Annotated in this window: 60 protein-coding genes and 1 pseudogene (1 of these 61 running past the window's edge); 21 read left to right on the top strand and 40 right to left on the bottom strand. The window is 63.5% G+C overall.

All coding sequences use genetic code 11. From position 1 onward, the window contains the following. The first annotated feature begins 349 nt into the window (after positions 1 to 349). The gene (locus tag IYW40_RS12590; RefSeq protein WP_246720782.1) at positions 350 to 586 is read left to right on the top strand and encodes a Kazal-type serine protease inhibitor family protein; all 237 of its coding nucleotides are present in this window, start codon (positions 350 to 352) and stop codon (positions 584 to 586) included. Positions 587 to 644: 58 nt separating this feature from the next. On the opposite strand, the gene IYW40_RS12595 is transcribed toward IYW40_RS12590, so the two are convergent. The 3 genes from IYW40_RS12595 to IYW40_RS12605 all read right to left on the bottom strand — a co-directional run bounded on the left by IYW40_RS12595 (position 645) and on the right by IYW40_RS12605 (position 3062). Beyond that, positions 645 to 1046 (bottom strand): hypothetical protein, encoded by a 402-nt coding sequence (locus tag IYW40_RS12595; protein ID WP_246720768.1) that lies wholly within the window; start codon positions 1044 to 1046, stop codon positions 645 to 647. A 105-nt stretch (positions 1047 to 1151) separates the two neighbouring features. Then, positions 1152 to 2459, bottom strand: a complete 1308-nt coding sequence (locus tag IYW40_RS12600) for a murein L,D-transpeptidase family protein (protein ID WP_196400726.1) — start codon at positions 2457 to 2459, stop codon at positions 1152 to 1154. A 75-nt stretch (positions 2460 to 2534) separates the two neighbouring features. Continuing rightward, positions 2535 to 3062 carry an adenine phosphoribosyltransferase gene (locus IYW40_RS12605; RefSeq protein WP_175093057.1) on the bottom strand — a complete coding sequence of 176 codons (528 nt, stop codon included), beginning with the start codon at positions 3060 to 3062 and terminating at the stop codon, positions 2535 to 2537. A gap of 333 nt (positions 3063 to 3395) precedes the next feature. Between IYW40_RS12605 and recA the strand changes: the two genes are divergently transcribed. Both recA and IYW40_RS12615 read left to right on the top strand, forming a co-directional pair. Beyond that, positions 3396 to 4460 carry a recombinase RecA gene (gene recA / locus IYW40_RS12610; protein ID WP_175093058.1) on the top strand — a complete coding sequence of 355 codons (1065 nt, stop codon included), beginning with the start codon at positions 3396 to 3398 and terminating at the stop codon, positions 4458 to 4460. A 78-nt stretch (positions 4461 to 4538) separates the two neighbouring features. After that, positions 4539 to 4678, top strand: a pseudogene (locus IYW40_RS12615) (transposase); the annotation flags it as partial. Positions 4679 to 4712: 34 nt separating this feature from the next. On the opposite strand, the gene IYW40_RS12620 reads toward IYW40_RS12615, so the two are convergent. Then, positions 4713 to 5000 (bottom strand): hypothetical protein, encoded by a 288-nt coding sequence (locus IYW40_RS12620; RefSeq protein ID WP_196400727.1) that lies wholly within the window; start codon positions 4998 to 5000, stop codon positions 4713 to 4715. A gap of 94 nt (positions 5001 to 5094) precedes the next feature. On the opposite strand from IYW40_RS12620, the gene IYW40_RS12625 reads away from it, so the two are divergent. Together IYW40_RS12625 and IYW40_RS12630 are read left to right on the top strand one after the other, a co-directional pair. Next, positions 5095 to 6387 carry an MFS transporter gene (locus tag IYW40_RS12625; RefSeq protein ID WP_196400728.1) on the top strand — a complete coding sequence of 431 codons (1293 nt, stop codon included), beginning with the start codon at positions 5095 to 5097 and terminating at the stop codon, positions 6385 to 6387. A gap of 52 nt (positions 6388 to 6439) precedes the next feature. Further along, positions 6440 to 6790 (top strand): hypothetical protein, encoded by a 351-nt coding sequence (locus tag IYW40_RS12630; protein ID WP_196400729.1) that lies wholly within the window; start codon positions 6440 to 6442, stop codon positions 6788 to 6790. 61 nt (positions 6791 to 6851) lie between these two features. Here the strand turns inward: IYW40_RS12630 and rpsI are convergent, their stop codons facing one another. The 4 genes from rpsI to IYW40_RS12650 form a co-directional block, all read right to left on the bottom strand. Continuing rightward, entirely contained in the window at positions 6852 to 7331 is a 480-nt protein-coding gene (rpsI, locus tag IYW40_RS12635; RefSeq protein ID WP_175093061.1) for a 30S ribosomal protein S9, read from the bottom strand. Between the two features lie 2 nt (positions 7332 to 7333). Beyond that, the gene (rplM, locus tag IYW40_RS12640) at positions 7334 to 7804 is read right to left on the bottom strand and encodes a 50S ribosomal protein L13 (protein WP_196400730.1); all 471 of its coding nucleotides are present in this window, start codon (positions 7802 to 7804) and stop codon (positions 7334 to 7336) included. Between the two features lie 237 nt (positions 7805 to 8041). Continuing rightward, entirely contained in the window at positions 8042 to 9520 is a 1479-nt protein-coding gene (locus IYW40_RS12645) for an ammonium transporter (protein WP_246720769.1), read from the bottom strand. Positions 9521 to 9551: 31 nt separating this feature from the next. Beyond that, entirely contained in the window at positions 9552 to 9902 is a 351-nt protein-coding gene (locus IYW40_RS12650) for a P-II family nitrogen regulator (RefSeq protein ID WP_281432879.1), read from the bottom strand. Between the two features lie 284 nt (positions 9903 to 10186). On the opposite strand from IYW40_RS12650, the gene IYW40_RS12655 reads away from it, so the two are divergent. Genes IYW40_RS12655 through IYW40_RS12665 form a run of 3 tightly spaced genes read left to right on the top strand, consistent with a single transcriptional unit; the run spans position 10187 to position 12941 of the window. Further along, positions 10187 to 11575, top strand: a complete 1389-nt coding sequence (locus IYW40_RS12655; protein WP_196400731.1) for a leucyl aminopeptidase family protein — start codon at positions 10187 to 10189, stop codon at positions 11573 to 11575. Beyond that, the gene (locus tag IYW40_RS12660; RefSeq protein WP_196400732.1) at positions 11572 to 12435 is read left to right on the top strand and encodes an NlpC/P60 family protein; all 864 of its coding nucleotides are present in this window, start codon (positions 11572 to 11574) and stop codon (positions 12433 to 12435) included. The genes IYW40_RS12655 and IYW40_RS12660 overlap by 4 nt, the downstream gene beginning before the upstream one ends. Next, on the top strand, positions 12432 to 12941 hold the full coding sequence (locus tag IYW40_RS12665; RefSeq protein WP_196400733.1) for a MaoC/PaaZ C-terminal domain-containing protein: 510 nt from the start codon (positions 12432 to 12434) through the stop codon (positions 12939 to 12941). The genes IYW40_RS12660 and IYW40_RS12665 overlap by 4 nt, the downstream gene beginning before the upstream one ends. On the opposite strand, the gene IYW40_RS12670 is transcribed toward IYW40_RS12665, so the two are convergent. From IYW40_RS12670 to IYW40_RS12695, 6 genes are all read right to left on the bottom strand, one after another. Continuing rightward, on the bottom strand, positions 12924 to 14558 hold the full coding sequence (locus IYW40_RS12670) for an ABC transporter ATP-binding protein (RefSeq protein ID WP_196400734.1): 1635 nt from the start codon (positions 14556 to 14558) through the stop codon (positions 12924 to 12926). The two genes, IYW40_RS12665 and IYW40_RS12670, sit on opposite strands and share 18 nt — an antisense overlap. Further along, positions 14555 to 15001 carry a type II toxin-antitoxin system VapC family toxin gene (locus IYW40_RS12675; protein WP_196400735.1) on the bottom strand — a complete coding sequence of 149 codons (447 nt, stop codon included), beginning with the start codon at positions 14999 to 15001 and terminating at the stop codon, positions 14555 to 14557. The genes IYW40_RS12670 and IYW40_RS12675 overlap by 4 nt, the downstream gene beginning before the upstream one ends. After that, on the bottom strand, positions 14998 to 15237 hold the full coding sequence (locus IYW40_RS12680) for a hypothetical protein (RefSeq protein WP_196400736.1): 240 nt from the start codon (positions 15235 to 15237) through the stop codon (positions 14998 to 15000). The genes IYW40_RS12675 and IYW40_RS12680 overlap by 4 nt, the downstream gene beginning before the upstream one ends. Positions 15238 to 15268: 31 nt before the next feature. Further along, complete coding sequence (locus IYW40_RS12685) at positions 15269 to 16441, bottom strand: ABC transporter permease (protein ID WP_196400737.1); 1173 nt, start codon at positions 16439 to 16441, stop codon at positions 15269 to 15271. After that, a complete protein-coding gene (locus IYW40_RS12690; RefSeq protein ID WP_123176602.1) occupies positions 16438 to 17550 on the bottom strand; it encodes a microcin C ABC transporter permease YejB in 1113 nt (370 codons plus the stop codon). The genes IYW40_RS12685 and IYW40_RS12690 overlap by 4 nt, the downstream gene beginning before the upstream one ends. Before the next feature lie 66 nt (positions 17551 to 17616). Beyond that, positions 17617 to 19530, bottom strand: coding sequence for an extracellular solute-binding protein (locus IYW40_RS12695; protein ID WP_196400738.1), 1914 nt, complete (start codon positions 19528 to 19530; stop codon positions 17617 to 17619). A 150-nt stretch (positions 19531 to 19680) separates the two neighbouring features. Here IYW40_RS12695 and IYW40_RS12700 point away from each other — a divergent pair, with 150 nt between their 5' ends. After that, the gene (locus IYW40_RS12700; protein ID WP_196400739.1) at positions 19681 to 21129 is read left to right on the top strand and encodes an NAD-dependent succinate-semialdehyde dehydrogenase; all 1449 of its coding nucleotides are present in this window, start codon (positions 19681 to 19683) and stop codon (positions 21127 to 21129) included. 171 nt (positions 21130 to 21300) lie between these two features. On the opposite strand, the gene IYW40_RS12705 is transcribed toward IYW40_RS12700, so the two are convergent. The 22 genes from IYW40_RS12705 to IYW40_RS12810 form a co-directional block, all read right to left on the bottom strand. Beyond that, positions 21301 to 22800, bottom strand: coding sequence for a bifunctional UDP-sugar hydrolase/5'-nucleotidase (locus tag IYW40_RS12705; RefSeq protein WP_196400740.1), 1500 nt, complete (start codon positions 22798 to 22800; stop codon positions 21301 to 21303). 181 nt (positions 22801 to 22981) lie between these two features. Beyond that, positions 22982 to 23296 carry an endonuclease domain-containing protein gene (locus IYW40_RS12710; protein WP_196400741.1) on the bottom strand — a complete coding sequence of 105 codons (315 nt, stop codon included), beginning with the start codon at positions 23294 to 23296 and terminating at the stop codon, positions 22982 to 22984. 160 nt (positions 23297 to 23456) lie between these two features. Next, entirely contained in the window at positions 23457 to 24932 is a 1476-nt protein-coding gene (locus IYW40_RS12715; RefSeq protein WP_196400742.1) for an ammonium transporter, read from the bottom strand. Positions 24933 to 24964: 32 nt separating this feature from the next. Continuing rightward, entirely contained in the window at positions 24965 to 25303 is a 339-nt protein-coding gene (locus IYW40_RS12720) for a P-II family nitrogen regulator (protein ID WP_014890399.1), read from the bottom strand. A 353-nt stretch (positions 25304 to 25656) separates the two neighbouring features. After that, positions 25657 to 26532 carry an acyl-CoA thioesterase II gene (locus IYW40_RS12725; protein ID WP_196400743.1) on the bottom strand — a complete coding sequence of 292 codons (876 nt, stop codon included), beginning with the start codon at positions 26530 to 26532 and terminating at the stop codon, positions 25657 to 25659. A 14-nt stretch (positions 26533 to 26546) separates the two neighbouring features. Further along, positions 26547 to 26771: a Trm112 family protein gene (locus IYW40_RS12730; RefSeq protein WP_014890397.1), complete on the bottom strand. Its 225-nt coding sequence runs from the start codon at positions 26769 to 26771 to the stop codon at positions 26547 to 26549. 15 nt (positions 26772 to 26786) lie between these two features. Further along, positions 26787 to 27455 (bottom strand): LON peptidase substrate-binding domain-containing protein, encoded by a 669-nt coding sequence (locus tag IYW40_RS12735; RefSeq protein WP_196400744.1) that lies wholly within the window; start codon positions 27453 to 27455, stop codon positions 26787 to 26789. Positions 27456 to 27471: 16 nt separating this feature from the next. Beyond that, positions 27472 to 28365, bottom strand: coding sequence for a co-chaperone YbbN (locus IYW40_RS12740; RefSeq protein WP_246720770.1), 894 nt, complete (start codon positions 28363 to 28365; stop codon positions 27472 to 27474). Positions 28366 to 28431: 66 nt separating this feature from the next. Then, a complete protein-coding gene (trmB, locus tag IYW40_RS12745; protein WP_175093076.1) occupies positions 28432 to 29115 on the bottom strand; it encodes a tRNA (guanosine(46)-N7)-methyltransferase TrmB in 684 nt (227 codons plus the stop codon). A 151-nt stretch (positions 29116 to 29266) separates the two neighbouring features. After that, positions 29267 to 30457 (bottom strand): methionine adenosyltransferase, encoded by a 1191-nt coding sequence (gene metK / locus IYW40_RS12750; RefSeq protein WP_196400745.1) that lies wholly within the window; start codon positions 30455 to 30457, stop codon positions 29267 to 29269. 127 nt (positions 30458 to 30584) lie between these two features. Next, positions 30585 to 31004, bottom strand: coding sequence for a helix-turn-helix transcriptional regulator (locus IYW40_RS12755; protein WP_196400746.1), 420 nt, complete (start codon positions 31002 to 31004; stop codon positions 30585 to 30587). A 280-nt stretch (positions 31005 to 31284) separates the two neighbouring features. Further along, positions 31285 to 32928, bottom strand: coding sequence for an apolipoprotein N-acyltransferase (gene lnt, locus IYW40_RS12760; RefSeq protein ID WP_196400747.1), 1644 nt, complete (start codon positions 32926 to 32928; stop codon positions 31285 to 31287). A gap of 81 nt (positions 32929 to 33009) precedes the next feature. After that, positions 33010 to 33957 (bottom strand): hemolysin family protein, encoded by a 948-nt coding sequence (locus IYW40_RS12765; RefSeq protein WP_196400748.1) that lies wholly within the window; start codon positions 33955 to 33957, stop codon positions 33010 to 33012. A 9-nt stretch (positions 33958 to 33966) separates the two neighbouring features. Then, positions 33967 to 34458, bottom strand: a complete 492-nt coding sequence (ybeY, locus tag IYW40_RS12770; protein WP_196400749.1) for an rRNA maturation RNase YbeY — start codon at positions 34456 to 34458, stop codon at positions 33967 to 33969. A gap of 2 nt (positions 34459 to 34460) precedes the next feature. Next, on the bottom strand, positions 34461 to 35504 hold the full coding sequence (locus IYW40_RS12775; protein WP_175093082.1) for a PhoH family protein: 1044 nt from the start codon (positions 35502 to 35504) through the stop codon (positions 34461 to 34463). Next, positions 35501 to 36844, bottom strand: coding sequence for a tRNA (N6-isopentenyl adenosine(37)-C2)-methylthiotransferase MiaB (miaB, locus tag IYW40_RS12780; protein WP_348644274.1), 1344 nt, complete (start codon positions 36842 to 36844; stop codon positions 35501 to 35503). Before miaB ends, IYW40_RS12775 begins: the two co-directional genes overlap by 4 nt. Before the next feature lie 179 nt (positions 36845 to 37023). Beyond that, positions 37024 to 37410 carry a type II toxin-antitoxin system VapC family toxin gene (locus IYW40_RS12785; RefSeq protein ID WP_196400750.1) on the bottom strand — a complete coding sequence of 129 codons (387 nt, stop codon included), beginning with the start codon at positions 37408 to 37410 and terminating at the stop codon, positions 37024 to 37026. Continuing rightward, positions 37407 to 37652, bottom strand: coding sequence for a type II toxin-antitoxin system prevent-host-death family antitoxin (locus IYW40_RS12790; RefSeq protein WP_196400751.1), 246 nt, complete (start codon positions 37650 to 37652; stop codon positions 37407 to 37409). The genes IYW40_RS12785 and IYW40_RS12790 overlap by 4 nt, the downstream gene beginning before the upstream one ends. Before the next feature lie 67 nt (positions 37653 to 37719). Then, positions 37720 to 38208 carry a GNAT family N-acetyltransferase gene (locus tag IYW40_RS12795; protein ID WP_196400752.1) on the bottom strand — a complete coding sequence of 163 codons (489 nt, stop codon included), beginning with the start codon at positions 38206 to 38208 and terminating at the stop codon, positions 37720 to 37722. Positions 38209 to 38217: 9 nt separating this feature from the next. Next, positions 38218 to 38961, bottom strand: a complete 744-nt coding sequence (tsaB, locus tag IYW40_RS12800) for a tRNA (adenosine(37)-N6)-threonylcarbamoyltransferase complex dimerization subunit type 1 TsaB (protein WP_196400753.1) — start codon at positions 38959 to 38961, stop codon at positions 38218 to 38220. 60 nt (positions 38962 to 39021) lie between these two features. Beyond that, positions 39022 to 39579, bottom strand: a complete 558-nt coding sequence (locus tag IYW40_RS12805) for a NifU family protein (RefSeq protein ID WP_196400754.1) — start codon at positions 39577 to 39579, stop codon at positions 39022 to 39024. Between the two features lie 82 nt (positions 39580 to 39661). Continuing rightward, on the bottom strand, positions 39662 to 39907 hold the full coding sequence (locus IYW40_RS12810) for a hypothetical protein (protein WP_196400755.1): 246 nt from the start codon (positions 39905 to 39907) through the stop codon (positions 39662 to 39664). A 65-nt stretch (positions 39908 to 39972) separates the two neighbouring features. Between IYW40_RS12810 and IYW40_RS12815 the strand changes: the two genes are divergently transcribed. Next, complete coding sequence (locus IYW40_RS12815; protein ID WP_196400807.1) at positions 39973 to 40365, top strand: nuclear transport factor 2 family protein; 393 nt, start codon at positions 39973 to 39975, stop codon at positions 40363 to 40365. Between the two features lie 24 nt (positions 40366 to 40389). Here IYW40_RS12815 and IYW40_RS12820 read toward each other — a convergent pair whose 3' ends face one another. After that, on the bottom strand, positions 40390 to 41220 hold the full coding sequence (locus IYW40_RS12820; RefSeq protein ID WP_196400756.1) for an RNA methyltransferase: 831 nt from the start codon (positions 41218 to 41220) through the stop codon (positions 40390 to 40392). 147 nt (positions 41221 to 41367) lie between these two features. Between IYW40_RS12820 and IYW40_RS12825 the strand changes: the two genes are divergently transcribed. The 5 genes from IYW40_RS12825 to IYW40_RS12845 all read left to right on the top strand — a co-directional run bounded on the left by IYW40_RS12825 (position 41368) and on the right by IYW40_RS12845 (position 46785). Next, a complete protein-coding gene (locus tag IYW40_RS12825) occupies positions 41368 to 42579 on the top strand; it encodes an NADP-dependent isocitrate dehydrogenase (protein ID WP_196400757.1) in 1212 nt (403 codons plus the stop codon). Between the two features lie 81 nt (positions 42580 to 42660). Beyond that, positions 42661 to 43077 carry an RNA polymerase-binding protein DksA gene (gene dksA / locus IYW40_RS12830; protein WP_196400758.1) on the top strand — a complete coding sequence of 139 codons (417 nt, stop codon included), beginning with the start codon at positions 42661 to 42663 and terminating at the stop codon, positions 43075 to 43077. Between the two features lie 11 nt (positions 43078 to 43088). Further along, complete coding sequence (locus IYW40_RS12835; protein WP_196400759.1) at positions 43089 to 43595, top strand: hypothetical protein; 507 nt, start codon at positions 43089 to 43091, stop codon at positions 43593 to 43595. A gap of 190 nt (positions 43596 to 43785) precedes the next feature. Next, on the top strand, positions 43786 to 44106 hold the full coding sequence (locus IYW40_RS12840; RefSeq protein WP_196400760.1) for a hypothetical protein: 321 nt from the start codon (positions 43786 to 43788) through the stop codon (positions 44104 to 44106). A 150-nt stretch (positions 44107 to 44256) separates the two neighbouring features. Next, on the top strand, positions 44257 to 46785 hold the full coding sequence (locus IYW40_RS12845) for an ATP-binding protein (RefSeq protein WP_196400761.1): 2529 nt from the start codon (positions 44257 to 44259) through the stop codon (positions 46783 to 46785). An 18-nt stretch (positions 46786 to 46803) separates the two neighbouring features. Here IYW40_RS12845 and IYW40_RS12850 read toward each other — a convergent pair whose 3' ends face one another. Further along, complete coding sequence (locus IYW40_RS12850) at positions 46804 to 47967, bottom strand: DUF2865 domain-containing protein (protein WP_196400762.1); 1164 nt, start codon at positions 47965 to 47967, stop codon at positions 46804 to 46806. A 391-nt stretch (positions 47968 to 48358) separates the two neighbouring features. Here IYW40_RS12850 and IYW40_RS12855 point away from each other — a divergent pair, with 391 nt between their 5' ends. Beyond that, positions 48359 to 48877, top strand: coding sequence for a CreA family protein (locus IYW40_RS12855; RefSeq protein ID WP_196400763.1), 519 nt, complete (start codon positions 48359 to 48361; stop codon positions 48875 to 48877). A gap of 2 nt (positions 48878 to 48879) precedes the next feature. Here IYW40_RS12855 and IYW40_RS12860 read toward each other — a convergent pair whose 3' ends face one another. Beyond that, positions 48880 to 49212: a hypothetical protein gene (locus IYW40_RS12860; protein WP_196400764.1), complete on the bottom strand. Its 333-nt coding sequence runs from the start codon at positions 49210 to 49212 to the stop codon at positions 48880 to 48882. Positions 49213 to 49472: 260 nt separating this feature from the next. On the opposite strand from IYW40_RS12860, the gene cysS reads away from it, so the two are divergent. The 4 genes from cysS to cimA all read left to right on the top strand — a co-directional run bounded on the left by cysS (position 49473) and on the right by cimA (position 53491). Next, a complete protein-coding gene (cysS, locus tag IYW40_RS12865; RefSeq protein ID WP_196400765.1) occupies positions 49473 to 51038 on the top strand; it encodes a cysteine--tRNA ligase in 1566 nt (521 codons plus the stop codon). 184 nt (positions 51039 to 51222) lie between these two features. Next, the gene (locus IYW40_RS22135; protein WP_269750296.1) at positions 51223 to 51357 is read left to right on the top strand and encodes a hypothetical protein; all 135 of its coding nucleotides are present in this window, start codon (positions 51223 to 51225) and stop codon (positions 51355 to 51357) included. Further along, complete coding sequence (locus IYW40_RS12870; protein WP_196400766.1) at positions 51357 to 51866, top strand: GNAT family N-acetyltransferase; 510 nt, start codon at positions 51357 to 51359, stop codon at positions 51864 to 51866. Before IYW40_RS22135 ends, IYW40_RS12870 begins: the two co-directional genes overlap by 1 nt. Next, entirely contained in the window at positions 51866 to 53491 is a 1626-nt protein-coding gene (gene cimA / locus IYW40_RS12875; RefSeq protein WP_196400767.1) for a citramalate synthase, read from the top strand. The genes IYW40_RS12870 and cimA overlap by 1 nt, the downstream gene beginning before the upstream one ends. Here cimA and IYW40_RS12880 read toward each other — a convergent pair. Next, a complete protein-coding gene (locus IYW40_RS12880; protein ID WP_196400768.1) occupies positions 53475 to 54071 on the bottom strand; it encodes a TIGR00730 family Rossman fold protein in 597 nt (198 codons plus the stop codon). The genes cimA and IYW40_RS12880 overlap by 17 nt on opposite strands. A gap of 126 nt (positions 54072 to 54197) precedes the next feature. Here IYW40_RS12880 and IYW40_RS12885 point away from each other — a divergent pair, with 126 nt between their 5' ends. Further along, positions 54198 to 55265, top strand: the 5' portion of a protein-coding gene (locus IYW40_RS12885; protein WP_196400769.1) for an ABC transporter ATP-binding protein/permease. Its footprint extends 852 nt past the window's final position; 1068 of the gene's 1920 nt are visible here — the first part of the coding sequence; its start codon is at positions 54198 to 54200; its stop codon lies off the right edge, out of view.

Raw genomic sequence — 55265 nt, forward strand, 5'->3', positions numbered from 1 at the left:
ACCGGCCTTGTGCCGGGCATCCACGCCGGTCAGCCGCGAAACGCTTCGCGCGGAGACGGCAGGTTCGGCTCATATCCTCACATTTGCCTCGCGTCATCGCGTGGATGGCCGCGACAAGCGCGGCCATGACGCGGTGAGATGACCCCTCCCTGGATTCGGAGCGCCCTGCAGCCGCCGTCGCCGTCGCGGGAACGCTCGCCGGTCCGAGGCGTTATCCCTCCGTTACGAAAGCATTTTTTGGAGAATTGCTATGTATTTACGCCTTGGCTTGCGCCTCTGCGCGCTCCTCGCTTCGACGCTCTTCGTATTCTTTGCTCCCGCGCCCGCCTCGGCCGCCAAGGTCGGTGAGATGTGCGCAGGCATCGCCGGCATTCAATGCGACACAGGCTTGTGGTGCGACCCCGAGCCGGGCCAATGCCGCGGAGCCGACATCGCGGGCAAGTGTGTGGAGGTTCCAAAGATATGCACCAAGGACTATCGCCCGGTGTGCGGCTGTGACGATAAAACCTATGGTAACGACTGCACGCGTCGCGCCGCCAAGGTCGCGAAAAAGTCCGACGGCGAGTGCCCGAAACCTTACAGGTGAGACTGGTGGCTGAGATCTGGCGCCGGCGCGGCGCAATCGTGCCGCGCCATTGCTTCGGCTAGTTGAGGCAGCCGCTGGCCTGCATCTGAGCGATCCAGATCGCGCAGGCCGCCTGAGAGCGCTCGTGACGGTGGTGACGGCGGGAGCCGCCGCCATAGCCGTCGTCGCCGCCAAATCCGCCGTAGCCGCCATCGCCATCATAGTCGCCGGGATCGCCGCCGAAATCTGCGCCGGGATAGCCACGGCGATAGGCTTGGCCGTAACCTTGGCCGTATCCTTGCCCGTAACCCGGACCATAACCGCCATGCCCGCCGCGCCCGTACTGATGCTGGCGCATGCATTTGTTGTAGTTTTCGGCGATCGCGAAGCACAGCGGCGCATTGGCCGCCTGGGCGATCGGCGCGAAGAGGATGCCGAGCGCGCAAGCCGCGCCGACGATAGGATAGGTCACGAGCCGCATGCGGGCGTTTTCCTTGTTTGCGCCCCCCAGCGCTTTTGCCGAAGTATCCTCACGCGCGCCGGCTGAAACCAAGCTGAACAGTCTTGTCTCAGCGTTGCGCCCCGATCACCAGCCGGCGATGCGTCGGCAGGACGAATCGCCCGCGCCAAAGGCGTAATGATCGCCGCAGGCGAAGGCCACCGGCGGTTCGCCGGTCTGCTCGAAGATGTCGTAGCCCTGCTTCAGATTGTGCCAGAACTCGGTCCAGTGCTGATAATTGCCGCCCGCGCCGACGAAGGCGAGCCAGCTGCCGCCGGTTTCCCGAGCGATCGCATGCTCCGTTAAGCGGAAGGGAAAAATGTGCACCTGCACTTCGCGCTGGCCGGCGCGCATCGCCGCTTCGACGAAGGCGTAGATTTCCTCGATGCCGCGGTCGGTCATGGCGAAGCAGCCGACCGACTTGCACGCGCCATGCACCATGACGAGACCGCCGGTCCGCCCGTTCTGGCGATCGAAGGCGTTCGGATAGCCGACGTTGAACGCGCGGTGATAATTCGAATGCGGATGCAGCTGCTTCGCCGAGACGCTGTAGAAGCCTTCCGGCGACTGGTAGTCGGCTTCCTTGAGCTTGGGTCCGAGCTTGCCGGACCATTTGCAGATTGGATAGGTCCTGTAGAGCGAGAAGCGGCTGTTGCTCTTTCGAAGCCAGAGCTCGAGCTGCCCTTCCTGCTTGAAGATGCGCACGAAGACCTGGTCCCCCATGCCGTAGCGGATCGGGGCCTCCTGCTGAAAGGCGTCCTCGGGCGCAGCCCGCAAGGTCGGCTCGACGGCGCGCGCCACCTGGGTCGGCGGCGCCGACGCCGGGGCCGATTCTTGCGCCGTCGGCGTCGCCTCAACCGCGGCTCTCGCCGACGGCTCCTGCGGCCGGGCCGGCGGCAGCGGCGCATTGGCGGGCGCCGGCGCCATTGCCGGCTCGGCGGGCGGGGTCGCTCCGGCGGTTTGCGGCTGCTCGGCAGGGGCTGACACCGTCTCGGTGAATTTGTCCGCAAGCTCGGCGAGATTGGCCGGTCGCGACGGGGGCAGCGGCGTGGGCTTTTCCACAATCTCCGGCCGCGCGGGCGGCGGCGCGGGCGGGAACGACACCGACCCTTCGACGTCGTCTTGCGGGAGAGTCGCCACCTCGACGCTCGGCTCTTGCGGCGTCGCTATTGTGGGCTCGGGCGGCGGAGCAGGGGGGAACGCGCCGGGCTTCACCCGCAGGGCCATGCTGCGCAGGCCGGTCGGCAGCGCGCCGCTCCAGGCGCTGCGCGCGGCCTCGCTCCGGACGGGAGACGCGCTCTCGCCCCAGGGCAGATAGCGGAGGGCCGCGACTCCGCCGACGAGCGCGGCGAGGGCGAGCGCCGCCAGCGCCAAATGGGTCTGTCGCGGCGTCATGCGCCTATGCAAGCCTCTCCTGGAAGATTCTGAAACTCGAGCCTGGGCTGAGCAAGACCATTCGAAAAAGGCGGTTTAGTGGCCTTGGAAGGCGACCAGCGTGCGCACCGGGACGCCGAGCGCCTGGAGCCTTTTCACGCCGGCGAGGTCGGGCAGGTCGATGACGAAACAGGCGGCGACGACGTCGGCGCCGGCCTGGCGCAGGAGTTTCACCGCGCCCTCGGCGGTGCCGCCGGTGGCGATCAGATCGTCGACGAGAATCACCCGCTCGCCGGGGAGGACCGCGTCCTCATGCATCTCCATTTCGTCGACGCCATATTCGAGCTCATAGGCGATCGAGACGACGCGATGCGGCAGCTTGCCCTTCTTGCGAATCGGGATGAAGCCGGCGGAAAGCTGATGCGCCACCGCGCCTCCCAGGATGAAGCCGCGCGCCTCCATCCCAGCGACCTTGTCGATCTTGCCGCCGCACCAGGGCTGCACGAGTTCGTCGACCGCCTTGCGGAACGCCTTGGCGTCGCCGAGCAGGGTGGTGATGTCGCGAAAGAGGATTCCCTTCTTGGGATAATCGGGAATGGTGCGAATGGCGGCGGCAAGCGGCATGAAACGGCCTTGCGATCAGCGGCGAAGGTGGCCGCGTGGATGGAATGGCGAAACCGCCACGCTCAAAGAGATACACGGATGGCGGGGGAGGGCGCAAATGAGGGGGCGTGGCTGGGGACGGCCTTCGCGCACGGGTGCGCCCGATCACTCCTTGTTGTCGCCCCTGAATTTCCGGCCAAGATCTCCAAAAAGAACTTGGCAAAAAAGAACAAATCGTGCACACTGCAGTTCAGGGTCGAGCGCGCTCTTTCGCCCAGCGCCCCTTGCCTCGCGAACGCCCTCGCAGCCGCATTGCCTGCGCCTAGCTAACCGTGTCAGAAGGAATTTTCAGCCGTGAGCCAAGCCAATCTCCGCCTCGTGGAAGGGACTTCCGTGGACAAGACCAAGGCGCTCGACGCCGCTCTGTCGCAGATCGAGCGCGCATTCGGCAAAGGTTCGATCATGCGGCTGGGCAAGAACCAGAAGGCCGTCGAGATCGAGACGATCTCGACGGGCTCGCTGGGGCTCGACATCGCGCTGGGCGTCGGCGGCCTGCCGCGCGGCCGCGTCGTTGAAATTTACGGGCCGGAATCCTCGGGCAAGACCACCCTCACCCTGCATGTCATCGCCGAGGCGCAGAAATTGGGCGGCGTCTGCGCCTTCGTCGACGCGGAACATGCGCTGGATCCGATCTACGCCCGCAAGCTCGGCGTCAATCTCGAAGATCTCTTGATTTCGCAGCCCGACACCGGCGAGCAAGCGCTCGAAATCACCGACACGCTGGTGCGCTCTGGCGCCGTCGACGTGCTCGTCGTCGATTCGGTGGCGGCGCTGACGCCCCGCGCCGAAATCGAGGGCGAGATGGGCGACGTGCAGCCGGGCCTGCAGGCGCGGCTGATGAGCCAGGCGTTGCGCAAGCTTACCGCCTCGATCGCCCGCTCCAACACGCTCGTCATCTTCATCAATCAGATCCGCATGAAGATCGGCGTGATGTACGGTTCGCCGGAGACGACGACCGGCGGCAATGCGCTGAAATTCTACGCCTCGGTGCGGCTCGACATCCGCCGCATCGGCGCGATCAAGGACCGCGACGAGACGACCGGCAACCAGACCCGCGTCAAAGTGGTCAAGAACAAGGTGGCGCCGCCGTTTAAACAGGTCGAATTCGACATCATGTATGGCGAGGGCGTCTCCAAATTCGGCGAATTGATCGATCTTGGCGTCAAGGCCGGCGTCGTCGAGAAGTCGGGCGCCTGGTTCTCCTACGACAGCCAGAGACTCGGCCAGGGCCGCGAGAACGCCAAGAGCTTTTTGAAGCAAAACCCCGAGGCCGCGCAGCGCATCGAACAGGCGATCCGCGAGAACGCCGGGCTGATCGCCGAGCGTATTCTTGACGCGCCGGATGAAAACGAGGCCTAGGCCGTGTGGACTCTAAGGATTCCATTTTAGGCGCAAATCAAATTCAAGGCGGCCTTTGGGGAGGCGGCCTTGGGTGTGATGGACCGACTGGTTTTACCGACGTGGCTTGGGAGCGGATGGCGCCGTGGATCGTGCGCACGGGCTCTCCCTGGCGTGATCTTCCGGAAGCGTTTGGGGGTTGGAACAGCGTGTTCCGGCGTTTCAGTCGAGCCTCAAGGGGGCTCAGGGCTCCGAATCCAGGTTAACGAGGGGTCATCTCACCTCGTCATGGCCGCGCTTGTCGCGGCCATCCACGCGATGACGCGAGGCAAATGTGAGGATATGAGCCGAACCTACCGTCTCCGCGCGATGCGCTTCGCGATTGACCGGCGTGGATGCCCGGCACAAGGCCGGGCATGACGGCTGAGAGTGAGCTGAAATTAACCAGAGTTCGAAGCCCTGCAAGGGGGCTGGCGGCGAGTTTTTTTCGAGCGGATGTCTGATGATCCGGACTTCGAATATCTGATCGTCGACTCCACCTTCGCCGATCACTTGCGTCACGCCATCGCCGCCAAGGGCGCGCTCGCCGTCATCCCCAACACCTCTGCGACTGCGAAGGCGAAGACGCCACGCGCGCGGACGATCGAGAATTTGCATGAATATGCGTCAAAATATGCGCCAGGTGAGAGCGCCAGCGCCCAAACAGATCGCGGCCGCCGTGATTGGGAATGCGCTCGAATGGTACGATTTCGTCGTCTACGGCTTTTTTGCTTCCGTTCTGGCGCAGGCGTTTTTTCCAAGCCGAGATGAGACGGCCTCTCTCTTGCTGGCGCTCGCGACCTTTGGCGCGGGCTTCTGCACGCGCCCGCTCGGCGGCCTCTTCTTCGGATTTTACGCGGATCGCAAAGGGCGAAAGGCGGCGCTGCAACTCATCATGTTCGTTATGACCGTCGCGATCGCCGTCATCGCCTTCGCCCCGACCTATGCGACGATCGGCCTCTTCGCGCCCATGCTCGTCGTGATCGGCCGACTGTTGCAAGGTTTTGCGACCGGCGGAGAATTCGCCAGTTCGACCGCGTTTCTGATCGAAGTCGCGCCCCTTGATCGGCGCGGAGTCTATGGCTCTCTGCAGATGGTCGGGCAGGGCCTGTCGATCCTGCTCGGGACGCTTGCCGGCATGGTCGTCGCAGGCGTCTTTTCGGTTGAAGCGCTGCACGACTGGGCCTGGCGACTGCCCTTTTTCGCTGGCCTGCTGATCGGCCCGGTAGGGCTCTATGTCAGACGTCATCTCGACGAAACGCCAGCCTTCAAGGCGTCGCCGCAGGAAGAAGGCGTCGCGCGCGCGTTTCTCGACCTCGTTCGGCGGCGGGGTGATCGACTTCTCGCCTGTTTCGCCGCCACGATCGGCGCGACGATTTCCTTTTACGTGATCCTCATCTACATGCCGACCTATGGAAAGACGGAGATGGGACTGAGCCTCGCTCAGTCCTTCGTCGCCCAGGCGCCCGGTCTTCTGTTGCTGATCGTGCTGACGCCGTTGATCGGCGCTCTCTCCGACGCGATCGGCAGGCGTCCCTTGCTCCTCGCGTCTTATGGGATGCTTCTCCTTTGCGTCTATCCGCTGTTCGTCTGGCTGCAGGCCGAGCGCACTCTGTTGGCGCTTACAGCGGCGCAGACGGCCTTCTGCGTCATTCTCTCGGGCCTCTTTGGCGCGCTCTCGACGGCGCTCGCGGAGCAGTTTCCCACGCATGTCCGCACCGTGGGACTCGCGATCGCCTATAATGTCGCGGTGATGATCTTCGGCGGCTTCGCGCCCTTCATCGTCGCCTGGCTGATCGACTACCTCGCCACGCCGATCGCGCCGGCCTTCTATCTGATGTTCGGGGCGGTCGTCGGATTGATGGGCGTCGCGGGTCTACGCGAGCGGCGCGATGAATGGCTCGAATGAAAGCGCTTGGCCGCGATGATTGTTGACTGAGTTGGAGCGATGGGAGGTTTTCATGAAGAGAATTGCTGCTTTGATTGCCTTGATCGTCATGGCGCAGCCGATCCTGCTCCAGGAGGCAGCCGCTAGACCCGCGAAATGCGTCGTGCTGGGCAACGGCATGACGCCCTATAGGGGAACGTGCAACTTCATGCCAGACGATGGCGGCAGCTTCGCGGTCGAGCCGATCGGAAAATCTGGATTTGACAGCGTGACGATGGTCAGCGTCACGATTATGTCGCCGGGCGTCGCCCAAGTCAGGGGACTCACTCGCGACGGCATCAGCTCTCTCTGGGGAGAGGCGAAGCGCTCCAAGACCGATCCCGCCTGCTGGCTCGGAAGCGACTTCAAGATCTGCGTCTACTGACCAAAACAAAAGCGGCGCCGAAGCGCCGCTTTGCAAATGCTTGCCTTGAAGATCGCGAAGCTTAGCGCTTCGAGAACTGGAAGCTGCGGCGGGCTTTCCGCTTGCCGTATTTCTTGCGCTCGACGACGCGGGAGTCGCGCGTCAGGAAGCCTTCCTTCTTGAGCGCGGGACGCAGGTCCGGCTCGTAAGCGGTCAGCGCCTTGGCGAGGCCATGGCGCACCGCGCCGGCCTGACCCGAAAGTCCGCCGCCGGCGACCGTAACGACGATGTCATATTGACCCGCGCGCTTGGTGACGCCGAAGGGCTGGGCCAGAATCATGCGCAGCACCGGGCGGGCGAAATAGACTTCGACGTCGCGGCCGTTGACGGTGATCTTGCCGGGGCCCGGCTTGATCCAAACGCGCGCGACGGCGTTTTTGCGCTTGCCGGTCGCATAGGCGCGGCCCTGCTTGTCGAGCTTTTGCACATAGCGCGGCGACTCGGGCGCCGTGGCGACGCTTCCCTGAAGGTCGGAAAGCGAGGAAAGAGTGGTCTCGGCCATGATCAGGCGCTCCGGCTATTCTTGACGTTCAGGGCGGCGACGTCGAGCGTCTGTGGGCTCTGCGCCTCATGCGGATGTTCCGCGCCCTTATAGACGCGCAGATTGCCGAACTGCTTGCGGCCCAGGGGGCCTCGCGGCAGCATGCGCTGCACGGCCTTCTCCAGGACGCGCTCCGGGAAGCGCCCGTCGAGAAGGAACTTCGCCGAGCGTTCCTTGATGCCGCCGGGAAAGCCCGTGTGGTGGTGATAGACCTTCTGGTCGCGCTTGCGGCCGGTCAGCACCACCTTTTCGGCGTTGATGACGATGATGTTGTCGCCGTCGTCCATATGCGGCGTGAACGTCGCCTTGTGCTTGCCGCGCAGACGCAGCGCGATGATGGAGGCGAGGCGGCCGACGATGAGCCCGGAGGCGTCGATCAGCACCCACTTCTTTTCGATGTCGGCGGGTTTCGCCGAATAGGTGTTGCCAAACATGGGATGAGAATTCCGTGTGAACGGTGTGTTCGGATGGGCGTGGATAGGCGATGCGGCAGGAGGGGTCAAGTAATTTTTGCGCGGCAAAGTCTCTACAACGCCAAGAAAACTGGGCGCTGGGGTTTGTTGGTATTATGATACCTTACACTCCGCCCCGATCTGGAGTGAGATTGCGACGCGATTTGGCCGGGACAAGCCCGGCCATGACGCCATAGGAGACCTGCGTCCGGGCGCTCGCTACTGATGCAGCGCTTCGCCATGCAGCGCGATGTCGAGGCCCTCGCGTTCATCGTCGTAAGTCACGCGAAGCGGCGTGATCATCGAGACAATTTTGAGCGTCACGAAAGTGCCGATCACGCACCAGACGATCGTGACGAGGACGCCGATCGCCTGCACGTAAAGCTGATGCGGATCGCCTTCCAACAGACCCGCGACGCCCGGATCGCCTTCCGAAGCCGTGATCGCGCGGGTGGCGAAGACTCCGGCGAGCAGCGTGCCCATGATGCCGCCGACGCCATGCACGCCGAAAACGTCGAGCGTGTCGTCGTAGCGGAATTTGTATTTGGCCACGGTGCAGAACCAATAGCAGACGCCGCCGGCGATCATCCCGATGACGACGCCGTGCCAAGGCAGGACATAGCCCGAGGCCGGCGTGATTGTGCCCAGACCGGCGACGGCGCCCGAGATGACGCCGAGCACCGACGGCTTGCCGCGCTGGAGCCACTCCAGCCCGCTCCACACCAGCGCGCCGGCGCAGGCGGCGAGATGCGTCGCCACAATGGCGAAGACCGCGCGGGAATTGGCGGCGAGCGCCGAGCCGCCATTGAAGCCGAACCAGCCGACCCAGAGCAATCCGGTTCCGACGACGGCGAGCGAGAGATCGAAGGGCGAAAGGTTTTCGCGCCCGAACCCGACGCGATTGCCGAGAACGAGCGCGCAGACGAGGCCGGCGATTCCGGCGTTGATGTGCACGACCGTCCCGCCGGCGAAATCGAGGAGGCCCAGCTTCTGCAGAAATCCGCCGCCCCAGACCCAATGCGCGGAAGGCACATAGACGATGAACAGCCACAGCGCGCAAAACAGCATGAAGGCCGAGAACTTCATGCGTTCGGCGACGGAGCCGGCGACCAGCGCGCAGGTGATCACCGCGAAGGTCATCTGATAGAGCATGAACAGGATTTCGGGGATCGTCTTGGCGAATGGGCTCACCGTGTCGAGGCCGATCCCTGCAAGCAGCGCCCGCGACGCGTCGCCGATATAGGCGCCCTCGCCGCTGAAGGCGAGACTGTAGGCGACTCCGATCCACAGTAGCGAGACGAGCGCGGTGGCGATGAGGCTCTGCGCCATGCTGGCGAGCACATTCTTCTTGCGCACCATGCCGCTGTAAAAGAGCGCGAGCCCCGGCAGCGTCATCATCAGCACCAGCGCGGTGGCGGCGATCATGAAGGCGGTGTCGGCGGCGTCGATCTTGCCCCCGCCGTCCTGCGCGAGAGCGGGTTGCGAGACCAGGAAAGCCGCCAGCGCGGCCGCCGCTGCTGAAATCGAGCGGCGCAATGTGTCGCCCTCATGCTGAGGAGCGCCTGAAAGGCGCGTCTCGACGCGCGAGGGCGAGAGATGCTGCAGGAGCGGATTTCCCCGTCCTTCGAGACGCCCGCGTTGCGGGCTCCTCAGGATGAGGAAATCCTTACTCAAGCTGCGCGCAAACGAGCTCTGCATCGTGAATCCTGATTGATGATTGGGAAGGCGCTTAGAGCGCGTCGGTGTCGGTTTCGCCGGTGCGGATGCGCATGGCGCGCTCCAGCGGCGAGACGAAAATTTTGCCGTCGCCGATATGGCCGGTGTAGGCGGCGAGCCTGATCGCCTCGATGGCGCGATCGACGAGCGCTTCAGGAAGCGCGATGTCGATCTTAACCTTGGGCAGGAACGCGACGATATATTCGGCGCCGCGATAGATTTCGGCATGGCCCTTCTGTCGGCCATAGCCTTTCACTTCGGTCGCGGTCATTCCGTGCACGCCGATTTCCGTCAGCGCCTCGCGCACCTCGTCGAGCTTGAAGGGTTTAATAATCGCCGTGATGATCTTCATTTGCGCAGACATGCCCTCATGGTTGGCGAATTGAACATTGTCTCAGCAATTGGCATGCCATTATGCGCAGAAAATAATCGTTTTCCATCTTGGCGTCGAGTTTGAGTCTGGCCAGTCGTGAGGCGCCTAGCGGCTAAGTTTTGTACACTTTGCGTACACTGGCGGCTGGTGTGGACGCAGCTCGCCGCCTGCGCCGCTACGCCGCTTGAGATGAGCGATCTTTCCCTTTTGTGTGATGCGGGCGCCCGCTAGAGGTAGAAGCCGATCGTCGGGAGAGCAGAAAGCGGCGGAAGCGGATGAAGCTTGAAGACTGGTCGCCCGAGGCGACCCCCATCGATTTCGTTAATAAGGAAGACTGGCCCGAACGCCGCGCGAAGCTTCCCGAGCCTACAGCGCGTCTCGCGGAGCTTGCGGGATTTGAGGCGAAGCCCGGCTCGCTTCTGATCGCGCCGGACGCCGACGGCGCGCCGCGGGTCTTTTTCGGCGCGGAGGGCAGGGCGCCAAAGGCGCGCGATCCGTTCTTTGCCGGAAAGCTCGCGACTGCGCTGCCCAAGGGGCTCTACCGGTTTGGCGATGGCGTCGACACGCCGGCGCAGGCGGCGCTGGCGTTCCTTCTGTCGACCTATTCCTTCTCGCGCTACAAGGCGCCAAAGAAGGAGGTCCCGCGTCTGTGCGCGCCGCAGAGTATTGACCGCGCGCGCATCGAGCGCATCGCCGGAGCCGTCGCCCTCGGGCGCGATCTCGTGAATACGCCGACCAACGACATGGGGCCGGAGGCGCTCGCCGAAGCGGCGCTCGCTCTCGGCGCGAAACATGGCGCCAAGACTCGCGTCATTGTCGGCGACGCTTTGCTCGCGGAAAACTTCCCCTTGATTCACGCCGTCGGGCGCGCGGCTGCGGAGGCGCCGAGGCTCGTCGAATTTGAGCATGGCCCGGAGGACGGTCTGCGCGTCACGCTCGTCGGCAAGGGGGTCTGCTTCGATACGGGCGGGCTCGACATCAAGCCTTCGAGCGCGATGGCGCTGATGAAGAAGGACATGGGCGGCGCCGCGACGACCCTGTCGCTTGCGGCGATGCTGCTTGACGGCAATGCGCCGGTCCGTTTGCGCGTGCTGCTTCCGATCGTCGAGAATTCGATTTCGGCGTCGGCGTTTCGAACCAGCGACATTTACCGCAGCCGCAAAGGGCTGAGCGTCGAAGTCGGCAACACCGACGCCGAGGGCAGGCTCATCCTTGCCGATGCGCTCGCCTATGCGAGCGAAACGCCCTCCGATCTGCTGTTCGATTTCGCGACGCTGACGGGCGCCGCGCGCGTCGCGCTCGGTCCTGAAATTCCGCCGTTCTATACCGGCGATGACGCGCTTGCCCAAGAGATCGCCGGGCAGGCTGGCGCCGTGAACGATCCCGTGTGGCGGATGCCTCTATGGGACAATTACGACAGCGGTCTCGACGGCAAGATCTCCGATCTGGTCAATGTCACGAGCGGCTCCTTCGCCGGATCGATCACCGCCGCGCTATTCCTGAGGCGCTTCGTGGCGGATCCGAAGCGCTGGGCGCATTTCGACGTATACTGCTGGAATCCGTCGACGAAGCCCGGCCGCCCGGAAGGCGGCGAGGTGCAGGCGGCGCGCCTGCTTTATGAATTGATCGAGGCGCGCGCCGAGCAGAGGAACGCGAAGCCGTGAGCGAAGATTTCGATCGGCGGCTGACGCCCGCGCGCCCAGAAGTCGCCGCCGCCTATCTGAAGGGACGCGTGACCGCCAACCGCTATGTGGAAGGCGTCGCGATGGAGGTCAGAGACTGCGTCGTCGATCTTCGGCGTGAACCACGTCCCGACGCCGCCGTCGACACTCAGGCGATCTACGGCGAGCGCGTCACAGTTTACGATGAGGAGGAAGGCTGGGCCTGGGCGCAACTTGCGCGCGACAATTATGTCGGCTGGATCGCAGCGAATACGCTATGGCGCGAATTGAGCGCGCCGACGCATCGAATCTGTGTTCCACGGACCTTCATTTATCCGGGTCCGAACATCAAATTGCCGCCGCTCAACGCGCTGCCGCTCGGCGCCGAAGTCGCGATCACGGAAGAGCGGGGCGGCTTTGGCGTGACGCCGGAGCTCGGATTCATCTATCGCAAACATCTCGCGCCGCGCGAGGCGAAGGCGCCCGACTTTGTCGCCGTGGCCGAGACGCTTCTAGGCGCGCCCTATCTCTGGGGCGGCAAGTCTTGGATGGGCGTTGATTGCTCCGGACTGTTGCAGGTTTCCTTGCTGATGGCGGGGATGAAAGCGCCGCGCGACACCGATATGCAGGAAGCGGCGCTCGGCGCTCGGCTCGATCCCGGCGCGCCGTTGATGCGCGGCGACATCGTCTTTTGGAAAGGCCATGTCGGCGTCATGCGCGACCCCGTGACGCTGCTTCATGCAAACGCCACGCATATGCAAGTCGCCAGCGAGCCGCTCGACGTCGTGCGCGCGCGTAACGAGGCGGCGGGGGCTGGACCGGTCACCAGCGTGAAGCGCTTGGCGAAAGACCTTTCGGCATGACGAAAAGGCTTTATCTGGAAGATCTTCGCGTTGGGCAGCGGTTGCGCTCAGCGAGCGTCACGATCACCGCGCAGGACATCATCCGCTTCGCGCGCGACAGCGATCCGCAGTATTTTCATCTCGACGAAGAGGCGGCCAAACACAGCATGTTCGGCGGGCTCGTCGCCAGCGGTTGGCAAACCGGCGCGCTGAGCGTGAAGCTCCTCATCGACTCAGCCGACCCGCCTTTCGCAGGCGGCCTCGTCGGCGTTGAGGCGCATATCGCCTGGAAACTCCCGGTGCGGCCGGGCGATTCCTTAAGGGTAGAAGCCGAAGTCACGCGGATTGTTCATCCGCGCCGCTATGCCGATCGCGGCTTTGTCTCAATGGATATGGCGACCTACAACCAGCGCGGTGAAGTCGTGCTGACGCAGAGCGTCACGGTCGTCGCCTTCCGCGACCCTGCGCGGGCAGGCGAAAGTTCAAACGACGCTACGGCGATTCCGGGATCATTTTCCGGCGACTGAGTTGCCCGGAATGGGCTCCGCCTCGTTGCGAAAGGCCGCTGCGAAGAGCGCGCGCGTATACTCGCTCTTGGGCTGGGAAAACACCTGGCTCGCCGGCCCTTCCTCGACCACCTTGCCATAGCGCATGACGATGAGATGGGCGGCGAGCGCCTTCACGACGCGCAGATCGTGACTGATGAAGAGATAGGCGAGCGCGCGGCGACGCTGCAGGTCGCGCAAGAGATCGATGATCTGCGCCTGCACGGACATGTCGAGCGCCGAGGTCGGCTCGTCGAGCACGACGAATTTCGGTTCGAGCACAATGGCGCGGGCGATGGCGATCCGCTGCCGCTGGCCGCCGGAAAATTCGTGCGGGTAGCGGTCCATCGTCGATGGATCGAGCCCGGTTTCCTGCAGCGCGCGCGCAACGATTTCGCGGCGCTGATTGAGCGTAAGTTCGGGCCGCTGAACGGTCAGTCCTTCGGCGACGATTTCCGCGACCGACATGCGCGGCGAGAGAGAGCCGTAAGGGTCTTGGAAGACGATTTGCATGTCGCGGCGAAGCGGACGCATGGCGTCGACGCTTTTGCCGTCGATGCGCTCTCCGAGAAAGACGATCGGACCTTCCGAGCGGATGAGCCGCAGCATCGCCAGCGCCAGCGTCGTCTTGCCGGAGCCCGACTCGCCGACGACGCCGACGGTCGCGCCCTCGCGCACTGAAAGAGTGACGCCGTCCACCGCCTTCACATGGCCGACGATCCGACGCATGAAGCCGCGTCGGATCGGAAACCAGACGCGCAGTTGCTCGGCCGATGCGACGACGGGCGCTTGCGTGTTTTCGATAATCGGCGCGCCCTTGGGCTCCGCCGTGAGCAGCGCCTTGGTGTAGGGATGCTGCGGCGATGTGAAGACCTCTCCCACCTCGCCCTGCTCGACGATGCGGCCCTGCTGCATCACGCAGACCGTATCGGCGAAACGGCGCACGAGCCTAAGGTCGTGGGTGATGAACAGCATCGCCATGCCGTAGGTTTTTTGTAGCCGCTCGAGCAGCGCGAGAATCTGCGCCTGAACCGTGACGTCGAGCGCAGTGGTCGGCTCGTCGGCGATCAGCAGATCTGGCTTGTTGGCGAGCGCCATGGCGATCATGACACGCTGACGCTGGCCGCCCGAGAGCTGATGCGGATAGGCGCTCAGCCGCGCCTGAGGATCAGGGATACCGACTTCGCCCAGAAGCTCAATGACTCGGTTCCGAACCGCGTCTTCGCCGCGCATGCCATGCAGTTCGAGAATCTCCGCAATCTGCCGCTCGATCATGTGCAGCGGATTGAGCGACGTCATCGGCTCCTGAAACACCATTGTGATGCCCGCGCCACGAATGGCGCGCAGACGATTGTCGTCGACCGTGAGCATATTATCGCCGTCGAACAGCGCCTCTCCGGACGCGATCGCGCCAGGGGGGAGCAGGCGTACGATCGACAGAGCGCTGATCGACTTGCCGGAACCGGATTCGCCGACGAGCGCCAGCGTCTTGCCCCGCTCAAGAGAAAAGGAGATCCGGTCGACGGCCTTGGTCTCGTGCCCGCCTTGCCGAAAGGTGACCGAGAGATCGCGAATGTTGAGGAGGGGGCCAATGGTCATGCGAGCGCACGTAGTTCGTCGATGGTCGACGCGTCGAGATTGATCGCTCGAATTCCCTCGGGGACGGCAAGTCGCCGATCGGCCGTAACAAAGGCTGCGCAATTATGAAGTTTTGCCGTCGCGACATGAATTGCGTCCGGCATTCTCAAGGATTTCACAGTGGCTCTCAGCATTGCCGCCTGCATCAGCACATGCCGATCAATCGGGAAAGTTTCTATAGTCGAAGAACAATCGAACAACGCTTCATATGCATCGCACAATTCTCTGTCTCCGGTCTCGAAGGGTTTCGTCAGCAGTTCTGCAACGACGAGTTCGCTGATCACGCCGACGGCTCCGCCTCCTCTGATATGATCGAGCACCATTCTTCCTCGCGTGATCGGAACATCGTCATTTTCAAATGCATCGATGAAAACATTCGCGTCGAGGTAAATTCTCACGCTCATCGCTCACGATGATCCCATTCATCGCGAAGCGAGCGAACATGAGCATTCACCTCCTCAAGTGAATGAAATGTATTGCGACGTAGATGCTCATATTTCGAGAACCAGTCGTGGCGCGAACCCGACTCTACGCTCTCCACCTCAATTGTGATCGTCACCCGCTTTTCGGCGCCGATTTCATCTCGTAAGTCGTCGGGAAGCTTCGCCGCAGGGTAGTGTTGACGCACAATTCTGTTCATCGTGATGCTCCGCCTGCAATCTACCACGCCGTCACCGGAAATTCTTCCTCGGGTCAAAGGCGTCGCGGACCGCCTCGCCGACAAAGACCAGAAGCGACAGCATCAGCGCGATGATCGCGAAGCCGGTCAGTCCCAGCCATGGGGCCTGGAGATTGGATTTTGCCTGCAGCAGCAGTTCGCCGAGCGAGGGCGAGCCCGGCGGCAGGCCAAACCCCAGAAAGTCCAGCGCCGTGAGCGTGGTGATCGACGAGTTGAGAATGAAGGGCAGGAAGGTCAGCGTCGCCACGGTGGCGTTCGGCAGCAGGTGCTTGACGATAATCTTGAAATTGCTCAGCCCAAGCGCGCGCGCCGCGTTGACATATTCGAAGTTGCGCGCGCGCAGGAACTCGGCGCGAACGACATGCACCAGCGACACCCAGGAGAAGAGCAACAGGATGCCGAGCAGCACGAAAAAGCCGGGCGTCAGGAAGGAGGAAATGATGATGAGCAGATAGAGCTGCGGCAGCGACGACCAGACCTCGATGAAGCGTTGGAACACAAGATCGACGCGCCCGCCGAAGTAGCCCTGAATCGCCCCCGCGGCGACGCCGACGATCGAGGAGATCGTCGCCAGGATCAGTCCGAACAGCACCGAGATGCGAAATCCATAAAGCAGGCGCGCGACGACGTCGCGGCCCTGATCGTCGGTGCCGAGCCAATTATATTCGAGCGCGGCGCAGCCGCGATTGGGCTGGCCAGGCCGCAGACCTTTCGCCGCGGCGACCTCGCATTGCTGCTGCGTCAGCATCCAGGTCGGCGGCGAGGGCGCGGGCGTCGGCAGCTCGAGATTATGCGTGTCATAGGAAAAGCGAATCGGCGGCCAAAGCATCCAGCCATGCGCTTTGATTTCGTCGGCGATGACAGGATCGCGATAATCGGTGCGGGCCAGGAAGCCGCCGAATTTTTCTTCCGGATAGGACACGAAGGCGGGGAACAGCAATTGGCCCTTGTACCAGGCCAGAATCGGCCGGTCGTTCGCCAGGAAGTTCGAGCCGAGCGCCATGATGAACAGCGTCATGAAGACCCAGAACGACCAATAGCCGCGCTTGTTCGCCTTGAAACTGTCGAGGCGTCGCCGGTCGAGCGGCGTGAGCCGCAGCCAGCCTTCGCGATGAAGGGGCGGGGCGAGGTGAGTTTCGGCGTCGGCTGCTGCGCTCACCGTCACACCTCGCGCGTTTCGAAATCGATGCGCGGATCGATCCAGGTATAGGTGAGATCGGACAGGAGATTCACCACAAGTCCGAGCAGCGCAAAGATATAGAGGTTGGCGAAGACGACCGGATAGTCGCGATTGACGATGCTCTCGAAGGAAAGATAGCCCAGTCCATCAAGCGAAAAGATCGTTTCGATCAGCACCGAGCCGGTGAGAAAGGCGTGTACGAAGGCGCCGGGAAAGCCGGCGATGACGATCAGCATGGCGTTGCGAAACACATGTCCATAGAGCACGCGCCGCTCGGTCAGGCCCTTCATGCGCGCCGTCTGCACATATTGCTTGCGGATCTCGTCGAGGAAAGAGTTCTTTGTCAGAAACGTCTGCGTGGCGAAGGCCCCCAGCGTCATCGCGGAGACGGGCAGAATGATGTGCCACAGATAGTCCTTGACCTTGTCGAACAGCGACAGCTGCCAGAAATCGTCCGAGGTCAGGCCGCGCAGCGGAAAAATCTGCCAGAAGGAGCCGCCGGCGAAGAGCACGATTAGCAGCATCGCAAAAAGAAAACTCGGAATGGCGTAGCCGACGATGATGGCGTTGGACGTCCACATGTCGAATTTCGTTCCATCGCGCACCGCTTTGGCGATGCCGAGCGGAATTGAAATGGAATAAGAGAGAAGCGTCATCCAGAGGCCGAGCGAAATCGAGACGGGAAGCTTTTCTCCGATCAGCTTGAGGACGCTCTCGTCGCGAAAATAGCTGCGCCCGAAATCGAACATCGCATAATTCTTCACCATCAGCAGGAATCGCTCCCACGCCGGCTTGTCGAAGCCGAACTGCTTTTCGAGTTCCGCGATGAATTTCGGGTCGAGTCCCTGCGCTCCGCGATATTTGGAGGCGGTTTCGGCAGCCATCGTTCCGGTCTGGCTCGCGCCGCCCTGTCCGACGTCGCCGCCCCCGCCGGAAAAGCGTCCGGTCGCGCCGACGTCGAAGCCTTGCAGTTGCGCGATGATGCGCTCCACAGGACCGCCCGGCGCGAACTGCACGATGACGAAGGAGATGAGCATGATGCCGAGGATCGTCGGGATCATCAGCAGCACGCGGCGGGCGATATAGGCTCCCATTAACGTCTCGCGTTCTTTTGCATCGGCCGCATTTCGGCTCCCGACGGACTGCGCCGGGAAATCCTCTTAGCGTCCCGTGAAGTTGATTTTTTTCGCCTTATCTTCGTCCCACCACCAGGTCCACAGCACGCCGGTGTCGAACTTCGGCGGGCGCTCGGGCTGGCCGAAGAGATCCCAATAGGCGAAGCGATGCACCGGATTATACCAGTGCGGGACCCAATAGCGCTGCGCGCGCAAAGCGCGGTCGAGCGCGCGGCTGCAGGTGACGAGCTCTTCGCGCGTTTGCGCCTGGAGCGCCTTTTCGACGAGCGAGTCGATCGCCGGATTGGAGACCCCCGGCAGGTTGCGCGAGCCGGGCACATTGGCGGTCTTCGAGCTGAAATAAGCGCGAAGCTCCTCTCCGGGGTTCCAGCTCATCATCAGCACGTCATGAACGACGTCGAAGTCAAAGTTTTCAAGTCGCTGCTTGTACTGCGCGGCGTCGACGACGCGGATGTGGGCGTTGACTCCGAGAAGCTTCAAATTCTTGATGTAGGGCTGGGTGTGCCGCTCGAAGACGTTGGAATTGTCGAGAAACTCGAATTCCAGCGGCGTTCCGTCGGGCAAGCATAGAACGCCATCCTTGCGCGTGCAGCCGGCCGCGACGAACAGATCATTCGCCTTTTTGAGCAGGACGCGATCCTGACCCGTGCCGTCGGAAATCGGCGCGACGAAGGGCTCGCCAAAAACTTCCGCGGGCAGATCAGCGCGATAGGGCTCCAGCAGCGCCTTTTCCTGTTCGCTCGGCAAGCCTTTCGCTTCAAGCTCGGAGTTCTCGAAATAGGAGGAGATGCGCTTATAGGCGTCATACATCAGGTTGCGGCTTGTCCATTCGTAATCGAAGGCGTAGCCGATCGCTTCGCGCACCCGCGGATCTTTAAAAATCTTGCGGCGCGTGTTGAAGAACCATCCCTGGATCTGCGGAATATTGTTGTTGGGCGTCGTCGTTCGCTTGACGCGCCCGTCCTTGAACGCCGGAAAATCATAGCCCGTGGCCCAAACGCGCGCGATGTTTTCCTCTCGCTCAGTGAATGCGCCGGCCTTGAAGGCTTCGAAGGCGACCTGGCTGTCGCCGAAATATTCGAAGCGCACGACGTCGAAATTTGCCTGGCCTGTCGTGATCGGCAAGCCCTTCGCCCAATAGTCGGGATTGCGATGATAGGCGATGTAGCGGCCCTGCTCGAAGGCGCCGACCTTGTAGGGCCCGGAGCCGAGCGGCGGCTCCAATGTCGTCGCTGCGAAGTCGCGGTCCTTGTAATAGGCGCGCGAAAAGATCGGCTGACCCACGACGCTGAGCGGCAGATCGCGCGTGCGGTCTGGCGCGAAGCGCAGCACGAGAACGTCGTCCGCCTCCGCTTCGGCGCTTTCGAGGTCACGCAGCATCTGGCTGATGACAGGATGGCCTTTGCTCTTGAGGATGTTGAGGGAAAAGGCCGCGTCATGCGCCGTGAGCGGCGAGCCGTCGTGAAACCGCGCCTCTTTACGCAACAGAAAAGCGTAAGTGAGCTTGTCAGGCGAGATGCGTACTTTCTTGGCGACGAGGCCGTAGTAGGCGTCGCGCTCGTCGAGGCTCTGATTCATCAGACTGTCGAAGACGAGCGTCATGCCCGTCGCAGGATTGCCCCGCAGCACATAGGCGTTGAAACTGTCGTAGGTCGAGCTTGCCGGCGACAGCGCCAAAGTCCCTCCCTTGGGGGCTTTTGGATTCACGTACCCGAAATATTTGAAGTCGGCCGGTTCGCCAAGGTCGCCGAAGGTCGAAAGGCCGTGGCTCTCGACTTCGCCCTGGGCGAGAGGACCGAAGCGGTTGGGCGCGCCGGTCGGCGGCGTTTCGGGCTTGGCCAGAACGCGCGGCGCGACCAATGCGGCGGCGCCGGCGCCGATAACAGAGCGACGGGACAGGCGAATGCGCGTCAGATCGACGATTGTGGAACGAGCCAAATGTGACCTCAGGCGGAGGAAGGGCGCTTGCCCATGAGCCGCAATTATGCCGGTTTTTTTGCGGGTTCGCGAGCGGCCCGTTAAGGACCGTCACGCCGCTTTGGCCCTTTGTAGCAAAAATGCGCGACGCGCGCCCAGGGGGAAGTCGAAATGAACTCTGTCAGCCTAGGCCTTCGCGAGCAAGCATTCGTCGGCGGGCTTTGGGTCGGCGCCGACAGCGGCGCAACCTTCGCCGTCAACAACCCGGCGACAGGCGCGGTCCTCGGCCAAGTTCCCGACATGGGCGCAGCCGAGACGCGCCGGGCGATCGAGTCTTGCGCGCGGGCGCTGCCGGGCTGGCGCGATCGCGCCGCCAAGGAGCGCGCGCATATCATGCGCCGCTGGTTCGAGCTGATCATGGCCGATGAGGAGCGGCTGGCGCGCATCATTACCGCGGAAATGGGCAAGCCACTCGCCGAGGCCCGCGGAGAAATCGCTTACGCCGCCAGCTTCATCGAGTGGTTCGCGGAGGAGGGCCGGCGCATCTATGGCGACGTCATACCCGGCCCGACCGATCGTCGGCTGCTCGTCTTCAAACAGGCGATTGGCGTCACAGCGGCGATTACGCCGTGGAATTTCCCGTCCGCCATGTTTGCGCGCAAGGTCGGCGCGGCGCTGGGCGCCGGCTGCACGATGGTGGTGAAGCCTGCCGAGCTGACGCCCTTCTCCGCGCTGGCGCTGGCGGAGCTTGCCGAACGCGCCGGCGTGCCTTCCGGCGTGATCAATGTGGTCACGGCGAAAGACCCGGCGCCGGTCGGGTTGGAGTTCACGCAAAATCCCCTCGTGCGCAAACTGACCTTCACCGGCTCGACCGAGGTCGGCAGGATTTTGCTGCGGCAAGCGGCCGAGAATATTCAGAAATGCTCGATGGAGCTTGGCGGCAACGCGCCGCTGATCATCTTTGAAGACGCCGATCTCGAGCGCGCCGTCGAGGGCGCGATCGCCACCAAATACCGCAACAGCGGTCAGACCTGCGTGTCGGCGAACCGCATCCTCGTGCATGCGTCGATCGTCGACGCCTTCGCCGAAAAACTCGCGGCGGCGGCTGGCGCGTTAAAGGTCGGCGAAGGGACGGAGGAGGGCGTCGCCATCGGTCCGCTGATTGAAGAAGCGGCGGTCGAAAAGGTCGAGCGTCACGTCGCCGACGCCGTCGCCCGCGGCGCAAAGATTCTCACCGGGGGCGCCCGCCACGCGCTCGGCGGTTCTTTCTTTCAACCCACGGTGCTCGCCAATGTGCCGGCCGACGCGCTCATCTTCAACGAGGAGACCTTCGGTCCCATCGCGCCGCTCATTTCCTTTAAAAGCGAGGCGGAAGCGGTGCGTCTCGCCAACGCCACGCCTTACGGTCTCGCCGCTTACTTCTACAGTCGCGACGTCGCCCGCGTCATCCGCGTCGCCGAGCAGTTGGAATTCGGCATGGTGGGCGTCAACGAGACGCTGATCTCGACCGAAGCGGCGCCCTTCGGCGGCGTCAAACACTCCGGTCTCGGCCGCGAAGGATCGCGCTACGGCGTCGATGATTACATCGAGATCAAATATGTCTGCCTTGGCGGGCTGTGATACGAAATCCGTTTGAACGGCTCGGCTGTCATTCCCGACGCGCGCAACGCGCGTGATCGGGAATCCAGAGCAAAACCAGCGTTCTTGGATTGGCCCTGGATTCCCGGTCAGGCCTTCGGCCTGCCGGGAATGACGCGGCCCAAGCGAACCGATCAGCCGGAATTTGTATGATCATTCGATCCTGATGCGGCCGTCGACGACGGGCGCGATCGCGCCGGCCTTTTCGATGGCGTCGATGATAACGTTCGTCAGCAGCGGACCCTCGAGGTCGCTGACCAGCGGTCTTCCGCGCGCAAGCGCGACATAGCCGTCCTTGCCACGCGCCAGGAAGTCGATCGTCGCAACCTTGTAGAGCTTCGTGTCGTCGAGCGGCTTGCCGCCGACCTCGATTGAAACAAGCCGCGCGCCAGGAACCGCGTCGCGCCGCACGACAATGCGGGCGCCGGAAATCTGGGCGAAGCGGCCGGCGTCCTTGCCGATCAGCCAGACGGCGTTTTCCAGGGCGGCGCGCAGATCGGCGCCTGAAAGCTCCAGAGTCACAAGCTGATTGTTGAACGGCAGCTCCTTGGCGATGTCCTTGCGCGTCAGCGTTGTCCCGGGAGCGTAGCTGCGGTTGCCGCGAATGCCGCCGCCGTTGATGATCGCAACGTCGGCGCCGGCGGCGGCGCGCATCGCGTCGGCGAAAAAGTCGCCGATCGCGGTCTCTTCACCGCGCACGCTCGCCTTTCGGCTGTCGAGCGGCGTCTTTGTGCGCCCGATGTCGACGTCGAGCGCCTTGTCGACCTCGGCTTCATATTGCGCGACGCGTTCTGCAATCGCGGCGTCCGGCGTCACGTCGGCCGTGTCGATGATGCGGAACCTGGGCGTCCAGCGCTTTACGCCGTCGTCGGCGATCCGCATCTCGACATCGATCGCAACGAGATTGACGCCGTCGGCCTGTGTCTCGCCGACCGCGGCGCGCCCGTCATAGGCGACCAGAAGATTATGGTCATGCCCGGACAAAACGATGTCGATCGATCCAAGCTTCGCCAGACGCAGATCGTCCTGCCATTCGGAATGCGTGACGACGACGACCAGATCGGCGCCGGCGTCGCGCAGCGCCTTGGCTTGGAGTTTTGCGGTCTCGATCGCGGGCAGAAGTTTCAGGCTACCGGGACTGGACCGTCTCGCGGACTCGTCGTCGGTCAGGCCGAAAATTCCGACCTTCACCCCATCGACGTCGACGATCTTGCTGTCGGCGAAGCCCGGCGCGGAGCGGCCGGAGGCGTCGCGCAGATTCGCGGCGAGCAGAGGGAACTTCGCTTCGCCCATGCGTTGGCGAAAAACCGCTTCGCCGAAATCGAACTCGTGATTGCCGGGCGTGAAGACGTCAAGGCCGATGCGGTTGAGAAGGTCCATGATATGCGCGCCCTTGTCGACGCTCGAAGTAAGCGAAGGCGACAGCGTGTCGCCGGCGTGCGCGACGATGACGTTCTTCCTTTTCGCGCGCTCGGCTTTCAGCCCGCCGGCGATCCGGGCGAACCCGCCGCGTCCGTCTCTCTCAGCCATTTCGTAGATGTCGCTGAAGACGACGAAGGTGAGATTGACGACGCGCTCGGCTGCGCGCGCGGGGAGGGCGAAAGCCGCGAGGAGAGAGAGAATTACGCCGGAGCGCTGAAGCTTTCGAAACATTTTGCTCACTTCGAATGACACATGTGATCACGGTTTTGGTAAGCGGCGATGTTCGCTCATTGAGCGAGGCGCCTGCCGCTTCCTCTCCCCGCTTGCGGGGAGAGGTGAGGTGAGGGGCGTGGTGAGTGCCGGAAATCTATCCGCTTCCATGGAGGTCCGCCAAGATGACCTCCATGACAGCCTAGATATTTTCATAGAGCTGCGCATTTTCGAAACGGATGACGCGGTAGCCGCAGGATTCAAGAAATGTCGTCCGCATAGCGTCGTGCGCGATCTCAGTGGCGCTCGAATGGGTTTCGCCATCGATTTCCACGATCAGGCTGCGCTGACGACATAGGAAATCTGCAATGTAGGGACCGACCGGCGCCTGTCTTACGAATTTGAATCCGCCGAGCGCCCTGTTCTGCAGGCGCTTCCATAGGAGGCGCTCAGCGCTTGTGGCGTCGCGCCGAAGGGCGCGCGCGCGGCGCGTTTCCAGTATGCGGAGGCCTCTCATCCGTCATTCGCTTCGCTAAATCACCTGGCCCCTCACCTTACCTCTCCCCGCTCTCCGCGGGGAGAGGGGCGGCAAGCGTTGCGCCCTAACAATTTGCGTCCGCAATAAAAAAGAAACGGCGCCCGTGGGCGCCGCTTCGCATCGTGTCAGGAGACTAAACTTAGTAGTTGTAAGCGCGCTCGCCGTGATCGGTGATGTCGAGGCCTTCGCGCTCTTGATCGGGCGTCGGCCGCAGACCGACGATCACATCGACGAGCTTATAGAGGATCGCCGACCCGATGCCGGACCACAGAAGAGTCGCGATGACGGCGATTCCCTGCGCCTTCATCTGCGCGACCATGTCGTAGGTGCCGGCGAAGGTTTCCAGATTGGTGTAGTCGGTGATGCCGACGCCGCCGAGGTCGGGACTGACCAGAATTCCGGTCGCCAAGGCGCCGGTGATGCCGCCGATGCAGTGCACGCCGAAGACGTCGAGCGCGTCGTCGTAGCCCGCCATCTTCTTCACAAAGTCGACGAAGAAGAGGCAGATCGGCGAAACGGCGAGACCAAGGACGATGGCGCCGACCGGACCTGCATAACCCGACGCCGGCGTCACCGCGACGAGGCCGGCGACGGCCCCGGTGATGAGGCCGAGCATCGACGGTTTGCCCTTCACCAACCACTCGACGATCATCCAGGAGAGCGCAGCAGCCGCCGTCGCCACCATGGTGTTGACGAATGCGAGCGCAGTCGTGCCGTTCGCCTCGAGATTCGAGCCGGCGTTGAACCCGAACCACCCGACCCACAGTAATGAGGCGCCGACCATCGACAGGGTGAGCGAATGCGGCGGCAAGGCTTCTTTGCCGTAGCCGATGCGCTTGCCGACGATGATTGCGCCCACGAGGCCCGCAATGCCGGCGTTGATGTGCACCACCGTGCCGCCCGCGAAGTCCAGCGCGCCCTTGCCGGCGAGCCAGCCAACGGCGGCGTTGATCTCGTCGATCTTCGCCTGCGCGGCCGCTTTCGCCGCCTCGTCGCCGGCCGCGGCGAGTTGGGTCGCAGCATCAACGAGCGCGTTCGGATCGGCGACGCCCCACACCCAATGCGCGATGGGGAAGTAGATGACCGTCACCCAGAAGGCGACGAACAGCAGAACGGCCGAAAATTTCATGCGCTCGGCGAAGGCGCCGATGATCAGCGCCGGGGTGATCATCGCGAAGGTCATCTGGAAGACGAAATAGGCATATTCCGGAATGACGTGGCCGGGGGTGAAGGTCGCCGCATTGGAAGCGGCCGTCACGCCCTTGAGAAACAGCTTATTGAAGCCGCCGATATAGTTGCTGAGCGATCCGCCGTCGCCGAAGGCGAGCGAATAGCCGTAGACCGTCCAGATCACGCCGACGAGCGCGACGATCGCGAATGTTTGCGACAGGATCGACAGCATGTTCTTGGCGCGCACCAGGCCGCCGTAAAACAGTGCGAGGCCCGGGATCGACATCATCAGCACCAACAGCGAAGACGTCAGCAACCAGGCGGTGTCGCCGGGGTTGGGGGTCGGGTCGTTCGCGGCGAAGGCCGGAAACGCCAACGATGCCGAAATCGCCGCTCCCGCGATGACCGAAGCGACAGAAGCGCTTCGAGGCGAAGGAAGTTTCATGTGTGAGAGCTCCTGATGTTGCGGGGAGGCGATCAAAGCGCGTCGGCGTCGGTTTCGCCGGTGCGGATGCGGATGGCGCGCTCGAGCGGCGTGACGAAAATCTTTCCGTCGCCGATCTGTCCGGTGCGCGCGGTGTTGGAGATTGCCTGGATCACCTGTTCGACGAGGGCGGCGTCGACAGCGACTTCGATTTTTAGCTTTGGCAAGAAACTGATCGCATACTCGGCGCCGCGATAAATTTCCGTATGTCCCTTCTGACGTCCGTAGCCCTTGACTTCAGTCACGGTAAGGCCGTGCACGCCGATGTTGGTCAGCGCGTCGCGGACCTCATCGAGCTTGAACGGCTTGATGATCGCTGTGACGATTTTCATCTGCCAATCCTGTTGGTTATCGACCTCGTTGGCGAGCGTCGCTCGCGTGACGGCGGCGTCTCTTGATTGCAATTCGCGGGGAGGACGCCGCCGCGTCGGCGACTTACCGCTTTCAAATGCCGTGCCAGCCGCGCGAACGACTGAAATCTACCGACCGGAAGCGTATCTGCTGTGACACAGGCTGTGCCGCAGCTTGCAGCGGGTTGGCTATCGCCTTTGCAGGCCAGGGCTATGCGCTCAAGTCTGGGGCGGCCCTGCTTCGCCCGCGCGCTTTCGCTTAGGGCGCCGCCGCCCGGCTCTGTGCCTAGATATTACGCAGACTTTCTTCTGATGCCTACAGTGCAGGCAGCTGCTCAGGATCGCGTCGAGTCGCGCTGGCGCACCAGGCCTTCCTGGCTCACCGAGGCGACGAGGCGTCCCTCGCGGGTGAAGATCTGGCCGCGCGTCAAGGCGCGCGCGCCGCCGGCCCACGGGCTTTGCTGCGCATAGAGCAGCCATTCGTCGACTCGCATCGGCCCGTGTATCCACAAGGCATGATCGAGGCTCGCCACCTGGATCTTCGGATCGAAGATCGTAAGGCCGTGAACGAGCAGCGCCGTATTGAGCAGCGTCATATCGGAAAGGTAGGCGAGCAGCGCCGTGTGAACGGCGGGGTCGTCTGGCGCCGCGCCGCGCACGCGAAACCAGATCATCTGGCCGGCCGCCCGGCGTTCGGGAAAAAACACGTCGTCGGGCGCGACGACGCGCATGTCGAGCGCGCTTCGTCGCTGCAGCCAGCTCTCGGCCTGTTCGGGAAGGAAGGCGCGAAAGCGCTCGACGAGCGCATGCACGTCGTCGAGACTCTCCGGGTCCGGGGCGTCCGGCATGTGGGCGGCGTGCGTAAGACCTTCTTCGCGCCGCTGGAACGACGCCTCCATTGAAAAGATCGTGTGTCCGCGCTGAGTGGCGTTGCAGCGCCGCGTCGTGAAGCTCTTGCCGTCGCGCACGCGTTCGACGGCGAAGTCGATTGGGATCGCCGGATCGCCGGCGAGGACGAAATAGCCGTGCAGGGAATGAACCGGACGGTCTTCGGGCGCCGTCCGCGTCGCGGCGACGAGCGCCTGAGCCACGGCTTGACCGCCATAGACCTGACGGCCGGAAGAGGCCGGGCTATGGCCGCGGAAGAGGTCTGGTCCGACCTCCTCGAGATCGAGAAGCGCCAGAAGCTTGGATGGCGCGGTTTCGTCCATAGCGGACGAGCCGGTCAGTCGATCTGGCGCGCCTCTTCGGGCAGCATGATCGGAATGCCGTCCCGGATCGGATAGGCAAGCCGCGCCGAGCGCGAAATGAGCTCCTGGCGCGCGCTGTCATATTCGAGCGTCGTCTTCGTCAGCGGGCAGACCAGGATTTCGAGCAGGCGCGGATCAATCCGCGTCGGCTCCGCAGGGGAATCAAATCTTTCGGCGCCGGAATCGCGTTCGTCAGTCATGGTCGTCAATTTCCCTTAATGCCACTGCGGCCGGTCGCCGGCGCGTTGCGCGAGATCGAGCTTCGCGAGCGCGATAAGCGTTTCCGCGCGGGTTTTCAGATCGATGGCTTCGATCAGCGCCTGCTTGTCGTTGGCGCCGAACGGACACATCATCGCGAGCGCGTTGACGAGCGTCTCCGTCGGCGCCGCGTCTATGCTCGCCCAGTCGACTTCAAGTTTCGAACATTCGGCGAAGTTGCGCAACATTGACACCATGCTTTCGCGGTCGACCGCGTCGGCGCCGGCGCCCGTCGTCAAATCCTCCAAGAATTCGTCATATCCGACCTGACACTGCCGATACTGCGTCCGAACCCTAAGCTCATCGAGAACGCGAAACCGCACCACGCCGGTGAGGGTGATGAGATAGCGGCCGTCTCCGGTCTCGGCGAGGCGCGTGATCCGTCCGGCGCAGCCGACATTATAGAGCTGCGTCGCGTCGGCGACCGTCTCGTCGCCCGGCAGCGGCTGGATCATGCCGATCAGCCGCGCGCCGGCGATCGCGTCGTCGACCATTGCGAGATAGCGCGGCTCAAAAACATTGAGCGGCAGTTCGCCGCGCGGAAGCAATATGGCGCCCGAAAGCGGGAAAAGCGGCAGAACCTTCGGCAATTCGTCGATGTCGGCATAGGGATGGTTCAGGCTCATATCGGCGAACGCCTCCCTAGGAGTAGAGCAGCGTGGACAGTCGTCGCCGTGCGTTCACGGCCGCCTTGTCCATCGGTCCCCACGCCTCAAAAAACTGAATGAGCTGCCTTCTTGCGCCATCGTCATTCCAACTACGGTCGCGGCGGATGATTTCAAGCAGCGCATCCGTCGCTTCCTCGCGCAGTCCTTTGGCGTTGAGCGCGAGCGCGAGATCGAAATAGGCCTGCAGGTCGTTGGGATCGAAATTGACGCGATTTCTCAGCTCGTCGATCTCGCCGAGATCCTGGGCCTGCTGGGCGTTCTGAAGCGCCGCCCCAGCCGCCGCGACGCCGCTGTCGCGGCGAATGGCGTCTGGAAGGGCCTCAAAGAGCGCCCCGGCCTCATCGAAGCGTCCCGAGTCGATGTAAAGACGCAGCAAGGCGGCGGCGGCCCTGGCGTTGGGCGGTTCGCCGCCGGCGAGTTCGCTCAGCAGCGACTCCGCGCCGGCGAGATCGCCGTCCGCGATCATCGCCTGCGCCGTTTCGAGCGCATCGCCCTCGTCCTCGATGGGGCCGATCAGCCGCTCCAGAAAGCCCTTGATTTGACTTTCGGGCAGCGCGCCGACGAAACCATCGATCGGTCGTGCGCGCTGAAACGCGACGACGGCGGGAATCGACTTGACGCCAAGCTGATCGGCGATCAGCGGATCGGCGTCGATATTCATTTTGACGAGCGCGATCTTGCCGCCCGAGGCGGCGACCAGACGCTCGATGACGGGCGCGAGCTGGCGACAAGGGCCGCACCATGGCGCCCAAAAATCGACGAGCACGATCTGCCGCATCGAAGCGTCGAGAACGTCGGCGCGGAAACGATCCGTGGTCGTTTCGACCGGCGTCGTCGGCGCGTTAGCCATTCCCGCCGTCTCAACCATGCGATTCTCCCCCTGTCGTCATCGTCGGCCGTGTGATTTTTGAAGGCTTTGCAGCTTGGAGGCGGCTTAGCGCAGCGCCCGGACGAAGGTCAGATAGACCGGATCGCGGCCTTCGGCCATGGCTTTGGCTTCATATTTGGTTCGGGTCCAGCCTGACCATGGCGTTCGCCAGTCCTCGGCGCGCTGCGCGCGCCAGCGGAAGGCTGGGTGCGCGCGCAGGCGCGCCAAGGTCCAGGCGGCGTAATCGTCGATATCCGTCGCAAAACGCAACTCCGCGCCCGCATGCATCGCCCGCGCCAGCCGGTCGAGATTATCACGCGCAACGAACCGCCTCTTGCGCTGGCGCCTCTTTGGCCAAGGATCTGGGTAGAACAGATACACGCGCGACAGGCTGTCGTCTGGCAGCCAGTCGAGGACATCTGCGGCGTCGCCTTGATGCAGGCGGATATTCGTCAGTCCGCGCTCGTCGATCCGGGCGAGGAGCTTCGCCACGCCGTTGAGGAAGGGCTCGCAGCCGATGAATTCAACCTCGGGACTGTCGCTCGCCGCCGCAATCAGATGTTCGCCGCCGCCAAAGCCGATCTCGAGGCGCCTTTCTCGGGCGGTAGGCGCCGGCGGCTGCGCAAGGTCGAGCGACAGACGCGGCAAGAGGTCGTCGATCAGCGCCGCCTGACGCTTTCGGAGCGCCTTGCCTTTCGAGCGGCCATAGAGACGGGCGTGAGCGCCGCGTTGCTGAGAGGTCTCGCTCATAAGCGCTAATTGGCCGCGATCATTTGGAGCGTCGTCCAGTTTGTGGCGCTGGCTTGCATGCCCACGTCACAAACAGAGCCATCGCGCGCCGGACAGAGCATTTCCCCGCTGCGGCGTTCGCCTTCCGAGCCGTTCGTCGATCCGTCCGAACTTACGCGAAATGCGACTTCAGCTGGTCGACGAGATCGGTCTTCTCCCAGGAGAAGCCGCCGTCCGCATCAGGCGTCCGGCCGAAATGGCCGTAGGCGGAGGTGCGCGCATAGATCGGTCGGTTCAGCTGAAGATGCTCGCGAATCCCGCGCGGCGAGAGGCGAATGAGCTGAGGCAGCAGCTCTTCCACCTTCTCCTCGCACACATGGCCGGTGCCGTGCAGATCGACATAGATCGAGAGCGGCTCGGCGACGCCGATCGCGTAGGACAGCTGCAGCGTGCAGCGGTCGGCGAGCCCCGCCGCGACGACGTTCTTGGCGAGATAGCGGGCGGCGTAAGCAGCCGAACGATCGACCTTGGTCGGATCCTTGCCGGAGAACGCGCCGCCGCCATGCGGCGCGGCGCCGCCATAGGTGTCGACGATGATCTTGCGGCCGGTGAGGCCGGCGTCGCCGTCGGGGCCGCCGATGTAGAACTTGCCGGTCGGATTGACGTGCCAGACGGTCGTGTTGGTGATCCAGCCGTCGGGCAACGCGTCGCGGATATAGGGCTCGGCGATGCTGCGAATGTCGGCCGGGGACAGGGTCTCGTCGACGTGCTGATGCGACAGCACGATCTGCGTCGCCTCGACGGGCTTGCCGTCGGCGTAGCGCACCGTGACCTGGCTCTTGGCGTCGGGACCGAGGCCTTTTTCCTTGCCGCTATGGCGCGCCTGGGCGAGGAGCTCCAGAATCTTATGCGAATAATAGATCGGCGCCGGCATCAGTTCGGGCGTTTCGCGCACGGCGTAGCCGAACATGATGCCCTGGTCGCCCGCGCCTTCGTCCTTGTTGCCGGCGGCGTCCACGCCCTGCGCAATGTCGACGGACTGCTCGTGCAGCAGCACTTCCACATTGGCGGTGTTCCAGTGGAACCCACGCTGCTCGTAGCCGATGGCGCGAATCGCGCCGCGCGTGATCTCGATGATGCGATCGAAGGGAACATGCGGCCCGCGCACTTCTCCGGCGATGACCACGCGGTTTGTGGTCGCGAGAGTCTCCGCGGCCACGCGAATGGCGTAGGGGTCGATGCCCGCCTTGGGACCCTCACGGAAAAACTCGTCAACGATTTCGTCAGAAATACGGTCGCAAACCTTGTCCGGATGGCCTTCGGAAACGGACTCGCTCGTGAAAAGATAATTTTTCCGGGTCACTTCCAAATCTCCGATGGCTTTGAGGAAGAGTTGAATAACTGCGGAGCAGGGGGAGTCATCTGCCAGCGCGCGTTCGGTGCGTCAAGCCGAAAAGGCCAGATCGTTCGTTTTGGAGAACGACGTTCTCTTACTCCCGCGCCGGCTCCGACTGGTCTGCGAGCGTCGTCACCAGATCGAGCACGCGCTTTCGCACCTTGGGATCGCGGATGCGGGCGAAGGCGCGATTGAGATGCAGGCCTTCCGTCGTCGATAAAAAATCGACGACGTATTGCGACGAGGACTCCTCAGCGAATCCGCCGGACGGCGCTGGCGCGCCGCTCGTTGGCGCGCCTTCGAAGAAAAAGGACGGCGGCACGTTCAGAGTCTTCGAAATCTGTTGCAGGCGGCTCGCGCCGATACGATTGGCGCCTTTCTCGTATTTCTGCACTTGCTGAAAAGTGAGTCCGAGCGCGTCTCCAAGCTTCTCCTGACTCATTTTCATGAGAATACGCTGCATGCGAACGCGGCTGCCGACGTGACGATCGATCGGGTCTGGCGCCTTCTTCAACTTTACCGCCTCCTGCTCAGTTGTAGCCGAATTGTCGTCGGGCGCGCAAGCTACTTCGCAGGTAGGTGCATGAATTTCAAGAAGATTTCAGCTAAACGCGGTCGGCCGGCGATCTTCCCGGCAAGGACCGTCTACATTTCCCTGCCTGCCCGATAGCTGCGCGGCCCGTGAACCACGAAAAATTGCAAGGTCCGGGATCGAGGAAAGCGCTCGCTCAGCATGCAAGCGGCGTCTTTTCGCCGCGGGCGGATCATCGAAGCCAGACGAAGCAGGAGCGACTTTATGGCTCGCGCCGGGCGACGCCGAGCAAGGCCATGGCCGTCGCGAGGGCGAGGAGCGCTGGGAACGCCAGCGCGCCATAGGTGGCGAAGACGGTGGGCGCCGCTTCCCTCGGCAGACGTCCGTCAATGAGGCCTTCTTCGCCGAGCGGCAGCGACTGAAGGATGCGGCCGTAGGCGTCGATGATCGCCGAAACGCCGGTATTGGCGACGCGGATCATTGGCAGCCCTTCTTCGATCGCGCGCAGGCGGGCCTGGGCCAGATGCTGATAGGGGCCGGTCGTGCGGCCGAACCATCCGTCATTGGTGACATTGAGAAGCAGGAGGGGGCGATCAGCGGCCCCGCGCTGAATCGTCTCGCCCGAGAAAATCGCTTCGTAGCAGATGAGCGGCGCAATTGGCGGCAGACCGGGCGCCGCGAGAAGGCGTGGCCCCGCGCCGCGATCCCATATGCCCGGAACGAGGTGATTGATTCCAAGCGGCCGCAGCACGTCTTCGAGCGGCAGATATTCTCCGAAGGGGACGAGATGAACCTTGTCGTAAAAGGCGACGATCGACTCTCCCCTTAGCGCCTCGATCGAATTGAAGATTCTGCTCCGCCCTCCGTCGCCGTCGCGTTCGGCCCGCGCCGCGCCGGTCAAAAGAACGCCGCCCTTGAGCGCCCGGGCGATCGCCGCCAGCGCTTCCGGGTGGCGTGAAATGACATAAGGAAACGCGGATTCCGGCCAGATGAGATGGGTGACCTCGGCGAGCCCGGACGGCCGCGCGTTTGTCGCGCGTTCCGAGAGGTCGAGATAGTGACGCAAGATTTTCGCGCCATTCTCGGGACGAAATTTCGCGTCCTGAGGGAGATTGGGCTGCATCAGGCGCAACGCCACGCCGTCGACATATTGCGTTTCGTTGGCGCCCAGACGAAACACGCCATAGGCGAACATCAGTATGGCGAGCGTCGCCGCTGCGAGCATCGTCCCGCCGATGCGGCGGGCGCCGCGGGGCGCGCGATCGATGAGCGTCGCGGGCGCGGCGAAAATCACGATGGCGATAATGTCGAGCCCGTGCAGGCCGACGAGCGAGGCCGTCTGCGCCATTGGCCCGGCGCTTGTGAGCGCCATGCCGAAATCGTTCCAGGGAAAGCCGGTGAACAGATGGCCACGCAGCCACTCCGCGGCCCCCAGTCCCGCGGCCAGCGCGAAGACGCGGTCCCCGCCAGGCGACCACAAGAGGCGCGCGAGCGCGAAACCCGCGGCCGGAAAAAAAGCGAGAACCGCCGGCAACCCGAACACGGCGAGCGGCAGCGCCCAGGCGAATTGGTCGGCTTCGACGAGCATCGCGGCGCCCATCCACCAGAGGCCCGCCACGAAATAGCCGAAGCCCAGCCACCAGCCGGCTCCCGCCGCCGAGAGAATCGGGGCAAGGGCAAAGCGCGGCGAGTCGTCGCCGTCCGCCGCGCCGTCGATGAGCCAGACGGCGAGGGTGAGCGGGACGAACATTGACGGAATGAAATCGAAAGGCGCGAGGGCGAGAGCGCCGGCCGCGCCGGCGCAGAAGGCGATCGCGCGGCGCGTCCAGCCGCGGGCGAGGACAATGCGCTGCAAAAGAGTCGGCGCCGACGCGCGCGCGCTGGCGATTTCGGCTATCTGCGCCATCGATCCTCGAAGCGCCGCGAATCGGCGGGCCGACTTTACAGCGGATTTAGCAGACAATTTTATGCGCGTGCGAAGGATGTCTCACGCCGGCCGGCGCGACCGCACGCGCAGCTTGCCGACCCGCCGCGGATCGGCGTCGACGATCTCAAACTCGTGGGAGTCGACCGGCGTCGCGATGATCTCGCCGCGCATCGGGACGCGGCCGGCGAGCCACGCGACCATACCGCCGAGCGTCGTCACCTCGGCGGGCGTATCTTCAAGTCTGAAGTCGACGCCGAGCCGCGCCGTCACTTCATCAAGATCGGCGCGCCCGTCGATGATGAAATCGCCGTTCTCAAGCTCGACGAAGCCCGATTCGTCGATGACGTCATGTTCGTCCTCGATGTCGCCGACGATCATCTCCATGATGTCCTCGATGGTGACGAGGCCGTCGGTGCCGCCATATTCGTCGATGACGAGCGCCAGATGTGTGCGCGTCCCCTGCATACGGATCAAAAGATCGAGCGCAGGCATGGAGCGCGGCACGAAGAGCACCGGCTTGAGCAAATTCGCCTGCGACAGCGGCGTGTCGAAGTCGATCCTTCTCGGTTCGACGGTCGTCGCGTCGGAGTCTTCGCGCCGATCGGCGCAGCACGCGATATGATTGACGAAATCGCGGATATGGATCATCCCGCGCGGATCGTCGAGCGTATCGGCGTAAACCGGCAGGCGCGAATGGGCGGCGGTGCGAAACAGCTCCAAGGCTTCGCGCAGCGGCGCGTCAAGCGAGATGGCGACGATGTCGGCGCGGGGGATCATCGCGTCGGCGACGCGCATGTCGTGCAGGCCGAGGACGTTCTTCAAGAGCGCCCGCTCATGCGGGGTCACGTCGCACGCCGACTCTTCAAGCCTGTCTTCGATGTCCTCGCGCACCGAGGCCGGCGCAAGACCGAGCAGCCCGCGCAGCCTGTCGACGAGGCTCAGGCGTGGTCCATCGCCAGTGCGTCTTAATGGAATGGGATCGTCGGCGTTATCGTATCGCGTCGACATGCGCTTTGTTCAATTCGCTCCGCCGGCCGGCCCGTCTGCGTCTTCCGCATAGGGGTCGGGAAATCCAAGCGCCATCGCGATCTTACGCTCCAGCGCCTCCATCCGCTCGGCCTCGGCGGCGGTCTCGTGATCATATCCGATCAGATGCAGAAATCCATGTGCGATCATATGCGCCGTGTGGGCGCGCAAAAGCTTGCCCTGTTGCTCCGCCTCTTTGGCGACGGTTTCGAAGGCGACGATCACGTCGCCAAGCAGAGGCTTGCGCCCAATCGCGCCAGGCGTCGGAAAAGACAGGACATTCGTCGGTTGATCCTTGCCGCGCCACTCGGCGTTGAGCTGCTGGATCGCCGCGTCGTTGCAAAATGTGACGCTGATTTCACATTCGGGAGCGAGCACAGCCCCGCTTACGGCGAGACTCTGACGAACGCATTCTTTCGTCAAATTTTCCAGATCCCCGACGCGCCGCCATGCAGGCGCCGCGACATTCACGTCGATCTCCAAAGTCAGGGTTCCCCGCGCGTCTGCTTATTGGCGCGCGCGGCGCGCTCATAGGCTCCAACGATTTGCCGAACGAGATCGTGACGCACCACGTCGCCTTCCGAAAATCTCACGCGACCGACGACGTCGAGATTGGCGAGCAGGCTTACGGCTTCCGAGAGGCCGGACTTCTGCCCGGGAGGCAGATCGGTCTGCGACGGATCGCCGGTGACGATCATCCGCGAGCCTTCGCCGAGCCGGGTGAGAAACATCTTCATCTGCATCGAGCTGGCGTTCTGCGCCTCGTCGAGCAGGATGCAGCTTCGCGTCAGCGTGCGCCCGCGCATGAACGCGAGCGGCGCGACTTCGATGAGTCCCGTCTGCATGCCGCGCTCGACCATCCGCGCATCCATGAAATCATGCAGCGCATCGTAGATCGGGCGGAGATAAGGATCGACCTTGTCGCGCATGTCGCCAGGCAAAAAGCCGAGACGCTCGCCAGCCTCGACGGCGGGACGCGACAGAATCAGCCGTTCGACCGCGCCTTGCTCCATCAGCTGCACGGCGTGGCCGACCGCGAGCCAAGTCTTGCCGGTGCCCGCAGGACCTTCCGCAAAAACCAGCTCGTAGCGCTTGAGCGCCCGCAAATACTGGTCCTGCGCGGCGTTGCGCGCGCGCACCGACCCGCGTTTGCGGGTCAGGATCTGCTCGAAAGCGCCACGCGACGGCTCCGAATCCGGAAACAGGCTGCGTTGGCGCGCTGATTCTTCTATGGCGCCGTCGACGTCGCCCAGCGTGATCGTCTGACCCAGCGCGACGCGCTCATAAAGCGCCTCGAGCACGCGTCGCGCATGTTCGCAGGCCTCGGACTTGCCTTTGAGCGTGACGTGATTGCCATTGGCGAAGGAGGCGACTCGCAAGCGTCGTTCGATCTTGGCGAGATTCTGGTCGTAGAGGCCGAAAACGAGCGAGGCGTGACGGTTGTTTTCAAAGGCGAGCGTGATTTCCGCTTCCGGGTCAACAGGCTCCGGTCCCCGTGCGGCGAGCAACGGGTCGTCGATCGTCGTCAAGCCTTCGCCTCCTCGCTCATGAGCCGTCCGCCCAAGGAATTCGAGCCCGCCGCGATGATTTTCACTCTGGCTTCGCGGCCGATAAGCTCCATTGGGCCTTCAACATGCACAGCCTGCATATAGGGACTCTTGCCCCCAATTTGCCCCTCGTGCCGACCGGCCTTTTCAAAGAGCACGTCGAACTCTCGGCCGACCGTCGCCGCGTTGAAGGCTTGCCGCTGCTCGTCAAGCAAAACCTGTAGCGCCGCGAGGCGTTCGCTCTTGACGGTCTCGTCGATTTGATCGTCGCGGTCGGCGGCGGGCGTGCCGGGCCGAGGCGAATATTTGAAAGAAAAGCTTGAAGCGAAGCCCACAGCGCGAGCGAGCGCCATCGTCGCTTCGAAATCGGCGTCGCTTTCGCCGGGGAAGCCAACAATGAAGTCCGACGACAGGGCGATGTCCGAGCGCGCCTTTCGCAGGCGCTCGACGATGGAGAGGTATGCGTCTGCGCCGTGCTTGCGGTTCATGGCTTTCAGAATGCGGTCCGAGCCCGATTGAACCGGCAGATGCACATAGGGCATGAGCTTTGGATTTGCGCCATGCGCGTCAATCAACTCCTGCGCCATGTCGACCGGATGACTTGTGGTGTAGCGCAGGCGCGCCAACCCCTCGATCCGCGCCAGCCGGTCGAGAAGCTGCGCAAGGCTTGCCTCCCGGCCGTCGCCATCAGGGCCGAGATAAGCGTTGACGTTTTGGCCGATCAGCGTGATCTCGCGCACGCCGGCGTCGACGAGCCGCATGGTCTCGGCGATGATCTCGGCGACGGGACGCGACGCTTCGGCGCCGCGTGTATAGGGCACGACGCAGAACGAGCAGAACTTGTCGCAGCCTTCCTGAACGGTGACGAAAGCCGAAACGCCGCGGGCGCGAATCTGCGCGCGGTTCGGGGCGGGCAGGATGCGAAATTTGTCCTCGACGGCGAAATTCGTGTCGGCGAGGCGGGCGCCGTCCCTAGCCTGGCGCAGAAGCTCCGGCAGTCGGTGATAGCTCTGCGGACCGACGACGATATCGACGGCGCGTTGGCGCTTGAGCACCTCTTCGCCTTCAGCCTGGGCGACGCAGCCGGCGACGACGATTTTCATGTCGCGGCCTTGCGCGTTCAGCGCGCGTTTGGCGATCGCAAGCTTGCCTAGTTCAGAATAGATTTTTTCCGCGGCTTTTTCGCGGATATGGCATGTGTTGAGGATGACGAGATCGGCGTCTTCTTCGCTTTTGGTCTCGGCGTAGCCCTCGCGGCTGAGCAGGTCCGTCATGCGGGTCGCGTCATAGACGTTCATCTGGCAGCCGTATGACTTGACCAGAACTTTGGAGAGTCGTGCAGCTTTAGACCGCTGAGGTTCGGATCGCGCCTCAATCAGTTCTTTGACGTCTGTGACTATTTTTCTGCTCCATCGCTCGCCCCGGCGACTCGGCGCGCCACCCGAGCAGACGCAGTATACGACTTTTTTTGCGCCTTAGCGCTGCAAGAGGCGCCTTGCACTCATATTTTCTGAACTGGCCCGCCATAGCGCAGGAGCAGGGCATCGGCCGTGAGCAGCGTAACGCCCTCGACGACCGCCTGAGCAATAAGCAGTCGATCGAACGGATCCCGATGAATCAACGGCAGCGCATCCGTCGCGAGCGCGTGTTGACCGAGCACGGGCAGCTCGTCGTACCCATTGTTCAAGAGACCCTGACGCAGCGCACGCGGGTCGACTTGAAAGTCGGCCCGATTGAGGCTGCGTTTGATGGCGACTTCCCACAGGCTTGCGACGCTGTAGACGAGTTCATTTGCCTCCTCGAGCAGGACCGCTTGAGCCTTTTTTGAGAGGCGATCGGGCGACACAGCGGCCCATAGGATGATCTGGGTATCAAGCAGCAGTCTCACGCGTCGCCTTCGAATAGCCGTCCAATCTCGATCTCGCCCATACGGTCGAAATCTTCCGGGATAACGCCCTGTCCGGCCATAAAGCCGAGCCGCTGGATCTTGGACTTAGCAGCCGCCTCGAGCGGCGTGACCTTCACCAAAGGTTTTCCGGCCTTCGCGATGATGAAAGGCTCTCCCTTAGAGGCAAGATCGACCAACTTGGAGAGCTGGGTCTTGGCTTCGTGCATGTTGACGATGCGCATGAGCGTCTCGGCTGACTAAACCAAGTTAGTCTAGTTTACCGAGAGGCGTCCGGCAAGCCGCGCGCACTCAGATCTCCAGCCGCAGAGCGATCGCAGCGCGACGTTCGCCGTCGGGGCGTTGATAGTAATTCTCCCGCCGGCCGATCTCTTTGAAGCCTTCCCGTGCGTAGAGCTTCAGCGCGGCCTCATTGTCGTCGGCCACCTCCAGAAAGACGAGCCGGGCGCCGCCGCGCTCGAGATTTTCGAGATGCTTTTCAAGAATGCGCCGGCCCAGTCCCGCGCCGCGTCTCGCGGGGTTCACGGCGAAAGTGAGGACTTCGGCGTCGGGCGGCGTCAGCCGCGAGAGGATGAAGCCCCCAAGCTCGCCCTTGCGGCCCTCCGCGACCGCGCCGTCGGCGATGATATGGGCGTCGGTCAGATAATTCTCGAAGTCGATTTTCGACCAGCCAAATGCGAAGGACGCCCCGTGCAGACGTTCGCAGTCATCGGCGCGCTCCGCCCCGATGGGTTCGATGACGAAAGTCGGCTTGGCGAAGAAGGACGAAAGCAGCGTCATGGCGCAAGCTCACGCCTGGGCCGCGGCGGCGGCCCGGGCTCGGGCGGCCGCATCGCCCAAGCCCGCGGCGTCCTTTTGGGCGTCGGGGCGTGCGGCCGGCATCGTGACGTCGGGCTCTTTAAGATAAAGCGGCCGGGCGGGCGCGGTGTCAGGCTGCGCGGCAAGGCCCAGACGCGCCACGAGGGCGATATCGGGCGCGGGCCGCTCGCTCGCGATCCGGACCGGAACGCCGCGGGCGCGCGCCTCCTTCGCAAGGAGCGGCGCGCCGGAGCCGGTTAGAAGCAGCGGGCCGGTCCCCAGCGCGCGTAGCGCTTCATGGGCGTTCATGCGGCGCGCGGTGAGCAGCGGGCGGCCGCCCGGGCCAAAGGCGGCGATGTAGACTTTGTCGTGGCGCGCGTCGATCGCCGCCGCGACGACGCCGTCGAAAGGATCGATAATCAGCGGCGCCGCAAGCGCGGCGAGCGTCGAGACGCCGACGATCTCGGCCTTGCAGGCGAGCGCGATCGCCTGACCGGCGGCGAGGCCGATACGAATGCCGGTGAAGGAACCGGGGCCGACCGTCACGGCGACGCGGTCGAGCGAGGCGAAGCCCCCCTCGACCTTGGCCATGACTCGCCGGATCAGCGGCAGCAGCGCCTCGGCGTGGCCGCGCTCCATCTCCACGGATTCGGCGGCGATCGGCGCCGCCGCGTCGTGGTCCAGCACGCAGGCCGAGACGGCTGGCAGAGCGGTGTCAATCGCAAGGATTCGCATGATTCGTCGATTATGACGGTTTTCGGAGCGCGATCAACGTCGCCTCCGGATATGCCGCCCCTACGCCGGCTCGACCGCCTTCACCTGCGGCAGGAAATGCTTGAGCAGGTTCTCGATGCCGTTTCGCAAAGTGGCGGTGGACGAGGGGCATCCGGAGCAAGCGCCCTTCATGGCGAGATAGACGACGCCGTCTTTGAAGCCGCGGAAGACGATGTCGCCGCCGTCGCCGGCGACCGCCGGGCGCACGCGCGTCTCGATCAGCTCCTTGATCGTGGCGACCGTCTCCGCGTCGGCCGAGTCATAGAACTCGCCGCTGGGCTGCGCCGGCGCCGCGCCTTCGGTCAGGAGCGGCGCGCCGGAGGCGAAATGCTCCATGATCGTGCCCAGAATGGCGGGCTTCAGATGCGGCCATTCGGCGCCGTTCTTCGTCACCGAGACGAAATCCGCGCCATACATCACCGCCTCGACGCCATCGATGGAGAGCAGCGCCTCGGCGAGCGGCGCGTGGGCGGCGTCGTCGCGCGAGCGGAATTCCATCGCGCCCTGGCCCAGCACGTCCTGGCCGGGCAGAAACTTGAGCGTCGCGGGATTGGGGGTAGCTTCAGTCTGGATGAACATCGGGAGACTCCTACGTCCGGTTCAAGGCCGGCGGAAGTGCGCGAATATCACAAATTGAGCGCTCTGTGACATCTCGACATTACTACTTAAGCGCTTCGCCGCAGTCTTGCGAGACTCTTCGGCGCGAGCGCCACCGCTTGAGCGCGACTCCCGCCCACACCGCTTCGACCAGGCCGAAGGGCCAAGCGCCTTGAAGGAACCCGTAGATTGATCCCAAAGCGCAGGCGACGGCGAATGCCAGCACGAACCAATGGCTGCGTTCCTCCATTGAATAAGTGAGCAGCATGGCGCTTACGGCGAAGAGCCCGAACCAGGTCAGCGCATCCATCGACCAATCTCTTTGGACCCCGTCTTGCATTTGCCATGCCCAAGAGAATCTCGCAGTGTCCCCCGATGGATGAAACCTCGCTGCTCGACGCCAACGCTGCTTATTACCAAGCCTTCGCCGCACGTGACCTTGGCGCTTTGAACGATCTTTGGGCGGAGGAGGGCTGTTCCTGCGTTCACCCAGGATGGCCGGCGCTCGTCGGGCGCATGCCGGTGCTCGCCTCCTACCGCGATATTTTTCGTAATCCGGCGCAGGAAGCGGTCACGACGCGAGATCCGCAGACGCTCATCGAGGGCGTCGACGGGCGGGTCTTTTGCATCGAGGAGGTCGGCGGCGGCCTGCTGCTCGCGACCAATTGGTTTCGCTGGAGCGGCGAGCGCTGGCGGCTCGTGCACCATCAGGCGAGCCCGCTGGCGCCGCCGCCCACGCGGCGAGAAGGCAAGCGATCGCTTCACTAGGACGGTCGCGCGAAGGGACGCGGCTCAGGAGTCGGCGCCTTCCGCCTGCTTCTTCCGGCTCGTCTTCTTCGGCTCACGGCGCGGGCCTTCCACGAGCCGCACGACCATGCCCCACAGCGTGCGCACGTCCTGCTGGGTGAGGCCCATGCGGTGGAACATGTTGCGCAGATTGCGCGACATGACGGGCTTCTTCGTCAGCGGACGGAAGAAGCCGCGCTTGTCGAGTTCGCCTTCGAGGAAATCAAAAAAGGCGAGCGTCATTTCGCGCGTCGCCGGCGGCGAGCGCTCTTCGATCTCGAAGGGAATGGCGTCGCCATGCGCGGCGCGAAACCACTCATAGCCGGTAAGCAGCACCGCCTGCGCGAGATTGAGCGAAGCGTAGGCGGGATTGACCGGAAAGGTGAGGATGGCGTCGGCGAGCGCGACGTCGTCATTGTCGAGGCCGGTGCGCTCGGGCCCGAACAGCACGCCATGTTTCTCGCCCGCCGTGATGCGCGCCGCCGTGCCCGGCATGGCCTGTGCCGGCGTCAGCACCGGCTTCATCTGACCACGTCCGCGCGCCGTCGCGGCGTAGACGAAGGAGAGATCCTCTATCGCATCGCGGACGCTCTCGTAGAGTTTCGCGCTTTCGAGGAGATGCACGGCGCCGGCGGCCGCCGCATAGGCGCCCTTGCGATAGGCGCCGGTGCGCGGCCAGCCTTCACGCGGCGAGACGAGGCGCAAATCGGAGAGGCCGAAGTTGGCCATGGCGCGTGCGCACATGCCGATGTTGACGGCGAGCTGCGGACGCACGAGCACAATCGCCGGCCCCCCGGAAAGGGCCGTCTTGCTGCGATCCGTTCCCGCCCCGACCAATTCGCCTCCTCGTCCCGAGCGGCGGCAAATTAGGGCGGAAAGCGCGCGGGGGGAAGGGCGCTTCGGCGCTTAGAGAAAGGCCTCCCAATTGCTACCCAAAACCTCTAGCCGACGCTATAAGGCGCGCGGCACAGGAGGAGCCGGCGCATGCGGAAGATCAAGGTTGCAAGCCCTGTCGTCGAACTTGACGGCGACGAAATGACCCGCATCATCTGGGCCGCCATCAAAGAAAAGTTCATTCGGCCCTATCTCGACGTCGATCTCCTTTATTACGATCTCTCGATTCAAAATCGCGACGCCACGAATGATCAGGTGACGATCGACGCGGCCTACGCCATCAAAAAGCATGGCGTCGGGGTGAAATGCGCGACGATCACGCCCGATGAAGCGCGGGTGAAGGAATTCCATCTCAAGGAGATGTGGAAATCGCCGAACGGCACGATCCGCAACATCTTGGGCGGCGTCATCTTTCGCGAGCCGATCATCTGCAGAAACGTGCCGCGATTGGTCCCAGGATGGACGCAGCCGATCATTATCGGGCGCCATGCATTCGGCGATCAATATAAGGCCACTGACTTTCAAGTGCCGGGCAAGGGTCGTCTGACGATCAAATTCGAAGGCGTCGACGGCGACGTCATCGAGAAGGAAGTCTTCAACTTCCCCGGCTCCGGCGTCGCGCTGGCGATGTACAATCTTGACGAGTCGATCAGCGAATTCGCGCGCGCGACGTTCAACTACGGGCTCACACGCAGATATCCGGTGTATCTCTCGACCAAGAACACGATCCTGAAAGCCTATGACGGCCGTTTCAAAGATTTGTTCCAGGAGATTTACGACGCCGAGTTCAAATCGAAATTCCAGGCGCTCGGCCTCACCTACGAGCATCGTCTGATCGACGATATGGTCGCCTCGGCGCTCAAATGGTCGGGGGGCTACATCTGGGCGTGCAAGAATTACGACGGCGACGTCCAATCCGACACGGTGGCGCAGGGCTTCGGTTCGCTCGGCCTGATGACGAGCGTGCTCATGACGCCCGACGGCAACACCGTCGAGGCTGAAGCCGCTCACGGCACGGTCACGCGCCATTATCGCGAGCACCAAAAAGGCCACGAGACCTCGACCAACTCGATCGCCTCGATTTTCGCCTGGACGCGCGCGCTCGGGCATCGCGGCAAGCTCGATGGGAACGACGAGCTGATCCGCTTCGCCCGCACGCTTGAGGAAGTGTGCGTCGCGACCGTCGAGTCGGGCTTCATGACCAAGGATCTGGCCCTGCTTGTCGGCTGCAATCAGAAATGGCTGTCGACGACAGGCTTCCTGGACAAGATCGACGAAAATCTGCGCAGAGCCATGGAGTGAGGGCGGCGCGGGGAATGATTGTATGTGGCGCCCGTCGCGGCTATATAGGCGTCGCCTATAGGCCAATTAAGGATTCGCGAGATGGCGGTGGATCTGGAAGAAACGTATAAGCCTTCCGAAGACGAACCCTTCATGTGCGATCGGCAGCGCGAATATTTCCGGCGCAAACTGCTGGCTTGGAAGGAGGACATTCTGCAAGAGAGTCGCGAAACGCTGGCCACTCTGCAGAATGAAAATGAAAACCATCCTGATCTTGCTGATCGCGCGTCGTCCGAAACCGATCGCGCCATCGAACTGCGCGCCCGCGACCGCCAGCGCAAGCTCATCGCCAAAATCGACGCGGCGCTGACGCGCCTCGACGACTGCAGTTACGGCTATTGCGAGGAAACGGGCGAGCCGATCTCCCTCAAGCGCCTCGATGCGCGTCCAATCGCGACCCTGTCGATCGAGGCGCAGGAGCGTCACGAACGGCGCGAAAAAGTCTATCGAGACGATTGAGTCTGAAACCTTTGGGGAAAACGAAAAGGGCGTCGCCGCTGGCGACGCCCTTTTTCATTCCTTCTGATCCGAGCGGCCGAGCAGTCGCGCCATCTCCGCTTCAAGCGAGTCCAGCGGATCGACGTCGGCCGGAGCCGGCGGCGGCGGCGGAGGAGGCGCCGCGGGCCTGGGCGGCGGCGCAGGCGGCGGCGCTGCAGGCCTGGCGACGGCCGGCGGGGCGGGCGGCGGCGGCGCCGCGGGCCTCTGCGCCGCAGGCGGCGGTTCTGCCGGCCTCGGAGGAGCCGCGGGCGGCGGAGGAGGCGGGGCCGCGGCTTCTGACGGCGGCGGCTCTTTCGGACGCGGCGCCAGCCGCTGCTGAGCGCGCGCAAGGAAAGGCGGCGTCGGCGAGCGGGGCGGAGCCGGGCGCTGCGGGGCGGCTGGACTCGAAACTCTTGGTCCGGCTGGCGGCGGCGGGGGAGGCGGCGGCGGCGCAGCAGGCCTCGGAGGCGCCGGCGCGAAGAGGTCAGGCGGCAGATTGACGGGGCCCGCCGCCGCGGGCTTCGGCAGCGGCGTTTCTAGTTCTCGTGGCGGAGCCGGGGGCCCGGCCGGCCAGTTCGCCGCCGCCGGCGGCTGTCCCGGGCGCTGCTCCGGCCCGCGGCTGACAGCGCCTTCGAGCCGGTTGATCGTCGCTTCGACGAGGACGTCGGTAGGGCCGCCGATCAGAAGCAGATGTTCAACGTTGTCGCGCCGCACAATGACGAGCTGGCGCTCGCGGTCGAGGTCATAGACATCGACGACGTCCAGCCGGCGCGCGCGATTGCGGCCGCCGGGCGAACGGATGCGGCGTCCGAACAACAGACGGTAAATATAAAGCACGAGCACCGCAGCGACGAGGAACGCAACGAGCGCTCCAAGCGCCGGCAGCAGTTGAGTGAATTTATCGGGCATGAACGGCTAGTCTCTCGTTCGAACGCGCGTGAACCTTGCCAAATTAACAGCTTTCCTGGCAAGCGCCGAAAAAAGGTTAATGATTGGTTAATGTTTGGCTAATCAGCGTCCTTCCGACGTCCAGCGTTGCTATTATTGGCGTTCACGGCCATTCTTTTAGATGATTCTGTAGGCGTCGGCAGACTAATAATCGGCGCGCCGGCGTCAGCATGGCCGTCGCGATCGGCGATATATGACGCGGGTGGTTAAGAAATGAGCGACAGGACCGAAGCGTCCGACTTAGGACGCAGCGAGCGGCCCGCCAATGTGGGATTGACGCTCGCCCTCGTCATCGCGTTGGTCGCGGGCGTCGCCGCCTATTACCTGACGCCTTCGGACCTCGCGCCGCGCGTCACCATTCTGGCGCTCGCGGTTTTCGGCGTCGCCGGAATCTTCATTCTCTTCGCCTATGCGGTCGGATTGATTCACTTCTCCGGCCGAGTCGCGGGTAACGACGTGACGAAACTCATCGCCGACACATCCGGCGAAGGGCTGCTCGTCACCAGAGGCGATGCGCGCATCGTATACGCCAATGAAGCCTATTCGGCGATGTGCGACGCAAAAGACGCTTCCGGCGTTCAGCTGGTCGAGCGGCTGTTCTCAGGGCCGCCCGAGGTCTCGGAGGCGATCTACCGACTGGTCCAGGCGGCGCGCGCCGGCGTTTCGCATAGCGAAGATCTGCGACTTTCGCCGCCGCTCTCGGGGCAGGGGCCGGTCGGCTGGTACCGGATTCGCGTTCGGCCGCTGCCGACGACGTCGAGCGGGCGGTTCTGTCTATGGGCGGTCGCCGACGTGACCGCCGATCGACAGCGGCAGGAGAACGTCTTCCAGGAGCTGCAGCACGCGATCGACTTTCTCGATCACGCGCCGGCGGGCTTTTTTTCCGCGAGTCCGGACGGCGCCGTCTCTTATATGAACAGAACGCTTGCCGGATGGCTGGGCTACGATCTCACGCAAGTTGGATCTGGCGGCGCGACGCTGTCCTCCATCGTCGCGCATAGCGGCGCGGCGCTTCTCGCCGCCATGTCGGGCGCGCCGGGCGACGTGCGCACCGAGCAGATCGACCTCGACCTGCGATGCCGCAACGGCAAGTCGCTGCCGGTCAGGCTGCTGCACCAGGTCGCTTTCGGCCAGGACGGCGAATCCGGCCCCTCGCGAACCTTGGTGCTCAACCGCGCCTCCGGCGAGCAGCCGGAAGAGAATTTGCGCGCGGCAGAGGTGCGTTTCGCGCGCTTCTTCAATTCGACGCCGATGGCGATGGCGACGCTCGACGGCGAGGGCCGCGTGCTGACGTCGAACGCGGCTTTCGCGAAATTGCTGCCGCAGGCGCTGAAGTCTGGCCAGGGACAAGCCGCGGCGCCATGGTCGGTGCTGACGGGACTCGGCGAACGCGACGGCGCCGCCCTGCGCGCCGCGATCGAAGATGCGATCGAAGGCAAAGGCGAAGTGCGCCCGATCAATGTCGTGTTCGAGGAAGACGCCGCCGGCGCGGCGACACGTTCAGCGCGTTTCTTCGTCTCTTCCGCCGAGGACGCCGGCAAGAAAGGCGCAATGGTCTATGCGCTCGACACGACCGAGCAGCGCAAGCTGCAGGAGGAGTTCGCGCAGTCGCAGAAGATGAATGCGGTTGGCCAGCTCGCCGGCGGCATCGCGCATGACTTCAACAATATGCTGACGGCGATCATCGGCTATTCGGATCTGCTGCTCTCCAGCCACCGGCCCACCGACCCCGCCTTCCGCGATATCCGCCAGATCAAGGAAACCGCCAATCGCGCGGCGGGCCTGACGCGGCAGCTGCTCGCCTTCTCTCGCCGGCAGACGCTGCGCCCGCAAGTCCTGCAGCTCGGCGACGCGCTCTCCGAAGTTCAGAATTTGCTGCGCCGCGTCGTCGGCGAAAAGAACGAACTCGAACTGCGTCTTGGTCGCGATCTCTGGTTCGTGAAGGCCGACATCACCCAGTTCGAACAGGTGATCATCAATCTCGTCGTCAACGCCCGCGACGCCATGCTTGAGTCAGGCGGACGGGTGCAGATCCGCACGCGCAATGTCGCCGCCTCGGAATGCGCCGCCTTCAATGAGGCGGCTCTGCCGGCGGCGGATTATGTGCTGGTTGAGGTCGAGGACTCGGGCAGCGGCATTCCCGCCGATGTGAAAGAAAAGATCTTCGAACCCTTCTTCACGACGAAGGAGGTCGGCAAAGGCACGGGCCTCGGCCTTTCGACCGTCTTCGGCATCGTCAAGCAGTCGGGCGGCTTCATCTCCCTCGACAGCGAGGTCGGGCGGGGCACGGTTTTCCGCATTTTCCTGCCCCGCTACGTGCCGGAGGAGAAGGAGACGTCGCAGAAGGCGGAAACGCCCAAGGTCGCTGCGGACTACACAGGACAGGGCGTGGTTCTCCTCGTCGAAGACGAGGACGCCGTGCGCTCGATCGGCGCACGCGCCTTGAGTTCGCGCGGATTCACGGTGCTCGAAGCGGCGACGGGCATGGAGGCGCTCGAGGTCGTCGAGCGCGTCGACGGCAAGGTTGATCTCATCGTCTCCGACGTGGTGATGCCGGAGATGGACGGCCCCGCGATGTTCGCCGAACTGCGCAAGCGCGGCGTCGCGGCGAAGGTGATCTTCGTTTCCGGTTATGCCGAAGAGGCCTTCGCCAAAAACCTTCCCGAAGGCGATTTCGGCTTCCTGGCGAAGCCGTTCTCAATCAAACAGCTGATCGAGACGGTCAAGGCGCATATGCCCTGACGCGGCGCAGAAATCAGCTCACAATGCCGGCGCGACGACCCGCACGCGGCGCTTGATTCCATCAGCTCCGACGATTTCGCGATAGGTTTCGGGCGCCGCGGCCGCGCCGTCCTCGACGCTGGGCTGCGCCTGGGCTGCGGGTTCCGCCGTCGTCATCGGCTCTGGCGCCGCCGGCGCGGAGCCCTTCGCTTTCCGACCGCGCGCAACGCCGGGCGGCAGCGCGCGCGACAATTGCTCGGCCTGCTCCGCCGTCACGACCTGATCCTTCGCGTGGCGCTCGGCGATGAGCCGCTCGGCTTCGGCGAGCGCCTCGGCCCACGACTGCCCCGGCGGCTTGCAGCCGCAGGACGGATCATAAGTCTTCTCGAACTTATGCGCGTTGGGATGGTCCGAATAAGCTTCGCCGTCGATCGAAAGCGCGGAACTAAGCACCTTCGATTGCGACGCCGTATAAAGTTTCACCTCGGCGTTGGGACACAGCGCCCGGCACATCGTCGCGAGATCGTCGAGATTGGAGCTGCGCGCCGAGTAGGTGATCGGGAAAAAGCCGCCGTCGCACGCGCGCACGCAGATCGCCATCGGCCCGCCGCGTGGCTTACCGTCTGAAGGTTCCCCCTCCTGCTCCGCGTCCGGACCGACAGGCATGTCGCGCGCGCCTGGGCTTTCGTCGGGCGCGACGCCAAACAGCTCTTCAAAGAAATTGCGCGGGCGTGCAACGCGCGCTTGCGCCGCCTGAGGATTGCGGCATTCAGCCTCATAGCGGGCGGCAAGCGCCTGACGCTGGCCGCCGTCGTCGGCGCTTGCCCGCTCATAGGCGGCGACGGCGCCCGAGAGCTGGCGCAGTTGGGCGTTGATTTGTCCGCACTGGGGCGGCGGCGGATCGCCGAAGAACAGGAACTGGCCCCGGTCGCAGCCCAGCGCGCGACCTCGCGCGGCGACGCGCGCGTATTCGCCGCGCTGCTTGGCCGCCGCGGCCTGGAATCGCCCCGCGCCGCCGCCCGAGCTGGCGCGGGCGATCTGCGCGCGCAACTCCGTGCAGTAGGATGATTCGCCCGCGGCGGGCGAAACGGCGAAAAGACCGAATGCGACGCCGGCGGCGACCGCCAGCTTCGTCCGCTTGGAGGCGCATTTCGTCAAAAAGAGGTCTATGATCGCGGCCTCATTGAAGTTTTCGCTCTTCACACGCTCGTAAGGAGCCTAGAAACGCTTGCGCGATCGCTTGGCGACTGATGCTCCGGCGCGCGTCGCTGGCGACGAATCGCGTCATTTTCACCAATCCAGGCCGCGGAGCAAATGTCGCTCGATTAATCGCGTCCATCATGTCGGCAACAAGGCGCCGGCCGACGCGGTCAACCCTCCTGGCGCGCGTCGAATTTTTTGCCGCGCCCAGGGCCGAAGCCCTTCCCTTGCCGCAGTGCTTCGCCCATATCGGCAACGGCGTCGCTAGAGCGCGGCGCGCGAAAAAGTGGAATTCGATTTTTCGCCTAGAGCGCGCTCTAAGTTCGAGATCGATCACGATATCTGCCCTTGGGCGATTCTGCCTGGAGGCGGCGTGATCTAGGAGGTTGCCGACATGAAGCGTTCCAAATTGCTGGCTCTGATTTCGACGGCCTTTCTTTGTTTCGGCGCCGCGACGGCCTTCGCGCAGAATGGGCCGGATCTCATCTTCCGCAAATCGGTGGATTTCAAGCTGCTCACCCCGAACGACAAGCTCGCGACCTACGGAATCGACGATCCGGTGATCGACGGCGTCGTCTGCTACTATACGGCGCATGAAAAAGGCGGCGTCGCCGGCATGTTCGGCGTGGCGGAGCAGTCGTCGGAGGTTTCGCTCGCCTGCCGGCAATATGCCCCGATCAAGTTCAAGGAGAAGTTCGGCCAGGGCGATACGGCGTTCAGCGAGCGGCGGTCGCTGCTGTTCAAGCGCATGCATATCATTCGCGGCTGCGATGCGAAGCGTAATGTGCTGATCTATATGGTCTATTCTGACAAGCTCGTCGAAGGCTCGCCCGAAAGCTCGACCTCGACCGTGGCCATTCAGCCCTGGGCCGGCCAGAACGAAGTCCCGCGATGCGGAGAGTTTCTGCGCTGACGCTAATCGACGCAGGCGATGACCGCCGCATCCGGCTCGCTAGAAGCGCGCGCGGCATGGACGTCGATCGAAGCGGTCACATCGTTGGCGCGGCCGAAGGTTCGGGCCGCGCCATGGCCGTGCGCCGCGCACCAGGAGTCGGCGACGATCTTGCCGCAATCGCCCTTGTGCGTGAGACATTCCGTCAGGCCGTAGCCCTCCTGATCGGAGATGACATAGGCGGCGCCCCCGCTCGCCTCGGCCTGTGCGTCGCAGGCGTAGCCGGCGCCGAACAGCGCGCCCGCGAGCAGCAGCGCAAGCGCGCGCCGCGCGATCGGCGCCTCATATTTCCACATAATGAGCGAGTCCCAAATGACCGAGATGGTCCCCGTCAGAGCTAGCGCAAAGCGGTAAAACCCGAGTTAAACCGCCGCGGCTCGAATTGGCCTCGCGCTTGACGCGGCGGCGCGCTTTGGCGCATGGTCGCCGCCATGACGCCTCGGCTCACCATTTGTCGGAAGACCATTATCAGCTAGCGATCACGCTGGCCGGAGCCGTCACGTCTCTCAAAACGACATGAAGCGACGCCCCGGCCGGCGGCCTTGCGGGGAAATTCATGTCGACGCCTGCGCTGAAAATTTACAATACGCTGACCCGGACGAAGGAGGAATTCCGTCCGATCGATCCCGCGCATGTGCGCATGTATGTCTGCGGGCCGACGGTCTACGACTACGCGCATATCGGCAACGCCAGGCCGCTGATCGTTTTCGACGTGTTGTTTCGTTTGCTGCGCCATCTCTACGGCGCCGATCATGTCGCTTACGTTCGCAACATCACCGACGTCGACGATAAGATCAACGCGCGGGCGTTCGAGCGCGGAATCACCATTCGCGAACTGACCGAAGAGACCAACAAGGTCTTCCAGCAGGACGTGAAGGCGCTCGGCTGTCTCGAGCCGACGATGCAGCCGCGCGCGACCGAGCATATCGCGCAGATGGTCGCGATCATCGAGCGGTTGATCTCCTCTGGCCATGCCTATGCGGCCGATGGCCATGTGCTCTTCGACGTGCCGTCCATGCAAAATTACGGGCGCCTGTCGCGGCGCTCGCTCGACGAAATGATGGCCGGCGCGCGCGTCGACGTCGCGCCTTATAAGCGTGGCGACATGGATTTCGTGCTGTGGAAGCCGTCAAAGGAGAACGAACCCGGCTGGGACAGCCCGTGGGGCAGGGGACGTCCCGGCTGGCATATCGAATGTTCGGCGATGTCCTGGGCGCACTTAGGCGAAACCTTCGACATTCACGGTGGCGGCATCGACCTCGTTTTTCCGCATCACGAAAACGAGATCGCGCAAAGCTGCTGCGCCTTCGGGCAAGACGTGATGGCGAATTACTGGATGCATAATGGCTTCCTGCAGGTCGAGGGCGAGAAAATGTCCAAGAGCCTGGGGAATTTCGTGACGATCCACGAGCTGCTGCATACGGAGAAGTTTGGCGGCAGAAGCTGGCGCGGTCCAGTGTTAAGATTCGCGATGCTGCGCACGCATTACCGCCAGCCGATCGATTGGACGGTGAAGGCGCTGGAGGAGGCGCACACAGAGCTCCAAGAGTGGACGAATTTACTCGCAAATCGTGCTGCTGAAGCAGAATATCGTGTACATGCGAGCCTGCTACAGCCTAACGAAAAAGTCATGGCTGCTCTTTGCGACGATCTCAACACTCCCCAAGCAATTAGCGAATTGAGAGCGCTTGCTCGATCAAAGGTCCATGAGGATCAAGTGTCACTCTTGGATACCTGTATTTTTTTGGGGATCGTGAATCCCGAAAGAATGTTCGTTCTAAACCCTTACCACGTGGGGGAGAGCGTCCTTGCGTCAAGTGATGTGATGCGACGGCTCGATGAGCTTCAAATTGCTTTCGCGAACGACAACGAAGAACGCCAGAGAGCGATAACTGAGGAATTAAGGGAACAAGGGGTTGAAGCCGACGTCAGGCATACCGGAGCGGTCAGTTATAAAATATGCGGAACAGACAAGGTCGGGGAATTAATTCATCTACGCAACGCCGCGCGCGCTTCAAAAAACTGGGCCGAGTCCGATCGCATCCGCGACGAACTCGCCGCCATGGGAATTATTCTCAAGGATCACAAGGATGGCGCGACGACCTGGGAGGTGAAGCGGTGATCGTGCGCCTCCCCTATATGCCGAAAGCATCAACCCCAGCCGTCATGGCCGGGCTTGTCCCGGCCATCCACGCCGGGACGCTAAGCAATATCGGCCTCGTCACGAGTCGTCTTGACGTGGATGCCCGCGTCAAGCGCGGGCATGACGCGGCGGAGCCATATCGCAAAATTGATGGAGCGTAGAAATGTCCAACGATGACTGGAAAAAGACGCTTCCCTTCAAGCGCCACTGGGCGCTCTATCTCGCGTTCAAGCTGATCGTGCTGGCGCTCGCCGCCTTCATCGCCTGGCATCTGCTGCGCGCGTTCGAGATCGTGTGATGGCGCGCGGTGCGCAAACGCCTGGTCTGCGGCCGTTTCTTGCCGCAGACGCCGCGACGCTCGCGGCGCTCTTTCGCGCCAGCGTCGAGGCGCTGGCCGCCGATGACTATGACGATGCGCAGCGTGAAGCCTGGGCGTCCGCGGCTGACGACGAAGCGGCCTTCGCGTCGCGCCTCACGGACGCGCTGAGCATCGTCGCGCTTGTTGACGGGGACATCGCCGGTTTCGCGTCGCTGCGCGACAATAAGATGTTCGACATGCTCTATGTGCGGCCCGACATGGCGCGCAAGGGCGTCGGGTCGGCGCTGGCGGAGGCGATTGAAAAACTCGCCGCCGCGCGCGGAACGACACTGCTGACGGTCGAGGCTTCCGACGCGGCGCAGGACTTTTTCGCGGCGCGCGGCTACGTGGCCACGACGCGCAATATGAAAACGGTCGCCGGCCAATGGCTCGGCAATACGACGATGACCAAGGAGCTGGCGGCGCCCGCCGCCGGGAGAGCGCATTGATGGCCAAAGAACGGCTGACGCTATACGACACCACGCTGCGCGACGGCGCGCAGACGACGGGCGTCGATTTCTCGCTCGACGACAAGCGTCAGATCGCCGCCATGCTGGACGAAATCGGGATCGACTATATTGAAGGCGGCTATCCCGGCGCCAATCCGCTCGACACTGAGTTTTTCGCGCGGCGTCCGAAACTGCGCGCGCGCTTCGCCGCCTTTGGGATGACGCGGCGGCAGGGCCGCTCGGTCGAGAATGATCCGGGCGTCGCGGCGCTGCTCGACAGCAGCGCCGACGTCGTCACCTTCGTCGCCAAGAGCTGGGACTTTCAGGTTCGCGTCGCCTTACGCTCCACGGAAGAGGACAATCTCGCAAGCGTTACGCAATCCGTAAACGCCGCCGTCGCGCACGGAAAGGAAGTCGCCGTCGATTGCGAACATTTCTTCGACGGCTTCAAGGCGAACCCTGACTATGCGCTGGCCTGCGCCAAGGCCGCCTATGACGCGGACGCGCGATGGATCGTGCTCTGCGACACCAACGGCGGCACGCTGCCGCACGAGGTTGAAAGCATCGTCGCGGAGGTCGTCAAGCAGATTCCAGGAGACCGCATCGGCGTGCATTGCCACGACGATACGGGGCAGGCGGTGGCGAATTCGCTTGCCGCGGTGCGCGCCGGCGCGCGGCAGATTCAGGGCACGCTCAACGGTCTTGGCGAACGCTGCGGCAACGCTAATCTCACGACGATCATTCCGACGCTATTGCTGAAGAGCGAATTTTCCGAGCGCTTCGAGATCGGCGTGACGCAAGGGAAGCTGACGCATCTAACGCGGGTCAGCCACGCGCTCGACGAGCTTCTCAATCGCGCGCCCAACCGCCATGCGCCCTATGTCGGCGCCAGCGCCTTTGCGACCAAGGCCGGCATTCACGCCTCGGCCGTGCTGACCGATCCGCGCACGTACGAACATGTCACGCCGGAATCGGTCGGCAATGTGCGGCGCGTGCTCGTATCCGATCAAGCGGGACGCTCCAACATCGCGGCCGAGCTTGGCCGATTGGGCGTCGTCCTCGACAAGGACGATCCGCGTCTGGCGCGGCTGCTCGACGAGGTGAAGGAGAAGGAAGCGCAAGGCTACGCCTATGAGGGCGCTGATGCCTCGTTCTTCCTTCTGGCCAAGCGCGTGCTCGGCGAGGCGCCGCATTTCTTTGACATCGAACGCTACAGCGTCGCGGTCGATCGGCGCTTCGCCAGGAATGGCGGCTTTGAGGACCAGGGCGCCGAGGCGATCGTCAAGATCAATGTGGATGGCGAGAGCCGCATTTCGGCCGCCGAAGGCAACGGCCCCGTCAATGCCCTCGATCTCGCGCTGCGGAAGGATCTCGGCGCCTATCAGCGCTTCATCGAGGACGTTCGGCTCGTTGATTATCGCGTCCGCGTGTTTCAGGGCGGCACCGACGCGGTCACGCGCGTTCTCGTCGAATGCGCCGATGCGCAAGGAGAGCGCTGGTCGACGGTCGGCGTTTCGGCCAATGTCATCGACGCGTCCTTCGAGGCGCTCGTCGACGCGATCAACTACAAGCTGCTGGTGTCGGTCGAGCGCAACGACCGTCAAACCGCTAAAGCCGCTCAGTGACCGCTGTCTCGCTGATGTCTGGCGAATGGCGGACCGCCGCGAAAATCATCGGCAGAATGTCTTCGACGCGTTCGGCCACGAGATAGCGCACGTTATCGACTTCGCCGAAGAACTCCTCGTTCCGCATATGAGCGAAAAGCGACAGCAGGGGACGCCAGAAGCCGCCGATGTCGGCGATGACCAGAGGCTTGGTGTGACGGCCGAGCTGGATCCAGGTCAGTTGCTCGGTCAGCTCCTCCAAAGTGCCGACGCCTCCAGGCAGCGCGATAAAGGCGTCTGATCGTTCAAACATCATGCGCTTGCGCGTGTGCATGTCGTCGACGACGACGAGCTCCGTCGCGCCCGTAAAGGGAATCTCCCGTCGGTCCAGGAACTCGGGAATGATTCCCGTGACAACGCCGCCGGCGGCCACCGTGGCCTTCGCCAGAACGCCCATTAGGCCGATGGCCCCGCCGCCATAAACGAGGCCGACCCCGGCGCGCGCCAGGGCGACGCCCAAGGCGCGCGCCGCCGCCGTGTAACGCGGATCGGCGCCGATCGAGGAGCCGCAATAGACGCAAACGTTCTTGATTTCTCGCATGGGCATTCTCATGCAGCGTTTGACGACGCCTCGCGCGGGGTGCGCATAGCTACTAAACGTCATATATGACGCCAAGCCAGCAATGACGCCAAAGGCCGCGACGACGGCCCATTCATTCGGAGACATATGATTAGACCCGATCAAGACGAATCGAGCGATCCCCACGCGCTCGATCCGGACGACGCCACGCCTCCGCCTGTTCCTGAGAAACAATTGTCGGAATCGTCTCTAATCAAGACGATACGGCATTTGTGGCCCTACATTTGGCCGCGGGGCCGCCGCGATCTCGAGCTTCGGGTCGCCGCGGTGTTTGCGCTGCTCGTCGTCAGCAAGCTGTTCAACGCCGCGACGCCATACGCTTTCAAATGGGCGACGGACGCGCTCGCCGAGGGCGGCGCCGGCGTGGCGGGGAAGCTCGCAGCCGCGGCGGTCTTTTTCACTTTGATGATGGGCGCGATCCGCATCGCTTCGGTCGTGCTGATGCAGTTGCGCGACGGCATCTTCGCGGCGGTGGCGATGCACGCCGTGCGCCGGCTGGCGACCGATCTCTTCGTGCATATGCATGAGCTGTCGCTGCGGTTTCATATCGGCAGAAAGACCGGCGGACTCACGCGCGTTCTGGAGCGCGGGCGCAACGGCATCGAAACGTTGTCGCGCCTCATCATGTCGACGGGCGCCCCGACAGTGCTGGAGATGGCGCTGGTCCTCGGCATTTTTCTCTACCAGTTCGGCTGGCGTTACGGGCTCGTCCTGGTCGCGACTCTCGCCGGATATTTTCTCTATACGACGCTCGCCACAAACTGGCGGATCGCCATACGGCGCAGGATGAACGACAGCGACACCGACGCCAATCAGAAGGCGATCGACAGTCTGCTGAACTATGAAACGGTCAAATATTTCGGCGCGGAAAGGCGCGAGGCTGAGCGCTACGACAAATCGATGATCCGCTACGAGCAGGCGAGCACGCAGTCCTATGTCTCGCTTGCGGTGCTCAACGCCGGCCAGACGGTGATTTTTATCATCGGACTCACCACCATGATGGTGATGTGCGTCTATGGCATCGAGGCGGGCCGCAATACGGTGGGCGATTTCGTCCTGATCAACCTGATGATGGGGCAGCTGGCGCAGCCCTTAAATTTCATGGGCACCTTCTATCGCGAGGTGCGGCAGGCGATCATCGATATCGAGACCATG

The organism is Methylocystis sp. H4A (genome assembly GCF_015709545.1).
GTDB classification, from domain to species: Bacteria; Pseudomonadota; Alphaproteobacteria; order Rhizobiales; family Beijerinckiaceae; genus Methylocystis; species Methylocystis silviterrae.

Bases quoted from the DNA above. Each gene is read 5' to 3' on its own strand.
- IYW40_RS12590 (WP_246720782.1), top strand. From the start codon at position 350: ATGTGCGCAGGCATCGCCGGCATTCAATGCGACACAGGCTTGTGGTGC.
- IYW40_RS12595 (WP_246720768.1), bottom strand. From the start codon at position 1,046: ATGCGGCTCGTGACCTATCCTATCGTCGGCGCGGCTTGCGCGCTCGGC.
- IYW40_RS12600 (WP_196400726.1), bottom strand. From the start codon at position 2,459: ATGACGCCGCGACAGACCCATTTGGCGCTGGCGGCGCTCGCCCTCGCC.
- IYW40_RS12605 (WP_175093057.1), bottom strand. From the start codon at position 3,062: ATGCCGCTTGCCGCCGCCATTCGCACCATTCCCGATTATCCCAAGAAG.
- IYW40_RS12625 (WP_196400728.1), top strand. From the start codon at position 5,095: ATGAATATGCGTCAAAATATGCGCCAGGTGAGAGCGCCAGCGCCCAAA.
- IYW40_RS12630 (WP_196400729.1), top strand. From the start codon at position 6,440: ATGAAGAGAATTGCTGCTTTGATTGCCTTGATCGTCATGGCGCAGCCG.
- rpsI (WP_175093061.1), bottom strand. From the start codon at position 7,331: ATGGCCGAGACCACTCTTTCCTCGCTTTCCGACCTTCAGGGAAGCGTC.
- rplM (WP_196400730.1), bottom strand. From the start codon at position 7,804: ATGTTTGGCAACACCTATTCGGCGAAACCCGCCGACATCGAAAAGAAG.
- IYW40_RS12645 (WP_246720769.1), bottom strand. From the start codon at position 9,520: ATGCAGAGCTCGTTTGCGCGCAGCTTGAGTAAGGATTTCCTCATCCTG.
- IYW40_RS12650 (WP_281432879.1), bottom strand. From the start codon at position 9,902: ATGTCTGCGCAAATGAAGATCATCACGGCGATTATTAAACCCTTCAAG.
- IYW40_RS12655 (WP_196400731.1), top strand. From the start codon at position 10,187: ATGAAGCTTGAAGACTGGTCGCCCGAGGCGACCCCCATCGATTTCGTT.
- IYW40_RS12665 (WP_196400733.1), top strand. From the start codon at position 12,432: ATGACGAAAAGGCTTTATCTGGAAGATCTTCGCGTTGGGCAGCGGTTG.
- IYW40_RS12670 (WP_196400734.1), bottom strand. From the start codon at position 14,558: ATGACCATTGGCCCCCTCCTCAACATTCGCGATCTCTCGGTCACCTTT.
- IYW40_RS12675 (WP_196400735.1), bottom strand. From the start codon at position 15,001: ATGAGCGTGAGAATTTACCTCGACGCGAATGTTTTCATCGATGCATTT.
- IYW40_RS12680 (WP_196400736.1), bottom strand. From the start codon at position 15,237: ATGAACAGAATTGTGCGTCAACACTACCCTGCGGCGAAGCTTCCCGAC.
- IYW40_RS12690 (WP_123176602.1), bottom strand. From the start codon at position 17,550: ATGGGAGCCTATATCGCCCGCCGCGTGCTGCTGATGATCCCGACGATC.
- IYW40_RS12700 (WP_196400739.1), top strand. From the start codon at position 19,681: ATGAACTCTGTCAGCCTAGGCCTTCGCGAGCAAGCATTCGTCGGCGGG.
- IYW40_RS12705 (WP_196400740.1), bottom strand. From the start codon at position 22,800: ATGTTTCGAAAGCTTCAGCGCTCCGGCGTAATTCTCTCTCTCCTCGCG.
- IYW40_RS12710 (WP_196400741.1), bottom strand. From the start codon at position 23,296: ATGAGAGGCCTCCGCATACTGGAAACGCGCCGCGCGCGCGCCCTTCGG.
- IYW40_RS12715 (WP_196400742.1), bottom strand. From the start codon at position 24,932: ATGAAACTTCCTTCGCCTCGAAGCGCTTCTGTCGCTTCGGTCATCGCG.
- IYW40_RS12720 (WP_014890399.1), bottom strand. From the start codon at position 25,303: ATGAAAATCGTCACAGCGATCATCAAGCCGTTCAAGCTCGATGAGGTC.
- IYW40_RS12725 (WP_196400743.1), bottom strand. From the start codon at position 26,532: ATGGACGAAACCGCGCCATCCAAGCTTCTGGCGCTTCTCGATCTCGAG.
- IYW40_RS12730 (WP_014890397.1), bottom strand. From the start codon at position 26,771: ATGACTGACGAACGCGATTCCGGCGCCGAAAGATTTGATTCCCCTGCG.
- IYW40_RS12735 (WP_196400744.1), bottom strand. From the start codon at position 27,455: ATGAGCCTGAACCATCCCTATGCCGACATCGACGAATTGCCGAAGGTT.
- IYW40_RS12740 (WP_246720770.1), bottom strand. From the start codon at position 28,365: ATGGTTGAGACGGCGGGAATGGCTAACGCGCCGACGACGCCGGTCGAA.
- trmB (WP_175093076.1), bottom strand. From the start codon at position 29,115: ATGAGCGAGACCTCTCAGCAACGCGGCGCTCACGCCCGTCTCTATGGC.
- lnt (WP_196400747.1), bottom strand. From the start codon at position 32,928: ATGGCGCAGATAGCCGAAATCGCCAGCGCGCGCGCGTCGGCGCCGACT.
- IYW40_RS12765 (WP_196400748.1), bottom strand. From the start codon at position 33,957: ATGTCGACGCGATACGATAACGCCGACGATCCCATTCCATTAAGACGC.
- IYW40_RS12790 (WP_196400751.1), bottom strand. From the start codon at position 37,652: ATGCGCATCGTCAACATGCACGAAGCCAAGACCCAGCTCTCCAAGTTG.
- IYW40_RS12795 (WP_196400752.1), bottom strand. From the start codon at position 38,208: ATGACGCTGCTTTCGTCCTTCTTCGCCAAGCCGACTTTCGTCATCGAA.
- tsaB (WP_196400753.1), bottom strand. From the start codon at position 38,961: ATGCGAATCCTTGCGATTGACACCGCTCTGCCAGCCGTCTCGGCCTGC.
- IYW40_RS12805 (WP_196400754.1), bottom strand. From the start codon at position 39,579: ATGTTCATCCAGACTGAAGCTACCCCCAATCCCGCGACGCTCAAGTTT.
- IYW40_RS12810 (WP_196400755.1), bottom strand. From the start codon at position 39,907: ATGGATGCGCTGACCTGGTTCGGGCTCTTCGCCGTAAGCGCCATGCTG.
- IYW40_RS12815 (WP_196400807.1), top strand. From the start codon at position 39,973: ATGGATGAAACCTCGCTGCTCGACGCCAACGCTGCTTATTACCAAGCC.
- IYW40_RS12825 (WP_196400757.1), top strand. From the start codon at position 41,368: ATGCGGAAGATCAAGGTTGCAAGCCCTGTCGTCGAACTTGACGGCGAC.
- dksA (WP_196400758.1), top strand. From the start codon at position 42,661: ATGGCGGTGGATCTGGAAGAAACGTATAAGCCTTCCGAAGACGAACCC.
- IYW40_RS12840 (WP_196400760.1), top strand. From the start codon at position 43,786: ATGTTCAACGTTGTCGCGCCGCACAATGACGAGCTGGCGCTCGCGGTC.
- IYW40_RS12845 (WP_196400761.1), top strand. From the start codon at position 44,257: ATGAGCGACAGGACCGAAGCGTCCGACTTAGGACGCAGCGAGCGGCCC.
- IYW40_RS12855 (WP_196400763.1), top strand. From the start codon at position 48,359: ATGAAGCGTTCCAAATTGCTGGCTCTGATTTCGACGGCCTTTCTTTGT.
- IYW40_RS12860 (WP_196400764.1), bottom strand. From the start codon at position 49,212: ATGTGGAAATATGAGGCGCCGATCGCGCGGCGCGCGCTTGCGCTGCTG.
- cysS (WP_196400765.1), top strand. From the start codon at position 49,473: ATGTCGACGCCTGCGCTGAAAATTTACAATACGCTGACCCGGACGAAG.
- IYW40_RS22135 (WP_269750296.1), top strand. From the start codon at position 51,223: ATGTCCAACGATGACTGGAAAAAGACGCTTCCCTTCAAGCGCCACTGG.
- IYW40_RS12870 (WP_196400766.1), top strand. From the start codon at position 51,357: ATGGCGCGCGGTGCGCAAACGCCTGGTCTGCGGCCGTTTCTTGCCGCA.
- cimA (WP_196400767.1), top strand. From the start codon at position 51,866: ATGGCCAAAGAACGGCTGACGCTATACGACACCACGCTGCGCGACGGC.
- IYW40_RS12880 (WP_196400768.1), bottom strand. From the start codon at position 54,071: ATGCGAGAAATCAAGAACGTTTGCGTCTATTGCGGCTCCTCGATCGGC.